The sequence below is a fragment of the Pseudomonas sp. IT-P395 genome (assembly GCF_949767675.1).
Classification (GTDB): domain Bacteria; phylum Pseudomonadota; class Gammaproteobacteria; order Pseudomonadales; family Pseudomonadaceae; genus Aquipseudomonas.
Genome location: NZ_CATKPW010000061.1, coordinates 1 through 56,571, shown reverse-complemented (window position 1 = coordinate 56,571; position 56,571 = coordinate 1). Strand labels below are relative to the sequence as shown.

Annotated in this window: 53 protein-coding genes; 29 read left to right on the top strand and 24 right to left on the bottom strand. The window is 58.6% G+C overall.

What is annotated here, in order from left to right:
• Positions 1-520: 520 nt before the first annotated feature.
• The 6 genes from ACM6IN_RS28230 to ACM6IN_RS28205 form a co-directional block, all read right to left on the bottom strand.
• Entirely contained in the window at positions 521-1,294 is a 774-nt protein-coding gene (locus ACM6IN_RS28230; RefSeq protein ID WP_007918876.1) for an enoyl-CoA hydratase, read from the bottom strand.
• A gap of 15 nt (positions 1,295-1,309) precedes the next feature.
• A complete protein-coding gene (locus ACM6IN_RS28225) occupies positions 1,310-2,437 on the bottom strand; it encodes an acyl-CoA dehydrogenase (protein WP_007918873.1) in 1,128 nt (375 codons plus the stop codon).
• Between the two features lie 137 nt (positions 2,438-2,574).
• Complete coding sequence (locus ACM6IN_RS28220; RefSeq protein ID WP_007918870.1) at positions 2,575-3,768, bottom strand: acetyl-CoA C-acyltransferase; 1,194 nt, start codon at positions 3,766-3,768, stop codon at positions 2,575-2,577.
• Between the two features lie 12 nt (positions 3,769-3,780).
• Positions 3,781-4,542 carry an SDR family NAD(P)-dependent oxidoreductase gene (locus ACM6IN_RS28215; protein ID WP_414917097.1) on the bottom strand — a complete coding sequence of 254 codons (762 nt, stop codon included), beginning with the start codon at positions 4,540-4,542 and terminating at the stop codon, positions 3,781-3,783.
• Between the two features lie 16 nt (positions 4,543-4,558).
• A complete protein-coding gene (locus ACM6IN_RS28210; protein ID WP_414917096.1) occupies positions 4,559-6,223 on the bottom strand; it encodes an AMP-binding protein in 1,665 nt (554 codons plus the stop codon).
• Positions 6,224-6,489: 266 nt separating this feature from the next.
• Entirely contained in the window at positions 6,490-7,506 is a 1,017-nt protein-coding gene (locus ACM6IN_RS28205) for an AraC family transcriptional regulator (RefSeq protein ID WP_414917095.1), read from the bottom strand.
• A gap of 291 nt (positions 7,507-7,797) precedes the next feature.
• Between ACM6IN_RS28205 and efeU the strand changes: the two genes are divergently transcribed.
• The 4 genes from efeU to efeO (ACM6IN_RS28185) are packed head-to-tail and all read left to right on the top strand — an operon-like array spanning position 7,798 to position 12,016.
• Positions 7,798-8,637, top strand: coding sequence for an iron uptake transporter permease EfeU (efeU, locus tag ACM6IN_RS28200; protein ID WP_414917094.1), 840 nt, complete (start codon positions 7,798-7,800; stop codon positions 8,635-8,637).
• A gap of 8 nt (positions 8,638-8,645) precedes the next feature.
• Positions 8,646-9,845 (top strand): iron uptake system protein EfeO, encoded by a 1,200-nt coding sequence (gene efeO / locus ACM6IN_RS28195; RefSeq protein WP_414917093.1) that lies wholly within the window; start codon positions 8,646-8,648, stop codon positions 9,843-9,845.
• 18 nt (positions 9,846-9,863) lie between these two features.
• Positions 9,864-11,162, top strand: a complete 1,299-nt coding sequence (gene efeB, locus ACM6IN_RS28190) for an iron uptake transporter deferrochelatase/peroxidase subunit (RefSeq protein ID WP_007918848.1) — start codon at positions 9,864-9,866, stop codon at positions 11,160-11,162.
• Between the two features lie 29 nt (positions 11,163-11,191).
• Entirely contained in the window at positions 11,192-12,016 is an 825-nt protein-coding gene (gene efeO / locus ACM6IN_RS28185; protein WP_277757771.1) for an iron uptake system protein EfeO, read from the top strand.
• A gap of 132 nt (positions 12,017-12,148) precedes the next feature.
• Here efeO (ACM6IN_RS28185) and pssA read toward each other — a convergent pair whose 3' ends face one another.
• Positions 12,149-13,492: a CDP-diacylglycerol--serine O-phosphatidyltransferase gene (gene pssA, locus ACM6IN_RS28180; protein WP_007949921.1), complete on the bottom strand. Its 1,344-nt coding sequence runs from the start codon at positions 13,490-13,492 to the stop codon at positions 12,149-12,151.
• A gap of 204 nt (positions 13,493-13,696) precedes the next feature.
• Here pssA and ACM6IN_RS28175 point away from each other — a divergent pair, with 204 nt between their 5' ends.
• Positions 13,697-14,260, top strand: a complete 564-nt coding sequence (locus ACM6IN_RS28175; RefSeq protein WP_007914737.1) for a TetR/AcrR family transcriptional regulator — start codon at positions 13,697-13,699, stop codon at positions 14,258-14,260.
• Positions 14,261-14,315: 55 nt separating this feature from the next.
• A complete protein-coding gene (locus ACM6IN_RS28170; protein ID WP_007914738.1) occupies positions 14,316-14,795 on the top strand; it encodes a DUF1348 family protein in 480 nt (159 codons plus the stop codon).
• Between the two features lie 141 nt (positions 14,796-14,936).
• Here ACM6IN_RS28170 and ACM6IN_RS28165 read toward each other — a convergent pair whose 3' ends face one another.
• Together ACM6IN_RS28165 and sfnG are read right to left on the bottom strand one after the other, a co-directional pair.
• The gene (locus ACM6IN_RS28165; RefSeq protein ID WP_414917092.1) at positions 14,937-15,137 is read right to left on the bottom strand and encodes a hypothetical protein; all 201 of its coding nucleotides are present in this window, start codon (positions 15,135-15,137) and stop codon (positions 14,937-14,939) included.
• A gap of 202 nt (positions 15,138-15,339) precedes the next feature.
• Positions 15,340-16,422 (bottom strand): dimethylsulfone monooxygenase SfnG, encoded by a 1,083-nt coding sequence (gene sfnG / locus ACM6IN_RS28160; RefSeq protein ID WP_007914750.1) that lies wholly within the window; start codon positions 16,420-16,422, stop codon positions 15,340-15,342.
• 358 nt (positions 16,423-16,780) lie between these two features.
• Here sfnG and ACM6IN_RS28155 point away from each other — a divergent pair, with 358 nt between their 5' ends.
• Positions 16,781-17,560: a TSUP family transporter gene (locus ACM6IN_RS28155; RefSeq protein WP_007914752.1), complete on the top strand. Its 780-nt coding sequence runs from the start codon at positions 16,781-16,783 to the stop codon at positions 17,558-17,560.
• On the opposite strand, the gene nudC is transcribed toward ACM6IN_RS28155, so the two are convergent.
• From nudC to ACM6IN_RS28135, 4 genes are all read right to left on the bottom strand, one after another.
• Positions 17,528-18,358: an NAD(+) diphosphatase gene (nudC, locus tag ACM6IN_RS28150; protein ID WP_007914754.1), complete on the bottom strand. Its 831-nt coding sequence runs from the start codon at positions 18,356-18,358 to the stop codon at positions 17,528-17,530. The genes ACM6IN_RS28155 and nudC overlap by 33 nt on opposite strands.
• 6 nt (positions 18,359-18,364) lie before the next feature.
• Positions 18,365-19,177: a crotonase/enoyl-CoA hydratase family protein gene (locus ACM6IN_RS28145; RefSeq protein WP_414917091.1), complete on the bottom strand. Its 813-nt coding sequence runs from the start codon at positions 19,175-19,177 to the stop codon at positions 18,365-18,367.
• Between the two features lie 172 nt (positions 19,178-19,349).
• Positions 19,350-20,273: a magnesium transporter CorA family protein gene (locus tag ACM6IN_RS28140; protein ID WP_007914763.1), complete on the bottom strand. Its 924-nt coding sequence runs from the start codon at positions 20,271-20,273 to the stop codon at positions 19,350-19,352.
• Positions 20,274-20,280: 7 nt separating this feature from the next.
• Positions 20,281-21,855: a RimK family protein gene (locus tag ACM6IN_RS28135; RefSeq protein ID WP_007914765.1), complete on the bottom strand. Its 1,575-nt coding sequence runs from the start codon at positions 21,853-21,855 to the stop codon at positions 20,281-20,283.
• 92 nt (positions 21,856-21,947) lie between these two features.
• On the opposite strand from ACM6IN_RS28135, the gene ACM6IN_RS28130 reads away from it, so the two are divergent.
• A complete protein-coding gene (locus ACM6IN_RS28130) occupies positions 21,948-23,048 on the top strand; it encodes a peptidase C39 family protein (protein ID WP_095113258.1) in 1,101 nt (366 codons plus the stop codon).
• Between the two features lie 114 nt (positions 23,049-23,162).
• Here ACM6IN_RS28130 and ACM6IN_RS28125 read toward each other — a convergent pair whose 3' ends face one another.
• Both ACM6IN_RS28125 and ACM6IN_RS28120 read right to left on the bottom strand, forming a co-directional pair.
• Positions 23,163-24,317, bottom strand: coding sequence for a PQQ-dependent sugar dehydrogenase (locus tag ACM6IN_RS28125; RefSeq protein ID WP_414917090.1), 1,155 nt, complete (start codon positions 24,315-24,317; stop codon positions 23,163-23,165).
• Positions 24,318-24,369: 52 nt separating this feature from the next.
• Positions 24,370-24,690, bottom strand: a complete 321-nt coding sequence (locus ACM6IN_RS28120; protein ID WP_414917089.1) for a hypothetical protein — start codon at positions 24,688-24,690, stop codon at positions 24,370-24,372.
• A gap of 189 nt (positions 24,691-24,879) precedes the next feature.
• On the opposite strand from ACM6IN_RS28120, the gene ACM6IN_RS28115 reads away from it, so the two are divergent.
• A complete protein-coding gene (locus tag ACM6IN_RS28115) occupies positions 24,880-25,746 on the top strand; it encodes a Ku protein (protein WP_007914774.1) in 867 nt (288 codons plus the stop codon).
• A 117-nt stretch (positions 25,747-25,863) separates the two neighbouring features.
• On the opposite strand, the gene lpxO is transcribed toward ACM6IN_RS28115, so the two are convergent.
• On the bottom strand, positions 25,864-26,763 hold the full coding sequence (gene lpxO, locus ACM6IN_RS28110; RefSeq protein ID WP_007914777.1) for a lipid A hydroxylase LpxO: 900 nt from the start codon (positions 26,761-26,763) through the stop codon (positions 25,864-25,866).
• A 378-nt stretch (positions 26,764-27,141) separates the two neighbouring features.
• On the opposite strand from lpxO, the gene ACM6IN_RS28105 reads away from it, so the two are divergent.
• On the top strand, positions 27,142-28,728 hold the full coding sequence (locus ACM6IN_RS28105; protein WP_007914779.1) for an ABC-F family ATPase: 1,587 nt from the start codon (positions 27,142-27,144) through the stop codon (positions 28,726-28,728).
• Between the two features lie 258 nt (positions 28,729-28,986).
• The gene (locus ACM6IN_RS28100; RefSeq protein ID WP_414917088.1) at positions 28,987-30,174 is read left to right on the top strand and encodes an MFS transporter; all 1,188 of its coding nucleotides are present in this window, start codon (positions 28,987-28,989) and stop codon (positions 30,172-30,174) included.
• 120 nt (positions 30,175-30,294) lie between these two features.
• Here the strand turns inward: ACM6IN_RS28100 and ACM6IN_RS28095 are convergent, their stop codons facing one another.
• Positions 30,295-31,332 carry an alpha/beta hydrolase family protein gene (locus ACM6IN_RS28095; RefSeq protein ID WP_095113262.1) on the bottom strand — a complete coding sequence of 346 codons (1,038 nt, stop codon included), beginning with the start codon at positions 31,330-31,332 and terminating at the stop codon, positions 30,295-30,297.
• 235 nt (positions 31,333-31,567) lie between these two features.
• Positions 31,568-32,179 (bottom strand): FMN-dependent NADH-azoreductase, encoded by a 612-nt coding sequence (locus ACM6IN_RS28090; RefSeq protein ID WP_007914786.1) that lies wholly within the window; start codon positions 32,177-32,179, stop codon positions 31,568-31,570.
• A gap of 127 nt (positions 32,180-32,306) precedes the next feature.
• On the opposite strand from ACM6IN_RS28090, the gene ACM6IN_RS28085 reads away from it, so the two are divergent.
• Positions 32,307-33,215 (top strand): LysR substrate-binding domain-containing protein, encoded by a 909-nt coding sequence (locus tag ACM6IN_RS28085; RefSeq protein WP_007914788.1) that lies wholly within the window; start codon positions 32,307-32,309, stop codon positions 33,213-33,215.
• Positions 33,212-33,571 carry an MmcQ/YjbR family DNA-binding protein gene (locus ACM6IN_RS28080; protein WP_123375180.1) on the top strand — a complete coding sequence of 120 codons (360 nt, stop codon included), beginning with the start codon at positions 33,212-33,214 and terminating at the stop codon, positions 33,569-33,571. The genes ACM6IN_RS28085 and ACM6IN_RS28080 overlap by 4 nt, the downstream gene beginning before the upstream one ends.
• Positions 33,572-33,691: 120 nt before the next feature.
• Here ACM6IN_RS28080 and ACM6IN_RS28075 read toward each other — a convergent pair whose 3' ends face one another.
• Positions 33,692-34,123: a DUF1294 domain-containing protein gene (locus ACM6IN_RS28075; protein ID WP_414917087.1), complete on the bottom strand. Its 432-nt coding sequence runs from the start codon at positions 34,121-34,123 to the stop codon at positions 33,692-33,694.
• On the bottom strand, positions 34,120-34,950 hold the full coding sequence (locus tag ACM6IN_RS28070) for an undecaprenyl-diphosphate phosphatase (RefSeq protein ID WP_095118793.1): 831 nt from the start codon (positions 34,948-34,950) through the stop codon (positions 34,120-34,122). The genes ACM6IN_RS28075 and ACM6IN_RS28070 overlap by 4 nt, the downstream gene beginning before the upstream one ends.
• Positions 34,951-35,254: 304 nt before the next feature.
• On the opposite strand from ACM6IN_RS28070, the gene ACM6IN_RS28065 reads away from it, so the two are divergent.
• The 9 genes from ACM6IN_RS28065 (at position 35,255) to ACM6IN_RS28025 (ending at position 43,571) form a co-directional block, all read left to right on the top strand.
• Complete coding sequence (locus tag ACM6IN_RS28065) at positions 35,255-36,889, top strand: methyl-accepting chemotaxis protein (RefSeq protein WP_414917086.1); 1,635 nt, start codon at positions 35,255-35,257, stop codon at positions 36,887-36,889.
• Positions 36,890-37,135: 246 nt separating this feature from the next.
• The gene (pnuC, locus tag ACM6IN_RS28060) at positions 37,136-37,699 is read left to right on the top strand and encodes a nicotinamide riboside transporter PnuC (protein ID WP_007914804.1); all 564 of its coding nucleotides are present in this window, start codon (positions 37,136-37,138) and stop codon (positions 37,697-37,699) included.
• A complete protein-coding gene (locus ACM6IN_RS28055; RefSeq protein WP_414917085.1) occupies positions 37,696-38,220 on the top strand; it encodes an AAA family ATPase in 525 nt (174 codons plus the stop codon). Before pnuC ends, ACM6IN_RS28055 begins: the two co-directional genes overlap by 4 nt.
• Positions 38,221-38,577: 357 nt before the next feature.
• On the top strand, positions 38,578-39,030 hold the full coding sequence (locus ACM6IN_RS28050; protein ID WP_007914809.1) for a hypothetical protein: 453 nt from the start codon (positions 38,578-38,580) through the stop codon (positions 39,028-39,030).
• Position 39,031: 1 nt separating this feature from the next.
• Positions 39,032-39,607, top strand: coding sequence for a hypothetical protein (locus tag ACM6IN_RS28045; protein ID WP_007914811.1), 576 nt, complete (start codon positions 39,032-39,034; stop codon positions 39,605-39,607).
• Between the two features lie 74 nt (positions 39,608-39,681).
• Entirely contained in the window at positions 39,682-40,683 is a 1,002-nt protein-coding gene (locus tag ACM6IN_RS28040) for a hypothetical protein (protein WP_007914813.1), read from the top strand.
• A 63-nt stretch (positions 40,684-40,746) separates the two neighbouring features.
• Positions 40,747-41,427: a C39 family peptidase gene (locus ACM6IN_RS28035; RefSeq protein WP_007914815.1), complete on the top strand. Its 681-nt coding sequence runs from the start codon at positions 40,747-40,749 to the stop codon at positions 41,425-41,427.
• A 44-nt stretch (positions 41,428-41,471) separates the two neighbouring features.
• The gene (locus ACM6IN_RS28030; protein WP_007914817.1) at positions 41,472-42,221 is read left to right on the top strand and encodes a hypothetical protein; all 750 of its coding nucleotides are present in this window, start codon (positions 41,472-41,474) and stop codon (positions 42,219-42,221) included.
• A 45-nt stretch (positions 42,222-42,266) separates the two neighbouring features.
• Positions 42,267-43,571 (top strand): hypothetical protein, encoded by a 1,305-nt coding sequence (locus ACM6IN_RS28025; protein ID WP_123375174.1) that lies wholly within the window; start codon positions 42,267-42,269, stop codon positions 43,569-43,571.
• Between the two features lie 99 nt (positions 43,572-43,670).
• Here the strand turns inward: ACM6IN_RS28025 and ACM6IN_RS28020 are convergent, their stop codons facing one another.
• A complete protein-coding gene (locus ACM6IN_RS28020; protein WP_007914820.1) occupies positions 43,671-44,996 on the bottom strand; it encodes a sigma-54 dependent transcriptional regulator in 1,326 nt (441 codons plus the stop codon).
• Positions 44,997-45,350: 354 nt separating this feature from the next.
• Here ACM6IN_RS28020 and ACM6IN_RS28015 point away from each other — a divergent pair, with 354 nt between their 5' ends.
• The 4 genes from ACM6IN_RS28015 (at position 45,351) to nhaB (ending at position 49,934) form a co-directional block, all read left to right on the top strand.
• Positions 45,351-45,617, top strand: a complete 267-nt coding sequence (locus tag ACM6IN_RS28015) for a hypothetical protein (protein ID WP_007914821.1) — start codon at positions 45,351-45,353, stop codon at positions 45,615-45,617.
• A 279-nt stretch (positions 45,618-45,896) separates the two neighbouring features.
• Entirely contained in the window at positions 45,897-47,198 is a 1,302-nt protein-coding gene (locus ACM6IN_RS28010) for a hypothetical protein (protein WP_414917084.1), read from the top strand.
• A gap of 133 nt (positions 47,199-47,331) precedes the next feature.
• Complete coding sequence (locus ACM6IN_RS28005; protein WP_414917083.1) at positions 47,332-48,258, top strand: hypothetical protein; 927 nt, start codon at positions 47,332-47,334, stop codon at positions 48,256-48,258.
• A gap of 173 nt (positions 48,259-48,431) precedes the next feature.
• Positions 48,432-49,934 carry a sodium/proton antiporter NhaB gene (gene nhaB, locus ACM6IN_RS28000; protein ID WP_007914825.1) on the top strand — a complete coding sequence of 501 codons (1,503 nt, stop codon included), beginning with the start codon at positions 48,432-48,434 and terminating at the stop codon, positions 49,932-49,934.
• A gap of 123 nt (positions 49,935-50,057) precedes the next feature.
• On the opposite strand, the gene ACM6IN_RS27995 is transcribed toward nhaB, so the two are convergent.
• From ACM6IN_RS27995 to gnd, 3 genes are read right to left on the bottom strand one after another with little or no spacing between them, the layout of a single operon-like run.
• The gene (locus ACM6IN_RS27995) at positions 50,058-50,879 is read right to left on the bottom strand and encodes an HAD family hydrolase (RefSeq protein WP_414917082.1); all 822 of its coding nucleotides are present in this window, start codon (positions 50,877-50,879) and stop codon (positions 50,058-50,060) included.
• Complete coding sequence (gene zwf / locus ACM6IN_RS27990; protein WP_095113272.1) at positions 50,876-52,399, bottom strand: glucose-6-phosphate dehydrogenase; 1,524 nt, start codon at positions 52,397-52,399, stop codon at positions 50,876-50,878. The genes ACM6IN_RS27995 and zwf overlap by 4 nt, the downstream gene beginning before the upstream one ends.
• Positions 52,396-53,376 (bottom strand): phosphogluconate dehydrogenase (NAD(+)-dependent, decarboxylating), encoded by a 981-nt coding sequence (gnd, locus tag ACM6IN_RS27985; protein ID WP_414917081.1) that lies wholly within the window; start codon positions 53,374-53,376, stop codon positions 52,396-52,398. Before gnd ends, zwf begins: the two co-directional genes overlap by 4 nt.
• 272 nt (positions 53,377-53,648) lie before the next feature.
• Between gnd and ACM6IN_RS27980 the strand changes: the two genes are divergently transcribed.
• The 3 genes from ACM6IN_RS27980 to ACM6IN_RS27970 all read left to right on the top strand — a co-directional run.
• The gene (locus ACM6IN_RS27980; RefSeq protein WP_007914840.1) at positions 53,649-53,831 is read left to right on the top strand and encodes a DUF6026 family protein; all 183 of its coding nucleotides are present in this window, start codon (positions 53,649-53,651) and stop codon (positions 53,829-53,831) included.
• 211 nt (positions 53,832-54,042) lie between these two features.
• Positions 54,043-55,791, top strand: coding sequence for a phosphoethanolamine transferase CptA (locus ACM6IN_RS27975; RefSeq protein ID WP_007914842.1), 1,749 nt, complete (start codon positions 54,043-54,045; stop codon positions 55,789-55,791).
• Positions 55,792-56,262: 471 nt separating this feature from the next.
• A partial coding sequence (locus tag ACM6IN_RS27970; protein WP_414916261.1) for a DUF6124 family protein occupies positions 56,263-56,571 on the top strand: 309 nt, incomplete at its 3' end.

The following is a 56,571-nucleotide window of genomic DNA, read 5'->3' as shown; positions in this document are numbered from 1 at the left end:
GTGTTGGCCCCTTTCCCTCACCCCAGCCCTCTCCCAATGGGAGAGGGAGCCGACCGAGGTGTCTGGCGTCATACGTCGACCTGAAAGACCGAGTCGATTATAGATTCGGTAAGCCAGGTCAATCAGGGATTCGGTAAGACTCTTTCAGGTCCGCGTACCTTCCAAGCATCCCCCCAATCAGTCCCTCTCCCTATGGGAGAGGGAGCCGACCGAGGTGTCTGGCGTTATACGTCGACCTGAAAGACCGAGTCGATTATCGATTCGGTAAGCCAGGTCAATCAGGGATTCGGTAAAACTCTTTCAGGTCGGCGTACCTTCCAAGCATCCCCCAATCAGTCCCTCTCCCTCTGGGAGAGGGAGCCGACCGAGGTGTCTGGCGTCATACGTCGACCTGAAAGACTGAGTCGATTACGGATTCGGTGATGAGCACCCAGGTCGGCGTAAATCTGAAATATCCCCCAATCAGTCCCCTCTCCCTCCGGGAGAGGGCTAGGGTGAGGGGCTTTTCGCTTTAGTCGCGTTACTTGCCCTTGAAGTCGGCCTCACGCTTGGCAATAAACGCCGCCATCCCTTCCTTCTGATCCTGCGTGGCAAACGCTGCATGGAACACCCGACGCTCAAAGCGCACGCCCTCGGTCAGGTTCACTTCAAAGGCACGATTCACGCTCTCTTTGATCATCATCGCAATCGGCAGCGACTTGCTGGCAATCACCGCCGCCACTTTCAGCGCTTCGTCGAGCAACTCATCGCTCGGCACAATCCGCGCGACAATCCCACAACGCTCAGCCTCCACTGCATCGATCAAACGTCCGCTCAGGCACATTTCCATGGCTTTCGCCTTGCCGACGGCGCGAGTCAGGCGCTGAGTGCCGCCCATGCCCGGCAACACGCCGAGGTTGATTTCCGGTTGACCGAACTTTGCGTTGTCACCTGCCAGAATGAAATCGCACATCAGCGCCAGCTCACAGCCACCGCCGAGGGCGAAACCGTTGACCGCCGCGATGATCGGCTTACGGCGGTTAGCCACGCGATCGCTGTCGCTGAACAGGTCGTCCATGTAGATCTGCGGGTAGGTCAGCTCGGCCATTTCCTTGATGTCGGCGCCAGCGGCAAAGGCCTTTTTCGAGCCAGTGAGGACAATGCAACCGATGTTCGCATCGGCTTCCAGCGCATCAAGGGCCTGATTCACTTCGCTGACCAGTTGCGCATTCAGCGCGTTCAGCGCCTGCGGGCGGTTCAGGGTGATCAGGCCAACGCGGCCATGGGTTTCGAGCAGAATGGTTTCGTAAGTCATGATTAAAATTCCTTGTCAAAGATTGCGCGAAATGACCATGCGCTGAATATCGCTGGTGCCTTCGTAGATCTGGCAGACACGCACGTCGCGGTAGATGCGTTCCAGTGGGAAGTCGTTGAGGTAACCGTAACCACCGAGGGTTTGCAACGCCATCGAACAGACCTTCTCGGCCATTTCCGAAGCGAACAGTTTGGCCATCGACGCCTCGACCAGTGCCGGTTGACCGCTGTCGCGCAGAGCAGCGGCGTAATGCACCATCTGCCGGGCGACGGCGATCTGCGTGGCCATGTCGGCCAAGCGGAATGCCACGGCTTGATGCTCAATAATTGGTTTGCCGAAGGTGTCGCGCTCACGGGCGTAATCACGCGCCGCTTCAAACGCGGCGCGGGCCATGCCCACCGATTGCGAGGCGATGCCGACGCGGCCGCCTTCAAGGTTGGCCAGGGCGATTTTGTAGCCCTCGCCCTCCTCGCCCAAACGGTTGGCCACCGGCACTTTGACGTCTTCGAAGAGAATCTGGCAGGTGTCGGACGCGTGTTGACCGAGCTTGTCTTCGACGCGAGCGACTTTGTAGCCCGGCGAATCGGTCGGCACTATAAACGCAGTGATGCCGCGTTTGCCGGCACTCGGATCGGTCACCGCAAACACAATCACGATCCCGGCGTTTTGCCCGGAGGTGATGAACTGTTTGCAGCCGTTCAGCACGTAGTGATCGCCTTCCAGCCGTGCGCGGGTTTTCAGGCTGCTGGCATCGGAACCGGCCTGCGGTTCGGTCAGTGCAAAGGCGCCGAGCATGGCACCGCTGGCCAGCGGTTTGAGGAAGCGTTCGCGCTGGTCGTCGTTGCCGAACTTGAGAATCGGCACGCAGCCGACCGAGTTGTGTACGCTCATGATCGTCGAGCAGGCACCGTCGCCGGCGGCGATTTCTTCCAGGGCCATGGCGTACGCCAGGTAGCCGGTGTCGCAACCGCCCCACTGCTCCGGCACGAGCATGCCGAAGAAGCCCAGCTCAGCCATCTCACCGATGGCTTCCTTGGGAAAACGGTGCTCGCGATCCCACTCGGCGGCGAACGGTTTCAAGCGTTCCTCGGCAAACTGCCGGGCCATGTCGCGGATCTGGGTTTGGTCTTCGTTGGGAATCATGGTGAATCCTTAATCCGGGTTACACGCGGTCCCCTGTAGGAGCTGCCGCAGGCTGCGATCTTTTGCTCTTGGTCTAAAAACAAGATCAAAAGATCGCAGCCTCGTTGCACTCGTCAGCTCCTACAGGATTAGTGCGTTTAGTAGACGCATTCCACGGCCATGGCCGTGGCTTCGCCGCCGCCGATGCAGATCGCCGCGATACCGCGTTTCTGCTTTCTCTGGCGCAGGGCCGACAGCAACGTCACCAGAATCCGCGCACCCGACGCGCCAATCGGATGGCCCAGCGCACAGGCACCGCCATGCACATTCAGCTTGTCATGCGGGATTTCCAGGTGGGTCATCGCCGCCATGCCAACCACGGCAAACGCCTCGTTGACCTCAAACAGATCGACATCACCCAGCGACCAACCGGTTTTCTTGATCAGCTTCTTGATCGCACCAATCGGCGCCACCGGGAACAGGCCCGGGGTATCGGCGAACGCGGCGTGGCCATGGATCACCGCCAACGGTTTCAGTCCGAGTTTCTGCGCCTGCGACTGACGCATCAGCACCAGTGCCGCCGCACCGTCAGAAATCGAGCTGGAGTTCGCCGCCGTCACCGTGCCGCCCTCGCGGAACGCCGGTTTCAGCGAGGCAATCTTGTCCAGTTTGGCTTTTGGCGGTTGTTCGTCGTTGCTGATCAGCACCTGTTCTTTGCCGACGGTCACGGTCAGCGGGACGATTTCGTCCTTGAAGCTGCCGTCCTTGATCGCCTGCTGTGCGCGGGTGGTCGAGGCGATGGCAAAAGCGTCCTGCGCCTCACGGCTGAAACTATTGGTTTCGGCGCAATCCTCGGCGAAGGTGCCCATCAGGCGCCCTTTGTCGTAAGCGTCTTCAAGGCCATCGAGGAACATCGAGTCGAGCACACGGCCATGGCCCATGCGGTAACCGGCGCGGGCACGATCCAGCAGATATGGCGAGTTGGACATGCTTTCCATACCGCCAGCGATGACCACATCGGCACTGCCAGCCACCAGCATGTCATGAGCCAAAATGGTGGTTTCCATACCCGAACCGCACATTTTGTTGACGGTGGTGCAACGGGTCGATTTATCCAGGCCGGCGCCCAAAGCGGCCTGACGCGCAGGCGCCTGACCGAGGCCCGCAGGCAATACGCAACCAAACAGCACTTCATCGACTGCATCGCTGGCGACACCGGCGCGTTCAACCGCAGCCTTGATCGCCGCAGCACCGAGTTGCGGCGCGGTGAGGCTCTTCAGTTCGCCCTGAAATCCACCCATTGGCGTGCGCACAGCGCTGACGATAACAATCGGATCGTTGGAAATAGTCATGACAATTCCTCCTTACTTGGCGGCCATGCGCAAGGCACCGTCGAGACGGATCACCTCGCCGTTGAGCATGCTGTTTTCGATGATATGCCGAACCAGCGCGGCGTACTCGGCAGGCTTGCCCAGACGCGGCGGGAACGGCACGCCGGCGGCCAGCGAATCGCGGACTTCCGGGGTCATGCCGGCCATCATCGGTGTTTCGAAAATGCCCGGGGCGATGGTCATCACGCGGATGCCAAAGCGCGCCAGTTCGCGGGCGGCTGGCAGCGTCAGGCTGGCGATCGCGCCTTTGGAGGCCGAGTACGCCGCTTGGCCGATCTGACCGTCGAACGCCGCGACCGAGGCGGTGTTGATGATCACACCGCGCTCGCCGTCTGCATTCGCCTCGGATTCGGCAATCGCCGCAGCGGACAGGCGCAGCATATTGAAGCTGCCGATCAGGTTGACGTTGATCACTTGGGCAAAACTGCTCAGCGCATGCGGGCCGTTCTTGCCGAGGATCTTCTCGCCACGGACGATGCCGGCGCAGTTGACCAGACCGTTGAGGCTGCCAAAGGCTTTTACCGTCGCCTGCACGGCAGCTTCAGCGGCGGCTTCGTTGCTGATGTCGGCGACAACGCTTTGTGCGCCCAGACGCTGAGCCTGAGCGGCCACGGCTTCGGCGTTCATGTCCACCAGCATCACTTTGGCGCCGGCACTGACCAACAATTCAGCGGTGGCCGCACCGAGGCCCGATGCGCCGCCGGTGACGATAAAAACCTTGTTCTCGATCTGCATGACTGTAATTCCTGATTCAAGCTGAAACGTTATGCGCCGCAGCCTCTTGAGCTTTGGCGATTTCCTGGTTGCGCAAGATAAAGCGCTGCAATTTGCCACTTGGGGTCTTGGGCAATTCGCTGACAAATTCGATTTCACGCGGGTACGAATGCGCGGCCAGACGTTTGCGCACATGTTGGCGCAGCTCTTCGGCCAACTCCGGAGCCGCACGGTATTGCGCACTCAGCACCACGAAAGCTTTGACCAGTTCGGTGCGCTCCGGATCGGGTTTGCCGACCACCGCCGCCTCGACCACGGCCGGGTGTTCAATCAGTGCACTTTCCACGTCGAACGGCCCGACACGGTAGCCGGAGGTGGTGATCACGTCGTCACTGCGGCCGACGAAGCTGATGCTGCCGTCCGGGTTCCATTCCACGGTGTCGCCGCTGAGGTAGTAATCGCCGACGAAGGCTTTGGTCGGCGCGCCTTCGTAGCCACCGAACCAGCACATCGGTGATTGCGGTCGGTCGATGGCAAGAATGCCCGGCTGGCCGACGCCGAGTTCGTTGTACTGATCGTCGAGCACGACGATGCGATGGCCCGGCGAGGCGAAACCAGCGGCGCCGACGTGTACCGGATGGTCGAGGCCGTGGTGATTGCACAGGACCATGCCCAGTTCGGTCTGGCCGTAATGGTCGTGGATGACCACGTCGAGGTTGTCGGCGAACCAGCGGATCACTTCCGGGTTCAGCGGCTCACCGGCGCTGCTGACGATGCGCAATTTGCCTTTGATCGACTTGGCGAACTCGTCGCCGCCGGCAATCAGCAAGCGATAAGCGGTTGGCGATCCGGTGAGGTTGGTGATGCCGTACTTGTTGATCACCCGGCAGGTGCTTTCGAGGGTGAACGGGCCATCGTAGAAGGTGATCGGGTGGCCCATCGACAACGGCCCGGTGACGCCGAAGTAGATGCCGTAGGCCCAGCCCGGATCGGCGACGTTCCAGAACGCATCTTCCGGGCGCAGATCGACGGCATCACGGGTGTAACTCTGGAAGGCAACGATGGCCTTGAGTGGCACCGACAGCGCTTTCGACGGACCGGTGGTGCCGGACGTGAACATCAGCAGAAACGGGTCTTCTCCGGTCAACAGCACCGGTTCGCACACATTGGAATAGTTGGCCAGTTCGGCCCAGAAACTGAAATCGCCACGGACGATGCCCTGGCCTTTCGCGCCGCCAACGGTGACGAGCGTCGGGCAATCGGCGACTTCAGCGAGTTTCGGCCGGTTGACCGCGTCAGTAACAACGACTTTGGCGCCGGAGTTGTTCAGGCGATGTTCGAGGGCTTTAGGGCCGAACGCGGTGAACAGCGGCTGATACACCGCGCCGATGCGCCAGGTGGCCAACACGGTGATGAGCAATTCGACGTTGCGCGGCAGCAGGCCGGCGACCTTGTCGCCCTTCTGCACGCCTTGGGCGAGAAGGAAATTGGCGAAACGCGCGGCTTTGTCCTGCAGATCGTTGAACGTGTACGTCGCACTGGCACCGTCGCGGCCTTCCCAGAACAGCGCAATGCGCCCAGGCAAGGCGTGGCGGTCGCAACATTCGACGCAGGCGTTGAGCGCCTCAAGCGTACCGCTGAGCGCGGCATCCACGGTGTGCTGATAGTTGAACTGTGCGGTGGCAGACAAGTAATCGCGCATTGCCAGAATCCCTCTGTTTTTTATTAGGCTGGGAAGCGTAAACAACAGGGAGATAGTCGCGCTGTGGGGCAGCGGCGGCAATGGTCAAAGCCATCAATGTGGCTGACTGGTTTGGCCAAGACTGCTACCACACTGATCGTTCCCACGCTCTGCGTGGGAATGCAGCCTTGGACGCTCTGCGTCCGCTCCAGAGCTGGAACGCGGAGCGTCCCTTGAGGCATTCCCACGCAGAGCGTGGGGACGATCAAGCGGCGGGATGTGTTGGATCAGACAACCTCGTTCAGGATCAACGTGCGGTAATGGCCCGGATTCGAACCCGACCACTTGCGAAACGCCTTGTAAAACGAACTCGCATCAGCAAAGCCCAAGCGGCTGGCAATCTCGACAAAACTGATCGAAGGCTCCGCCAGCCAAATGATCGCCAACTCTTTGCGCACACTGTCCTTGAGGCCCTGATAGGTCTGCCCTTCTTCAGCCAGTCGCCGGCGCAACGTCGAGGCTGACATGCACAATTGTTGCGCCAGCGCCTCGGTTTCCGGCCATTGTTCAGCCGGCAGTTGCCGCAAATCCTGCTTGATCCTACTGGCAAGGCTTTCCGGGTCGCGGTACTTCACCAGAATATTGGCCGGAGCGTGGGCGAGAAAACGCTTCAACTCCTCGGCCGTGCGTTTGATCGGCAGGTCGAGGCAATCGGCAGAGAAAATCATCCGGGTTCGCGGCCGATCAAAACGCAGGTTTTCCGAGAACATCACCCGATAGTCATCGGTGAAATTCGGTTCGGGGCAGCGCAGTTCAATCGCCAGAATCGGAATCCGCCGCCCGGCCAGCCAGCAGGCCACACCGTGGACGATCATCCAATAAGTGAAATAGGTGAAGGCGCGGCGCGGTTCGGGCTCATCCTCCAGCAGAACGATTTCCGCCAGACTTTGCTGGTGCACCAGTTGCGCCGGCAGGCATTCGAGCATCAGTGAGAGAAAGCTCAACCCCGTACTCAAACCCGCCGCCAGCGTCGGTTGCGCCATGGCGCTGCGGCACAGGAACTCAAGACTGCCGGATTTGAGCTTGCGCGGGTCCATACCGAAAAACTCGTCATCGCCACGGCGCGCCAATAACCGCCAGAGTTTCGCGTACTGCGAGGCCGGCACCCGGCCGTGTTCGGTTTGCAGCAACGCCGGATCAATCCCGACCTTGTTCAAGACTTCTTCCATGGCCACGCCCGGGGCACAACTTTGCAGCAGCGCTTCACGCACCAGTTGAACGGCGATGGTGTCTTTTTCCGACATGGAGCGCGCTGAACCTTGTTGTTTTTGAATGGCAGGCATATTACCGCAGGACACGAATTCAACACGAATCCCCTGTAGGAGTGAGCCTGCTCGCGATGGCGTCGTGTCATTTAGCGCTGAATGTTCTGACACACCGCTATCGCGAGCAGGCTCACTCCTACAGGGATCAATGCGAGGCAAAAATTGAGGTCGTTCAGCAACTGTTCAGGTTTATGTCAATCAATGTCATGTGAGAATGACTTTCATTATGTTACAACTTGTAACCTCTAGAAATGACCTTTTGGATGCCGAATGCTCGTTCCCTTTCTGATCATGCTGCGCGAAGGCATTGAAGCTGCGCTGATCGTTGGCATTATCGCCAGCTACCTGCAACAGACTGGCCGTGGTCAATGGATGCCTGCCGTGTGGATCGGCGTGTTTCTCGCTGCCGCCCTCGCCCTGCTGGTCGGTGGTGGCCTGGAACTGGTCAGCGCTGAATTCCCGCAAAAACAGCAGGAACTGTTCGAAGGCATCGTCGGGCTGGTGGCCGTGGGCATTCTCAGTTCCATGGTGTTCTGGATGCGCAAGGTCGCGCGTTCAATCAAACATTCGCTGCAAGCCTCGCTCGATCACGCGCTGACATCTTCCAGACATCAAGTGATCGCGCTGATCGCCATGGTGTTTTTCGCGGTCGCCCGTGAAGGTCTGGAAACGGTGTTCTTCCTGCTCGCGGTTTTCCAGCAGAGCGAAGGCCCGAGCGCGCCGATCGGTGCCCTGCTCGGGCTGATTCTGGCGATCATCGTCGGGTTCCTGATCTACAGCGGCAGCATGCGCCTCAATCTTTCGGCGTTCTTCAAGTGGACCGGCCTGTTTATTCTGGTGGTCGCTGCCGGGATTCTCGCCAACTCGGTGCAGGCCCTGCATGAAGCCGGGCTGTGGAATCACCTGCAGACCGTGCTCTTCGACTTCAGCGCGACGCTGCCGATGGATGGCCCGTTGGGCTCGGTGCTGGCCGGCATGTTCGGTTATCAGGATGCGCCAACCGTCAGCACCCTCGGTGCCTATCTGCTTTATCTGCTGGTGGCGCTGGTGATGTTCTTCCTTCCCGCGCCCAAGCCCTCCACGCAATCGTCTTCCGTTTCCAGCCAATAAGGGCATCCATGTCAAAGCCTAATACTCCTCAGGCCTCCCCTCCTCGCGCCTTGCGTTGGGCGGTGGCCGGTTCAGTGGTGGTGATGTTCGCCGCCGGTGGTCTGTTTTATTACGCCTCGAAAATGGCTGCGGCCAAGCGTCAGCACAACCACGATGAAGTGGTGGTGAACATTCATCCGGGCAGTTGCGAGCCGAATGCGCTGACGGTGCCGGCTGGCCGCGCCAGTTTCCGCATCGTCAACCGCTCCGACCGGGCGGTGGAATGGGAAATCCTTGACGGCGTACTCGTCGTTGAAGAACGCGAAAACATCGCGCCGGGCCTGAGCCAGGTGATCAACGCCAATCTGCAACCGGGCGATTACGCAATCACCTGCGGGTTGCTGAGTAATCCTCGCGGCACACTGCATGTGACGCCGACGGCTGCCTCCGATGCTGCGGCCAAAGCCAAACCGTCGATGGTCGCCTTCGTCGGGCCGCTGTCGGAATTTCGCGTGTACCTGGCCAGCCAGAGCAGCGCGCTGATCAAAGCCGTCACGGCGCTCAATCAAGCGATTGAAAGCGGTGATCTCAGCCAGGCCCAGGCGCTGTACCTGCCCGCGCGTGCGGCTTATCAACGTCTGGCCCCGGCCGCGCAACGTCTGGCCGAACTGGACAACAGCATCAACGCCCGCGCCGATTACTTCGAGAAACGCGAGCAGGATCCGGCCTTCGTTGGTTTCCACCGCCTCGAATACGCGCTGTTCCAGCAACGCAAACTCGACGAGCTGACACCCGTGGCCCAGCGCCTGCTCAGCGACGTCACCGCGCTCAAACAGCAATTGCTCGCGCAGTCGCTGCCACCGGAGCAACTGGTCAACATCATCGTGCGCAACCTCAACACCTTGGCCGACGTACGCGCCGCCAGTGGCGAAGAAGAACGCTACAGCCACAGCGACCTCAACGGTTTCGCCGCCAACGCACAGACCGCGCGCAAAGTCGTCGATCTGCTGCGGCCGATGCTGACCAAGTCTGCCGCCGACCTGCTGCCGAAAATCGACAAGGCACTGGCGGACTTCGACAGCGAACTCAACAGCTACAAGATCAAGGACGGCTACGCCAGCTACGACTCCGTCAGCGGCGCACAACGCAAGCAGATCGCCGACAAGGCCCAGGCTCTGGCCGACGCACTGGATGGCATCGATCCCGCCCTCGGCCTCTCCGGCCTGTAAGCAGAAGAAGAATTCCCGATGAAAGATTTAGAAACGCTCAACCTGCAACGCCGCCGTGTCTTGATGGGCATGGGCGCCGCCGGTGTCGCCCTCGCCGGGTCCGCCCTGAGCTGCCCGGCCATGGCCGCCGCGCCGGCGCAGGTCACCGAAGCACCGAGCAGCGACAAGACCGAAGACCGCCACGATTTCCACGGCGTGCACCAGACCGGCATCGTCACTCCGCGTCCGGCGTCGGGCATGCTGGTGTCATTCGATGTGTTGGCCAGTGATCGCGAAGATCTGGAGCGGCTGTTCCGCACGCTCAACGAGCGCATTGCCTTTCTGATGAAGGGCGGCCCGGTCGCACAAATCGACCCGAAACTGCCGCCGCCGGATTCTGGCATCCTCGGCCCGAACGTCACGCCGGACAACCTGACCATCACCGTGTCCGTCGGTGAATCGCTGTTCGACGAGCGCTTCGGTCTGGCCGACGCCAAACCCAAACGCCTGATGCGCATGGTCGGGTTTCCCAACGATGCGCTGGACGCCGATTGCTGCCATGGCGATCTGAGTTTGCAGTTCTGCTCGAACACCGCCGACACCAACATTCACGCCCTGCGCGACATCGTCAAAAACCTCCCCGACCTGCTGCTGGTGCGCTGGAAACAGGAAGGCAGCGTGCCGCCGCAAGCCCCGGCGAAACCGGGGTTGCCAGCGCAATCGGCGCGCAATTTCCTCGGTTTCCGTGATGGCTCGGCCAACCCCGACTCCAACGACAGCAAAGCCATGGATCGTCTGGTCTGGGTGCAACCGGGCAGCGATGAACCGGCCTGGGCTGCCCATGGCAGTTACCAAGCGGTGCGGATCATCCGCAACTTTGTCGAGCGCTGGGACCGTACGCCGTTGCAGGAACAGGAAAGCATCATCGGCCGGGTCAAGACCACCGGCGCGCCGATGGGTGCGCAGCATGAGACCGAAGTCCCGGATTACAGCAAAGACCCGGCCGGCAAGCTGACCAAGCTCGACGCGCACATTCGCCTGGCTAATCCGCGTACGGCTGAAACCCAGGCCAACCTGATCCTGCGCCGGCCGTTCAACTATTCGAATGGCGTGAACAAGAACGGCCAGCTCGACATGGGCCTGCTGTTCATCTGTTACCAGGCCGACCTGGAAAAAGGCTTCATCACCGTGCAGACCCGCCTCAACGGCGAGCCGCTGGAGGAATACCTCAAACCGGTCGGCGGCGGGTACTTTTTCACCCTGCCGGGTGTCACGGGCGACAAGGACTTCATCGGCCGCTCGCTGCTCAACGCCACACAACCGAAAACCGCTGCCTGAAACAACATCTCAACACTGGAGCCGCCCCCATGAAAAAGACGCCACTCGCGTTATTGCTGACCCTAGGTTTGCTCAACACCCCGCTGTCGGCGTTCGCCGCCACGGCACCGCTGGATCTGGTCGGGCCGGTTTCGGACTACAAGATTTACGTCACCGAGCAATTGGATGAACTGGGTAGCCACACCCAACAATTCACCGACGCCGTGAAGAAAGGTGACCTGGCCACCGCGCAAAAGCTCTACGCACCGACCCGCGTTTACTACGAGTCGATCGAGCCGATTGCCGAACTGTTCAGTGACCTCGATGCGTCCATCGACTCCCGCGTCGACGACCACGAGAAAGGCGTGAAAGCCGATGATTTCACCGGTTTTCACCGCATCGAATACACGCTGTTCTCGGAGAAAAGCACTCAGGGCCTGAACGAGCTGGCGGACAAGCTCAACAGCGACGTCAAAGACCTGCAAACCCGCGTCGCCGGCCTGACCTTCCCGCCTGAGAAAGTCGTCGGTGGTGCTGCTGCGTTGCTGGAGGAAGTGGCCGCGACCAAGATCTCCGGTGAAGAAGACCGCTACAGCCACACGGACCTATACGACTTCCAGGGCAACATCGACGGCGCGAAGAAAATCGTTGATCTGTTCCGTCCGCAGATCGAAAAGCAGGACAAGGCTTTCGTAGCGAAGGTCGACAAGAACTTTGCCACGGTCGACAAGATTCTGGCCAAGTACAAGACCAAGGACGGTGGTTTCGAGACTTATGACAAGGTGAAGGATAACGACCGTAAGGCGCTGGTCGGGCCGGTGAATACACTGGCGGAAGACCTGTCCACGTTGCGTGGCAAGTTGGGTCTGAATTGATTTTTTGTAGCGTCTAAGCGGGCCCCATCGCTGGCAAGCCAACTCCCACAGTGTTCTCGGTCATTCACAAATATTGTGTACACCATAGAACCTGTGGGAGCTGGCTTGACAGCGATGGCATTTTCAGCAGCCTTACAAAATCCGGTAGAGCAACCGCTCAATCCGCACCCGACTCACGCGCTTGAGAAACTTGGCCACCCCGGCCGGGTATTCCGGCAGCGTCTCCAGACTCTGAAAGCTGTCGATCCGCGTGGTATGGCGGAAAATCTCTTCCAGCTCCTTCGCCCGCGGCTCCAGCCACTCGCCCTTCGGGTCATCAATCAACAACGCATTTTCCAGGTCCAGGCGGAACGCCCGTGGATTCAGGTTGTTACCGGTGAGCAGCGTGTAACGCTGATCGATCCACATGCCCTTGAGGTGATAGGTGTTATCGCCGTCGCGCCACAGGTGCAGGTTCAACTGACCGCTGTCGATGTTGCGCTGATGGCGCTTGGCAAAGCGCCGCAGGCTGATCTCGTACAGATACGGCAACGCTGCGATCACCTTGAACGGCTCGCTCGGCGGGATGTAGAAGTCGTTGGCGGTTTTGTCGCCGACGACGATGTCGATTTTCACGCCACGGGCCAATGCGCGGTTGATCTCGCGAATCACCCCCAGCGGCAGATTGAAGTATGGCGTGCAGATGGTCAGCTGTTTTTGCGCGCTGGCGATCAGTTCGAGAATCGCCCGGTTCAGCGGGTTGTTCTTGCCGACGCCGAGCAACGGGGTAACGGACAGACTGTCTCTGGCGGTGCTGCCGGTGGCCGTGTCGTACGTTGCATATTTGAGGCGGCTACGCAGATCACCGATGTCATTGCGCAAGCTACGCGTGGTCGGCAGGTTCGGCAGATCGAGGCGATGCACCGCTTTCGATTCGATCAGGCCGTGCTTGACCAAGTGATGCATCGAGTCCGCCAGCTCGTGGCTTTGCAGTACGTGGTAGCGGTCGAAACGGTATTTGTCGAACTTGTGCAGGTAAACGTTGTTCAGGCTCGCGCCGCTGTAGACCACGCAGTCGTCGATCACGAAGCCTTTCAAATGCAGCACACCAAACAACTCGCGGGTCTGCACCGGAACACCGTACACCGGCACTTCGCTCTGGTGCGTGCGGGTCATTTCCTGATACCACGCCGAGTTGCCCGGCTGCTTGCCGGCGCCGATCAGCCCGCGCTGAGCGCGCAACCAGTCGACCACCACGGCGATTTCCAGCTCGGGACGCTTGAGCTTGGCGGCGTGGAGTGCATCGAGAATTTCCTGACCGGCTTCGTCTTGCTGCAGATACAGCGCAACGATGTAGATGCGCTGGGTCGCTGCAGCGATTTTCTCGAGCAGGCAACGACGAAATTCAGCGGCGCCGGACAGAATGGTCACGGCCTCGGCGGTCAGCGGGAAGCTGCGCAATTTGGGCAGCAAGGAGCGTTTGAAAAGCAACGGCATAGGGCTCGCAATGGGTCGAATCCGAAGAACCCGAGAGCTTACACCATCGCATCCTTCGGGTCTTGTTAGTGCCCGTAATGAGATCAAAAGATCGCAGCCTTCGGCAGCTCCTACACGGGCCAATGTAGGAGCTGCCGAAGGCTGCGATCTTTTGATTTTAAAAAACCATTGCCAAAGGAGAACAATCGTTCTACTGTTCGCAACATGAACGAAATCACTAGCAACGACACACGCGACATCATCCTGGATGTCACCGAAAAGTTGATCTATAAAAGTGGCATCGCTGCCACCAGCATGGACCTTCTGGTGAAAACCGCCGGCGTCTCCAGAAAAAGCATCTACCGCTACTTTGCCGACAAAGACGCGCTGACCGTCGCCGCTCTGCAACGCCGTGATGTGCGCTGGATGCACTGGTACCGCAGCGCTGTCGATCAGGCCGAAACCCCGGCCGATCGCCTGCTTAACCTGTTCACGGTGCTCAAGAGCTGGTTCGCCTCGGAAGGTTTCCGTGGCTGCGCCTTCATCAACACCAGCGGCGAGACCGGCGATCCACAGGACCCGGTGCGCCTGGTCGCCAAAGAACACAAACAGAAGCTGCTCGACTACGTGTGCGAGCTGTGTACCGAACATGGCGCCGAGGACCCGCAACTGCTGGCCAAACAGTTGCTGATCCTGATTGACGGTGCCATTACCGTAGCGCTTGTGATGGGTGATCACAGTGCCGCCGATAATGCGCAATGCATGGCGCGAAAGTTATTGGACCTGTAACGCCTTAATAAGCCGGACTTGTTGTTCAATTATTAATTAGATTGGGAGACTGAACATGTCTACTGCAGCCCAGGTACGTCCGCCATTGCCGCCCTTCAACCGTGAATCGGCGATCGAGAAAGTTCGTCTGGCCGAGGATGGCTGGAACTCCCGCGACCCGGAACGGGTATCGCTGGCCTATACCCTCGACACCAAGTGGCGTAACCGCGCCGAGTTCGCCAACAACCGCGAAGAAGCCAAGGCCTTCCTCACCCGTAAATGGGCGAAAGAGCTGGATTACCGTTTGATCAAGGAACTCTGGGCTTACTCGGATACTCGCATCGCCGTGCGTTATGCCTACGAATGGCACGACGATTCGGGTAACTGGTTCCGCTCTTACGGCAATGAAAACTGGGAATTCGACGAGCAAGGCCTGATGTTCCAGCGCTACGCGTGCATCAACGACATGCCGATCAAGGAGAGCGAACGCAAGTTCCACTGGCCACTGGGCCGGCGCCCGGATGATCACCCAGGCCTGTCCGACCTCGACCTGTAAATCCGGGACCTGTGAGTCTGTTGAATCTGCCGACCGCAGGACAACTGTAGGAGCAGCCTTCACTGCCCCTACAGTTGTTGCCTCACCATCTTAAACACGAAAACCGTCCGGCCACTTGAGCGGCCACGCCAGAGGATAGAATCAAAACATTCCCCTCTTTGGCGGAACATAATCAGGGTCCGGCTCGAGTTCGTATGTAACAGTTGCGGAATGCTTGGACGGGTTTAGCACCACGTCTGAAATCTTCACTAACGACCCCGGTTTTTTTAGCAACTTCACAGCCTTTGCTTTAGCGTCTTCTTTGGTTTCAGAAGTTCCGTGCAAATCAACGATGAATTCCATTGCTTATGCTCCTGCGTGACCTCCACCAAGTCGGAATAACCGGGCGTAGTGAAGTCTGCCATCGGATTCAAAATGGAAAACCTGTCAAACTTGACAGGTATCGAGCTTGATTTGGAATAGCTTTCAGCAGTTTGATATCCAAATGTGTTGAATGCTCAGTCGGCTTTGCCGGTAGGCTGGTTCCCACAGGTTCGCATAGGGTTCAGGCAACAGCGGCAGTCTTTTCTGCCTCCAGTTCACGTACCAGCGGCAACACCCGCCGGCCGAAATATTCGACTTCTTCCTGAAAGTGCAGAAACCCCGCCAGCACCAGATCCACACCCACCGCTTTCAACGCGACAATCCGCTCGGCAATCTGCAGCGGCGTACCAATCAGATTGGTTTTGAAGCCATCGTTGTACTGCACCAGATCCTCAAACGTCGATTTCGCCCAGTTGCCCTCACCTTCCGGCGACGCCCTGCCCGCCTGCTTCGCCGCGTCGCCAAAAGCATTCACTGCCTCTGGATCGGCCTGATCGATGATCTGCGCCAGTACGGCTCTGGCCTCTTCTTCGGTGTCACGGGCGATGACAAAGGCATTCACACCAACCTTCACCGAATGATTGTTCGCCGCTGCTTTGGCACGAATATCGTCAACCTGCGCCTTGATCCCCTCAACGCTGTTGCCGTTGGTGAAATACCAGTCCGAAACCCGTGCGGCCATGTCGCGCGCGGCACGGGAACTGCCGCCCTGGAAGATCTCCGGACGGCCCAGCGGTTTCGGCTTCAGGCTGTAATTGTCGAAGCGGTAGAAGTCGCCGCGAAAGCTGAAGTTGTCCTGACTCCACACGCCGCGCAATGAGCGAATGAACTCCTCGGAACGGCGATAACGCTCGTCATGCTCCAGCCAATGCTCGCCGATGGCCTGGAACTCGCCTTTGAACCAGCCACTGACGATATTCACCGCGATACGGCCATTGGTGAGTTGGTCGATGGTTGCCAGTTGCTTGGCCGCCAACGCGGGTTGCCATGGGCCGGGCAGAATCGCGGCGATCACCTTGAGTTTGCTGGTGGCAGCGAGTAACGCGTGGCTGAACGCCACGGATTCATGCTGGAACTCCGCACCATACCCGGCGGTGAAACGGATCTGCGTCAGCGCATATTCGAACCCGGCCGTCTCGGCGAGCTGCGCCAGTTTGCGGTTGTAGTCGATGCCCCAATCGGTGCGCTGTTCGATCTTGCTGACCACCAGCCCACCGCTGACGTTCGGCACCCAGTAGGCAAATTTTACGGCTTGCTGACTCATCGGCGTGTCCTCGGGACATTTGCGGAGATGGGAGTCATAGAGCAGCAAGCGTGCCAGCCTTGGAATGTCCGGTTTTGTTGGGTTTCCGGATGGAGTTGATGTTTTGTGGAAGGGGGATTTGTTGGCAGGTTGTTGTGTGGGCAACAGTTGGTTTATTTGTTGGCTCGACTGTCCTCATCGCTGGCAAGCCAGCTCCCACAAGGATCGGGGTGAACAATGATCTTCAGTGCAACGCAAAAACCTGTGGGAGCTGGCTTGCCAGCGATGGCGTCAGATGGGTCGCCGCAAAAGGTGGATACAGGTAACATGACCGCCCTCCCCGCAGCCCAATCTGCGCCCTGCCGAATAAGCCGATTCCATGCCTTTCGAACTCAGCGTTGACCTCACCACCCTCGCCATTCTGGCCCTTGTCGCTTTCATTGCCGGTTTCATCGACGCCATCGCCGGCGGTGGCGGTCTGCTGACCACGCCTGCGCTGTTGACCGCCGGCCTGCCGCCGCACCTGGTGCTGGGCACCAACAAGTTGAGTTCGACCTTCGGCTCGGCCACCGCCAGTTTCACCTTCTACAAACGCAAATTGTTCCACCCGCGACAGTGGACCCACGCCATTGTCGGCACACTGGTTGGCGCATTGACCGGAGCCGTCGTCGCCCATTACCTTCCGGCCGAATGGCTGAACAAGATGCTTCCGGTAATCGTCTTCGCTTGCGGCCTGTATCTGTTGTTCGGCGGCACGCCAAAAGCGCCACTGGACAGCGACGCCCCGATCAAAAAGAAATGGCAGTCGACCCAAGGCTTCAGCCTCGGTTTCTACGACGGTGTGGCCGGCCCCGGTACTGGCGCATTCTGGACAGTAAGCAGCCTGCTGCTCTACCCAATCGATCTGGTCAAGGCCAGCGGCGTGGCGCGCAGCATGAACTTCGTCAGCAACATTGCGGCGCTGTCGGTGTTCGTGTTTTCCGGGCAGGTGGACTGGATCATCGGCCTGAGCATGGGCCTGTCGGTGATGGTCGGCGCGTTCTTTGGCGCGCGCACCGCGATAAGCGGCGGCGCTAAATTCATTCGTCCGGTGTTCATCACCGTGGTGCTGGGTTTGACCGTACGCCTAGCCTGGCAGCACTGGTTCAGCGTGGCCTAAACGCCGCGCCACGTAGACGTCGATCAGGTAACGGGCAATCGACTTGGACGCTGGCAACGGCGGCAAGTCGTGCACGTTGAACCACTGGGCGTCTTCGATCTCGTCTTCCTGACAGACAATTTCGCCACCGGCGTATTCGGCATGGAAGCCGAGCATCATCGAATGCGGGAACGGCCAGCACTGACTGCCCATGTACTGAATGTTCTTCACCTCGATCTGCACTTCTTCGCGCACTTCCCGAATCAGGCAATCCTCGGCGGACTCGCCCGGCTCGGCGAACCCGGCCAGCGTGCTGTAAACCCCGGTGACGAAACGCGGTGAGCGCGCCAACAGGATTTCGTCGCCACGGGTGATCAGCACGATCATGCTCGGCGAAATCCGCGGATAACTGCGCAGGTCGCACGGCTGGCAATACATCGCCCGCTCGCGCGGCACCTGCGTCATGGCCTGCCCGCAGTTGCCGCAGAAACGGTGCTCACGGGCCCAGGTGCCGATCTGCGCGGCATACCCAAGCACCTTGTAGATGGTGTGATCGCCGTCGAGCATGAACGCCCGCAGGCCTTTCCAGTTGCAACCCGACACTTCGCTGGCACTGCGCAGTTCCAGCAAATACACCGGCTCGCCATCGAGATGGCCAATGCCATGCTCGGTGAGAACTGACAAGTCCTGACGCTTGAGCCATTCCCGAGGGAACAACGCGCCGTTGTCGTCGAACAAAAAGCCTTCCGGGCTGCGCGCCACGGCCCAGCCGCCCGGTTGATCGGTGTCCAGTACTGCAGTGGTCCAGCGAGATGTCATGGTTTCTCAGTCCAGGAATTCGGGTTTCTGTTTGCTCATATGGGCAGCCATGGCCACGCGCAAGTCGGTGGATTGCAGCATGGCGGCATTCCAGGTGGCAACGTATTCGAGGCCGTCGTCGATGCGATGGTCGCGCATGTAGCTGATCATTTCCTTGGTGCCGGTGACCGCGATCGGCGATTTCGAAGCGATCTCGCGGGCGATGTCCAGCACACCTTCGAGCAGCGCGTCCTTGTCGCTGTAGACGCGATTGACCAGACCGATGCTGCGCGCCTCTTCGGCGCCAAAAGTGCGACCGGTGTAAGCCAGTTCACGCAGCATGCCGTCACCGATGATCCGTGGCAACCGTTGCAAAGTGCCAACATCGGCGGCCATGCCGATATCGATTTCTTTGATCGAGAATTGTGCGTCTTCGGCGGCAAAGCGCATGTCGCACGCGGCGATCAGATCGATGGCGCCGCCCAGGCAATAACCTTGAATGGCCGCAAGCACCGGTTTACGGCAGTTGTCGACGGCGTTGAACGAGGCTTGCAGGGTCAGAATTTTTTTACGCAGCAGGCGCGCGTTGCGGCCGACGTCCTTGCCCAGTTCATTGGCGACGCCGGCGAGCATCATCAGGTCGATGCCGGAGGAGAAATGTTTACCGTTGCCGCTAAGCACCACCACGCGCACTTCGTCGGCGTCGTCGACCCACTGGAAGATCTCAACGATCTCGCTCCAGAACGCCGCGTTCATCGAATTGATCTTTTCCGGGCGATTGATCTGCACATGGGCGATGTTGTCGGCCAGTTCGACGTTGAAGGCGGAGTATTGAGTCATGGCAGTGATCCTTTACCGGGCAGAAAATGAGGCCCGAACTATAACAAGGCATCACGGCGGCGGTTCGGCCAAATGCGGGACTGCAGTGCTTACTCCCCTGTAGGAGCTGCCGAAGGTTCGGGCCGCGATCGGACCTTCGGCAGCTCCTACCCGGGTTATTGCACAACCCCACTCATCGAGCCAAACGCCGCAACCCAAACATCATCCCCCCCGCCCCCAACAACATCACCGCCAGAAACAGCGGATAAGAAATCCACCACGGCGTCCCCGCCGTCATCATGCTGAACTCCGACATGCCACCAATGCTCGCAATCAGGTTCAACGGCAGAAACACCACGTTGATCAACGTCAGCTTGCGCAGCAGGTTGTTCATGCTGTTGTTCATCAGATTGCCGCGCGCATCGATCAAACCGGAAAACACCGTCGAGTAGATTTCCGCCTGCTTGTAGCACTGGTTGTTCTCAATGATCAGATCGTCAATCAGGCCGAGCGCTTCACTGCCGAAATGCTGTTTCTCGGCATGATTGCGCAGGCGCGTGAGGACCGCGCCGTTGCTGTGCAGCGCGTTGATGTAATAGATCAGGCTTTCGCTGAGATTGAACATCTGCACCAGATGCTGGTTCTGCATCGAGTGGTTGAATTTCTGCTGCAGTTCGCGGGCGACCAGTTTGATCACCTTCAGGTGCCCGAGGTAGTGATGGATATTGCTGAACAGCAAATCAAGCAACACATCCAGCGGCGTGTTCAACGGCTGGCGAGTGCCGAGGCCGTGCAGCGGCGTGTCGTCGGTGGCGATCACCAGCAGTTGTCCGGGGGCAAACAGCAATCCGCAGGACGACACTTCAAATGCCAGACTGCCGCCACCGGAGTAGTTTTCCGGGCGTTTCCAGATCAGAAACAAATGGTCGGGATGAAACTCGATGCGCGACACCTCATCCGGGTCCAGCGCTGACGCCAATGCGTGTTCATCGACCTTGAAATGACTGTGCAGCAAGTCGCGCTCGGCGGCATCGGGGTTGCTGAACAGCATCACCTCGGCGTCCAGTCGCTCGACCCGCTGCAGGGCGCCGTGGCTCAGTGCGAAGCTGTTGATCATCGGCGCCTCACCAGGCCTGGCCGCGACGCTTGAGTTCCAGGCGGCGCACGAACTCTTCCAGCACCAGTGAGTACAGATCGTCGTGCAAATAGGCGTCTTCGATGCCGGCGTCGAGGTTGGGGTTGTCGTTGACTTCGATCACCACCACTTTGTCGCCGGCCTGCTTCAGATCGACACCGTAGAGGCCGTCGCCAATCAGATTGGCGGTCTTCACTGCCAGCTCCACCACCGCACGCGGCGCCTCGTGGATCGCCATCGTGCGGCATTCGCCGTTGACGTCCTGACCTTTGGCCTTGTGGTTGTAGATTTGCCAGTGGCCCTTGGACATGAAGTATTGGCAGGCGAAGATCGGTTTGCGATTGAGCACGCCGATGCGCCAGTCGTACTCGGTGTAGAAAAACTCCTGAGCCAGCAGCAACACCGAGTGCTCAAACAATTCGGCGGTCGCCTCAAGCAGCGCTTGCTGACTTTCGACCTTGATCACACCGCGGGAAAAACAGCCGTCGGGAATCTTCAGCACCAGCGGAAAACCAAGGCGCTCACCCACTCGCTCGAAGTCTTCGGGTCGCTCCTTGTAGAGGATTTCGGTGGCGGGCATGCCCAGTTGATGGCTGTTGAGCAGATCGGTCAGGTAAACCTTGTTAGTGCAGCGCAATATCGACGTTGGGTCATCCATGACCACCAGCCCTTCACTTTCGGCCTTCTTGGCGAAGCGATAAGTGTGGTTGTCGACGCTGGTGGTTTCACGGATCAGCAAACCGTCGTACTCGGCGAGACGTGCGTAATCCTTGCGTTCAATCAGTTCGACGTCGATGCCCATGGTTTTGCCGACCCGGACGAAGTTCGCCAGTGCCTTGGCGTTGGACGGCGGCAACGCCTCCTGCGGATCATGCAGAATCGCCAGGTCGTAGCGCGCTACTTGCGGCGAGCGCGGCACACGCCAGACTTTACGACTGAAACCGTCCAGCGCATTGGCAAACTGATCTTCCTGATCGTCGCGCAACTTGTGCAAGGCACCGGACTTGATGCCTTCAATGTGCCAACCGTTAGTTCGGCGAAACTCAACTAACAGAATCGGACAGGGAAACACTTCAAACAACTGCCGGGCCAGATCCTGTAATGGCTCGATATGGGTCCGGCCAAAATACAGGGTCAGAGTAAAGCCTTCGGTATCACTGTAGAGATGATGACTGAGGGCTTTCTCAAGGGTTTTATCGAGATCGTCCAATGCCAGACCGTACAGTGATTTTTTTGTCAGTTCGCTGATGGTTCGCACCGACGGAATCACCTTGTGCCCCCGCGCCTCGGCGAGCAACGAGCAGTAGTAACCGTGGCCCAGGTATTTGTAGCTGCGGCACAGATTGATCACCTGCACGCGCTTGCCCGGCTCGCTGTCACAGCTGTGCTCGAGGTATTCCTGCGCCGTCAGGATGTCTTCGCTGGGGAAATATGAGGCCCAGTCTTCCTTGCGCTCGACAATAATCAAAACCTGACTGGATGTTTTAATCGCTGATTTTAAATAAGTTGCCGCCGGCAAACTTTGCTCGGATACTTCGCGCCAATGACCCTGTACCGCTGACATAGAGATTGATCCGTTGGAGAACAAGACCTTTTCTATTAAGCACGAAGTTTTTTGAAAGTCTCGTTTCGTTACGCAACTTTTACGGTGGTCATATGAAGGCTGTTTTTCGTTTGGCGGTAGTTGAAGACTTGCCGGCGTTGCTGGCACTGGAAATGCAATGTTTCACCACGGACCGGCTCACCAGTCGCAGCTTTCAGTGGATGATCACCCGTGCTCACGGGCAGTTGCTGGTGGCGGAGTACGACGGTCAATTGTTGGGTTATGCGTTGGTGTTGTTTCATCGCGGCACTTCGCTCGCGCGGCTGTATTCCATCGCCATCGCCGTCGAGGCGCGCGGCACGGGCCTGGGCAAGGCATTGCTGCAGCGCATTGAAGCGATGGCCCTGGAACATGACTGCGCGTACCTGCGCCTGGAAGTGCGCCTCGACAACCCTGCGGCCATCGCGCTGTACGAGCGCAATGGCTACCGGCGTTTTGCCCTGATTCACGATTACTACGAAGACCACGCCGATGCGCTGCGTCTGGAGAAACGCATTCTCCAGCACCGTGATTCGCGCAGCATCAAGGTGCCTTACTACCCGCAAACCACCGATTTCACCTGTGGCCCGGCGTGTCTGTTGATGGCCATGGGCGCATTGCAATCGGAGCGTTTGCTGGAGCGTCGGGAAGAGTTGCAGGTCTGGCGGGAAGCAACGACGGTGTTCATGACCTCCGGCCATGGCGGTTGCAGCCCGCAGGGATTGGCACTGGCGGCGTGGCGTCGGGGATTTCGCGTGCGTATGGCGCTGAGCATGAGTGGGCCGCTGTTCCTCGACGGTGTGCGTGACGCGCATAAAAAAGACGTCATGCGCCTGGTCCACGAAGAGTTTACGGCGCAATTGCAAGAGACCGATGTCGAGTGCGTGATCGGTGCATTGCTGGATCTGCCGCGACTGCTGGATGCCGGTGGACAGCCGTTGGTGTTGATCAGCAGCTATCGACTGACCCGCTCCAAATCGCCGCACTGGGTGATCGTGACCGATTGCGACGAAGACTTCGTTTACCTGCATGACCCGGATGTTGACCACAGCCAGCATCGACAGCCCATGGATTGCCAGCATGTGCCGGTGAGTCATGGGGAGTTCGAGAAAATGTGCCGGTTTGGCCGGGGTAAATTGCGCGCTGCAGTAGTGCTGTATTCCCGCGAAACGTAAAACTCCACATGCAGGAGCTGCCGCAGGCTGCGATCTTTTGATCTTGATCTTGAAAACAAGATCAAAAGATCGCAGCCTCGTTGCACTCGACAGCTCCTACAGGGGGAATCTTCTTTAAAGTTCGGGCTTCAGGCCGATTTTGTACAAAGAGCCCTTCTCTTCATCCGTCAGCACGTACAAGTAACCATCCGGCCCTTGCCGCACATCACGAATCCGCTGATTCAGTTCACCTAGCAAACGCTCCTCGTGCACAACCTTGTCGCCATCGAACTGCAAGCGGATCAGCTCCTGAGTCACCAGCGCGCCGATAAACGCATTGTGTTGCCACGGCTTGAAACGATCGGCATCGTAAAACGCCATACCGGTAACGCCCGGCGACTTCTCCCACACGTGGTGCGGTGCGACAGTGCCTTCGGCCGTTTTGCCCTGAGCTTCCGGGATCGGCTGCATCGAGTAATTGATGCCGTGGGTCGCCAGCGGCCAGCCGTAGTTCTTGCCGCGCTCGATGATGTTCACCTCATCGCCACCGCGCGGGCCGTGCTCGTTCTCCCACACCGTGCCGGTCCAGGGATTGAGCGCCGCCCCCTGCGGATTGCGTACGCCGTAGGCCCAGATCTCGGGGCGTACGCCGGACTGACCAACAAACGGGTTGTCATCCGGCACCTTGCCGTCCGGGTAGATGCGCACGACCTTGCCTTGCAGCTTGTCGAGATCCTGCGCGGTCGGCCGGTCGTTGTTCTCACCCAAGGTAATGAACAAATAACCGTCGCGATCAAACACCAGCCGTGAGCCGAAGTGATTGCCGACCGAAAGCTTCGGTTCCTGGCGGAAGATCACTTTGAAATCCTTCAGCGTCTTCAAGTCATCCGAGAGCCGTCCTCGCCCCACAGCGGTGCCGGCCTTGTCGCCGGCACCGCCACCTTCGGCATAGGACAGATAGACCAGACGATCCTGTTTGAAGTCCGGTGACAGCGCGACATCGAGTAACCCGCCCTGCCCCTTGGCCCAGACCTGCGGCACACCGGAGATCGGCGCCGACATTTTGCCGTCGGCGGCCACCACGCGCAGATTACCCGGACGTTCGGTGACCAGCATGCCTTGGCGATCCGGTAAAAACGCCAGTGCCCAAGGATGCTCAAGGCCTGCGGTGATGGTCGTGACTTCGAGGGTGCCCTGCTCGCTTTGCAGCTCTTTGGGGGCGGCGGCAAAGGCCGCCGCGCTGATCAGCGCGCCGGCACACAGTGTGGCTAGAACGGTTTTACGCAACATGCACGATTCCTTTTGTTCGTTTGCAGGGCCGGCAGAACCTCAGTCCTGCCGCTCAACGGTTGCTTTCTCCGCTGCGCGAAGGTGGGTTGGGAATGAACGTGGGCGGCGTGCTCGGCACCGAGCGGATCGGCTGGCCATTACCAATGCCTCGGTTCTCGACCGTAGGCTGGCGCGGCGTCGGTACAGTGTTCGGTCCCCGAATGGGTGGAGCGCTGGGCTGAGTGCCCTGCATGCTGTTCGGATTGGCCCGGCGGATCGGACTGTTGTAGGGGTTATTGCTATTGCCGGTGGGGCTTTGCGCCAACAGGACGTCGGCATGAACCAGACCACCACTGAGGGTCAGGACGACGATGCCAAGCAGAATTCGGTTCATGACGCTGCCTCTCGATGGGCCGGGGATAGAGCCTTCGAGTCCACGCTACGCTCAGGGTTCGGATTTGTTAACCCGCAAGCCTTAAACAACATGTAACACGGCTTGACCGAGTCCCTGTAAACCCGCGCATTTCGGGGAAACTTTCAGTCACAGCCGCAGGTCATCCGATCATCACTCGGAGAACTCACCATGGCTCGGGCAATCTGGAAAGGCGCAATCAGTTTCGGACTGGTGCACATCCCTGTCGCATTGGTCTCGGCGACCTCGTCGCAGGGCGTCGATTTCGATTGGCTCGACAGCCGCAGCATGGATCCTGTCGGTTATAAACGGGTCAACAAGGTCACCGGCAAGGAAGTCACCAAGGAGCACATCGTCAAAGGTGTGGCCTATGAAAAGGGCCGGTATGTGGTGCTGAGCGAGGAAGAGATTCGCTCGGCGCATCCCGTATCGACGCAGACCATCGACATCTTTTCCTTTGTCGATGCCGAACAGATTCCGCTGCAGAACATCGACACGCCCTACTACCTGGCACCCGACAAACGCGGCGGCAAGGTTTACGCATTGCTGCGTGAAACCCTGAGCAAAACCAACAAGGTCGCCCTCGCCCGCGTGGTGCTGCATACGCGCCAGTACCTCGCGGCGTTGATGCCGCTGGATTCTGCCTTGGTGCTGGTGAAGTTACGCTGGCCGCAAGAGGTGCGCAGCCTCGATGAGCTGGAGCTGGGCAGCGAAGTGACCAAGCCGCAACTGGCCAAGGGTGAACTGGACATGGCCAAACGGTTGGTGCAGGACATGAGCGCGGACTGGAAGCCCGAGGATTACAAGGATGAGTTCGAAGACAAGATCATGGCTCTGGTCGAGAAAAAGGCCCATGAAGGCAAGATCGAGGATGTCGAAACGGTGGGCGGCGAGGAAGAGCGCAAGACAGCTGATGTTATCGATTTGACCGAGCTGCTTAAACGCAGTCTGGGTGGGAAAGCGGTGGCGAAGCCAAAAGCGAAAGCAGAGAAAACGGCGAAATCTGCGCCAGCGAAGAAGACCAAGAAGGCTTCCTGATAGTGATTGGTTGCCCTTGAGACCGTCATCGATAGCAGGCTCACTCCTACAGGGGAACGCATTTCAAATGTAGGAGTGAGCCTGTTCGCGATGGCGTCAGCAGCGTCTGCCTGGAACTCAGATCAGAATGAAGATCGCCAGCAAACCACCGAAGATCGCCCACTTTTCCATGTAGTAACGCTTGCGATTGCGCTTTTTCAGCTCTTTGCCACGCAGACGAATCTTGTAGATCCGCGTAAACAAGCGGTTGATCCCGCCGGTGCGGTCGCCTGCATCGTTCGGCGCGCCGGCAGCCGACATCACCGTACGGCTGAACCAAGCGTTGAACGCGGCGGCCCAGCGGTACTTCATCGGGCGCTCAATATCGCAGAACAGGATGATGCGGTTCTTGTCGGTGGTGTTTTCGGCGTAATGAATAAACGTCTCGTCGAACATCACCGCTTCGCCGTCACGCCAGTGGTAGCTCTCACCGTCGACGTTGATGTAGCAACCGGCGTCGTTCGGCGTGTCCAGGCCCAGGTGATAACGATAGGAGCCGGCATACGGGTCACGGTGACGCACCAGTTTCGAGCCCGGTGGCAGCTCGGCGAACATCGCGGCTTTGATCGAACCAATGCTTTGCACCAGTTCGGTGGTGCGCGGACACAGCTTCATCGCCGACGGATGGCTTTCGCCGTACCACTTCAGGTAGAAACGCTTCCAGCCGCTTTTGAAGAACGAGTTGAACCCGACATCGTCGTACTGGTTAGATCGCTTGATCTCGCCGGCACGCAGCAAATTCTGCCCTTCTTCGCGGATTTCCTCCCAGTGTGCCTGCAACGGGCTCAAGTCAGGAAACTCGCTCGGGTCCAGGTACGGCTGGTTCGGCTTCTTCGAAAACAGATAAAGAAAGCAGTTGATCGGCGCCAGAAACGTCGAGTGGTCGCTTAGTTGTCGACCGAGCTTGTGGCGCACACGCCCACGCAAATGAACGTATGCAATGGAAATGACATAAATAGCAGCAATGATGAGTTTCACGGAAATCGTCACACGTCAGAAGTGAACAAACTGCGCGCCTGGCGGCCTGAGGCTCAGCGTCTTATGCAGTGGTCTGATTACAAATGGCACGTCCTTGGCCCGCGCCGTTACCGGACGCTCGGTGAAAGGTGGCATTTTAGCCACAGTTTGTAACCGATAGTGAATCTTCAACTGTGAAAAACTGTCCCGCGATGACGTCAATCGGCGATCGTGGCGTGATCGCCCTATCGTTTAGAGAGCCAGACCAGTACAATCGCCGCCAAACTTTACGCGCCCCCCTTGGTTGATGACGGGACTCTCCCGCTTCAGCGCACTTCGACTCGGGCCAAGCGCTGCAGCCGCACCCTCGCTACTCAGAATGCTTCGCAGGAATAACTCTTGATCTCTACAGCTAACATCACGATGCAGTTCGGCGCCAAGCCGCTCTTCGAAAACGTTTCGGTCAAATTCGGCGCGGGCAACCGCTATGGCCTGATCGGCGCCAACGGTTGCGGCAAGTCGACCTTCATGAAAATCCTCGGCGGCGACCTCGACCCGTCCGGCGGTCAGGTCATGCTCGAGCCGAACGTGCGTCTGGGTAAATTGCGCCAGGACCAGTTCGCTTACGAAGAATTCACCGTGATCGACACCGTGATCATGGGTCACGAAGAGCTGTGGAAGGTCAAAGCCGAGCGCGATCGTATCTACTCGCTGCCGGAAATGAGCGAAGAAGACGGCATGGCCGTGGCCGAGCTGGAAACCGAATTCGCCGAAATGGACGGCTACACCGCCGAATCCCGTGCCGGTGAACTGTTGCTGGGCCTGGGTATCGGCATCGAGCAGCACTTCGGCCCGATGAGCGAAGTCTCGCCAGGCTGGAAACTGCGCGTATTGCTGGCGCAGGCACTGTTTTCCGATCCGGAAGTGCTGTTGCTCGACGAACCGACCAACCACCTGGACATCAACACCATTCGCTGGCTGGAAAACGTTCTGACCCAGCGTAACAGCCTGATGATCATCATCTCTCACGACCGTCACTTCCTGAACAGCGTGTGCACGCACATGGCTGACCTGGATTACGGCGAGCTACGCCTGTTCCCGGGCAACTACGACGAGTACATGACCGTGGCGACCCAGTCCCGCGAGCAACTGCTGTCGGACAACGCCAAGAAGAAAGCGCAGATTTCCGAGCTGCAATCGTTCGTCAGCCGCTTCTCGGCCAACGCCTCGAAAGCCAAACAGGCTACTTCCCGCGCCAAGGCGATCGACAAGATCCAACTGGCCGAGGTCAAGCCTTCGAGCCGCGTGAGCCCGTTCATCCGCTTCGATCAGAACAAGAAGCTGCACCGCCAGGCGGTCATCGTCGAAAAAATGGCCAAAGGCTTCGACGGCAAACCACTGTTTAAAGACTTCAGCTTCCAGGTTGAAGCCGGCGAGCGCGTGGCGATCATCGGCCCGAACGGTATCGGCAAAACCACCCTGCTGCGCACCCTGGTCAACGAACTGACCCCGGACGCCGGCAGCATCAAGTGGACCGACGCCGCCGAACTGGGCTACTACGCCCAGGATCACGCGCACGACTTCGAAGACGACGTCACCCTGTTCGACTGGATGGGTCAGTGGACTCAGGGCGAGCAGATGATTCGCGGTACTTTGGGCCGCATGCTGTTCTCCAACGACGAAATCCTCAAGTCGGTCAAAGTGATTTCCGGTGGTGAGCAAGGTCGCATGCTGTTCGGCAAGCTGATTCTGCAAAAGCCGAACGTGCTGATCATGGACGAACCCACCAACCACTTGGACATGGAATCGATCGAGGCGCTGAACCTGGCGCTGGAAAACTATCCGGGCACGCTGATCTTCGTCAGCCACGACCGTGAGTTCGTATCGTCCCTGGCCACGCGCATCATCGAGCTGAGCCCGGATGGCGTAACCGACTTCAGCGGCACCTACGATGACTACCTGCGTAGTCAGGGTGTGGTGTTCTAAACAGCTGCTGCAATCTAAAAAGCCCTGTCCATGTGACAGGGCTTTTTGCATTCAGGGCGCTGATCGTTCCCACGCTCTGCGTGGGAATGCATCTCGAGACGCTCCGCGTCACACGAGCGGGACGCGGAGCGTCCGTGGCGGCGTTACCACGCAGAGCGTGGGAACGATCAGTCTGGAAAGATAGTTAGCCTGCTTTCTTTTATCTGACACCCAAGCCATGATGCGAGCTCTCCCACCGCCGCCCGCGAACGAGTCCTCATGTCTGCGCAGCAACTGCCACCGCAAAGCTCCATGGCGATCACCCTGCAGATCGTCTCCATCGTTTTCTATACCTTTATTGCGTTCCTCTGCATCGGTCTGCCGATTGCGGTGTTGCCGGGTTATGTGCATGAACAATTGGGTTTCAGCGCGGTGATTGCCGGTCTAGTGATTGGCTCGCAATACCTGGCCACCCTGCTCAGCCGGCCGATGGCCGGGCGCATGTCGGATACGCTCGGCACCAAACGGGCGATCATTTATGGCTTGTGGGGGATTGTCCTCAGCGGCTTGCTGACGTTGCTTTCCACACTGCTGCAGGACTTTGCGCTAGCGAGCCTGATCATTCTGATCATCGGCCGTTTGCTCCTCGGTATCGCGCAGGGCTTGATCGGCGTCGGCACCATCAGTTGGTGCATGGGCCAGGTGGGTGTCGAACACACCGCTAAATCCATTGGCTGGAACGGTATCGCGTCCTATGGCGCGATTGCCATTGGCGCGCCGCTGGGTGTGGTGATGGTCGCCGATTACGGCTTTACCAGCCTCGGCATCGCGCTGGCGGTACTGGCGGCAGGCGCGCTGCTACTGATCCGCAACAAACCCTCGGTGCCGGTGATACGCGGCGAACGGCTGCCGTTCTGGGCGGTATTCGGACGGATTGCCCCGTATGGCGCCAGCCTGACCCTGGCCTCGATCGGCTACGGCACGCTGACCACCTTCATCACTTTGTATTACCTGAACCGTGGCTGGACCGGCGCAGCGTACTGCCTGACGGTGTTCGGCGTGTGCTTCATCCTGTCGCGCCTGATGTTTATCTCGGCGATCAGTCGCTTCGGCGGGTTCAGGTCCGCCATTGCTTGTATGACTATAGAAACCGTCGGGTTGGTGCTGTTGTGGCTGGCACCGTCCACCGCTTTTGCCTTGATCGGCGCGGGATTGGCCGGGCTTGGCTTGTCGCTGGTGTACCCGGCGTTGGGTGTAGAGGCGATCAAGCAAGTGCCCAGCTCCAGCCGTGGTTCCGGGCTGGGCGCTTACGCGGTGTTCTTCGATCTGGCGCTGGCGATTGCCGGGCCGTTGATGGGCGCGGTGGCGTTGAATCTGGGGTATTCGTGGATATTCTTCAGTGCGGCGCTGTTGTCAGTGATTGGGCTGGGGCTGACTTTGCTGCTCCAGCGCCGGGCAACGACCTGAAGTCCGACGCAGCCCCCTGTAGGAGTGAGCCTGCTCGCGATAGCGGTGTGTCAGTCGACATAATCTTTTCTGATGAACCGCTATCGCGAACAGGCTCACTCCTACAGGGGATTTGCGGGGTTATTGATCTGCGGTTTGCATGCCGGCCCGGGTTGGTCTGCCCAGCGTGTGCGAGAAGAACCGTCCAGCCTCGGAGATCAGGTTGCGATGGATATCCTCGCGATCCACGCCATCAGCATCGGTACACAACGCCGGCATCGCGCGAATCTGCTCTTCATTGCACGGCGCCATAAAGACGAAGTGCCCTGCCCCGGCGAGTAATTTGAAATCCGGCGCCGTCGGCAGTTTGCGCGCCAGCGCCGCCGCGTTCTTGTCGAAAGCCACCAGTTTGTCGCCATCACCGCTGTAGAGCAGCACCGGCACATGCACATCGGCCAAGGTGTGACGGCCGAACTTCAAGCTCAGCGGCGCCATCAGCAGCAAGGCATGAACGCGCGGATCCGCGACCGGTTGCAGGTCATCTCGATCAACGATCAATTCACCCTGCGTGTTGCAGGCATCACGATCATCTGGACGCTCCTGGCAATAACGACGCAGGCGATCAAGATCCGGTTGCGCCCCCGACAGGATCAACGCCGTTTCGCCGCCCGCCGAATAGCCAATCACCCCGACCTGATCGGCATTGACGTACGGCGCGAGCATGCGGTCGCCAAGCGTGGCGGTAATCGCTTCGGAAATCTGGATTGGCCGACCATAGAGATTGCTCAGGGTGCCCAATCGGCTGTGGTCTTTGGAGTTGTCGCCGGGGTGAATCACCGCGACCACGACAAAGCCTTTGCGTGCCAGTGAGGTCGCGAGGTCATGCAGCGCCAGCGGCGTGCCGGTGTTGCCATGGGAGAGCATCAGCATCGGGAAGCGGCCGATGGCGACTTTGGTGTCTTCGCCAGCCTCGACCGAATAACCCTCGAGCAGGCTCATGTGTTCACGGTCGCTGGAAGGATAAAAGGCGATCGCGCGCATCGGTTGCAGATCCAGCGGATCCAGAAAGGTCATTTCGTGGTAGCCGACGCTCCACACCGGGTGTCGCCCAGGCGCAGCCTGCACTGAATTCAGGCCGCCGAGCAGGCAAATCAGTAACGCTGCACAAAGACGCATCATGGGATGCCCCACCCTGTTGTTACTCAATCTAAAGTTCCGTTGCGTTGCGGGCCTAAACTCCGGGGATTAGGTGTTCCGGTACGACAATGCACTCAGACGCTGATTGTGTGACTGCATAACCCGGGCCAGATTATGTAACAGCCAGAAACAAAAAACTCCGTATTCGCCCCTTGCGGAACCAGAATACAGAGTTTTTTGGGGGTTACCTGAACATCAGCTGTTCTTTACGCAAGCCTTACGCGGCGGCGAACAGTTGCTCGCTGATCTTCGCCTGAGCAGCGGTCATGGCGTTGTTGCGCACTTCTTCGCCATACGCCAGGCCTTCGGCACGGACGATTTCGATATCGGTGATGCCAAGGAAGCCCAGTACCAGCTTCAGATATTCTTCGTGAGCGATGCCGCTGGCTTGGCCGGCGTGGATGCCGCCGGCAGTGGAGACGATCACGACTTTCTTGCCGCCGCACAGGCCTTCAGGGCCGGCTTCGGTGTAACGGAAGGTCTGACCGGCGACTGCTACGCGATCGATCCACGCCTTGAGTTGGGTCGGTACGGTGAAGTTGTACATCGGAGCCGCGATAACAACGGCGTCGGCGGCGATGAACTCGGCCAGGGTCGAAGCGCTCAGTTCGGCTTCGTGCTGTTGTGCGGCGTTACGCAGCTCAGCAGTAGTGCCAGCGGCGACCAGGGTGGTCGACGAGAAGTGGCTGATAGCGTCGGCGGCCAGATCGCGGTAAGTCACGACTGCGCTTGGCTCGGCGGCCTGCCAGGCTTTGACGACTTCGCTGCTCAACTGACGGGAAGCCGAGTTGTCGCCCAGAATGCTCGAATCGATATGCAGCAGTTTCATGTGGAATCTCCTGGAAGGAATCGCCGGTGGCGACGGAATGGAGACAATCCTACGCAAGAAACCAATGGATGATTAGCCGCCTGAAATGCGATAGTTTGTCCCATTGATAGAACAGTTGGATTTCCCTATGCAAGACCTCAACGATCTCTACTATTTCGCCAAAGTCGTCGAGGCTGGCGGTTTTGCTGCGGCCGGGCGATTGCTCGGGATTCCCAAGTCACGGCTGTCGCGGCGTATTGCCGAACTGGAAGAACGCCTCGGTGCGCGTTTGCTGCAACGTACCACCCGGCAACTCAATCTCACCGCCGTTGGCGAACGTTATCTGCGTCACTGCCAGGCGATGTTGCTGGAAGCGGAAATGGCCGATGAGGCGGTGGCGAGCATGTCCAGTGAGCCGCGCGGTCGCCTGCGCGTTTCCTGCCCCACCGGTCTGGCCCGGGAAATGTTGCCGTGGGTCATCAGCGAATTCCTCGGCAAATTTCCTCAGGTGCAACTGGAAGTCGTCCTGCTCAATCGTCGGGTCGACCTGGTCGGCGAAGGTTTTGATGTCGCATTGCGCGTGCGTGAACACGGTGATGAGGATCCGCTGCTGGTGACCCGGCGTTTGCGTCAGGCACAAATGGTCGTGGTCGCCAGCCCGGCGTTTTTACAAGGCCAGACGATCAATCATCCGCAAGATCTGAAAAATCTGCCGGTGTTGGGGGCGCTGGAGGCCGATCGCATGGTGCATGTGCGTTTGCTCGATCAGCAGGGCCACAGTTTTGAACTGAACATGGAAGCCCGCCTGGGCATCGATGACTTTGTCGTACGCAAGACCTGCGTTCTGGCCGGTCAGGGGTTTACGCTGTTGCCGATGATGTATTGCGAGGCGGAGCTGGAAAACGGCACGCTGGTGCAGATGCTGCCAGAGTGGTCACTGCCCGGCGGTTGGCTGCAAGCGGTGTATCCGCATCGACGCGGCGTAATGCCGGCGGTGCGCGCATGGATCGATCATCTGGTCGAGTCGTTCAATGCCTGTGGGGAGCGGTTGTTATGAGCAAGGGAAAAATGAGCGAAGCCGACGTCGCGGCGTTCTGCCTGGCATTGCCGGGCGCTCGGGAAGATTACAAATGGGGTGGCGTGCGGGTGTTTTCGATTGCCGGCAACAAGATGTTTGCCTTGCAGGGGCTGCGTGGAGATTCGTTGGCATTCAAGGTCGACAAGGATCTGTTTCTCGGTCATTGCGACCGCCCGGGGATTCATCCGGCGCCGTATCTGGCGCGGGCGCAGTGGATCATCATGCATCCGCCCTACCCGTTGGCTGCCGAGGAACTGAAGGGGTTGTTGCAGCGTTCGCATCAACTGGTGGTAAGCAAGTTGCCGAAGAAAACCCAAATCGGTTTGTTGCTGTAACCCCAATCCCCCTGTGTAGGAGCTGCCGAAGGCTGCGATCTTTTGACTTTGATCTTTTAAAAAGCAAGATCAAAAGATCGCAGCCTTCGGCAGCTCCTACAGGGGGATTTGTGTGGGCTGTCAGAACAGCGCCAGCAAGTTCGAGCCGAGAAACAGCTGGTCGATCCAGAACACCTGATGCAGCAGCACAATCACCCAGAACAAAATCTGAAACGACACCTTGCGCGTCTTGTGCCGGAACACCTGCTGGGCGATCAACGCGCCCGGCCAGCCGCCCGCCAGCTCTACCGCATGCAGGATGTTCTCCGGTGTGCGCCAGGCATCAGCGCGCGCCTTGCGCTTGTCCGCCCAATACATGAAGAACGCCAGCACGCTGACGATCCCGTAAGCGGCCAGCGGGACCAGCGAAATCCCGCGCAGCCACATCGACAACGAGCCGTACAGCGGCAACGCGCAGACGATCAGCAGAACGACCAGTTTCAGCTTCAGGTTCTGGATGTTGTTGCCGCCCGAAGGTCGTCCTTCGGGGCGGCGTGCGCGGGAGTCACTCATGGCTTGGCCGCCGCCCAATCGATCCAGCCAAACTGCCACGTCGCCAGAATCACCAGACCAAACACGATCCGATACCAGGCGAATGCCGCATAGCTGTGGCTAGCGATGAACTTGAGCAAACCGCGCACGGCGATCATGGCGAAGATGAATGCGGTGACAAAACCGATGGCGAACACCGGAAAATCCGCCGGGACAAACAGGTCGCGATACTTGTAGCCCGAGTAAACCGCCGCACCGACCATGGTTGGCATCGCGAGGAAGAACGAGAACTCGGTGGCAGTCTTGCGCGACAGGCCGAACAGCAAGCCGCCAATGATCGTCGAGCCGGAACGCGAGGTACCAGGGATCATGGCCAGACACTGCGCAAAGCCGACTTTGAGGGCGTCTTTCCAGGTGATCTCATCGACCGTTTCCGCATGCACTTCATGTTGACGTTTTTCCGCCCACAACATGATGATGCCGCCCACGACCAGCGCGGCCGCGACGGTAATCGGGTTAAACAGATATTCGTGAATGAGGTCGGCAAAGATCACGCCCAGCACCACGGCAGGCAGAAATGCGATCAGCAGGTTGGCGGTGAAACGCCGTGCGCTGGGCTGGGTCGGCAAGCCGATGACCACATCGAAAATCTTGCGTCGAAACTCCCAGACCACCGCGAGGATCGCGCCGAGCTGGATGATGATATTGAACGCCATGGCCCGTTCGCCGCCGAACTCGAGCAAGTCGGCCACAATGATCTGGTGTCCGGTACTGGAAATGGGCAAAAACTCCGTCAGCCCCTCTACAACTCCTAGTATCAGTGCCTGCAAGGCCGTCCAAAGATCCATCAATCCCCCAAAGAGCGATGCGCGCTGGCATGCCCCGATAGTATTTTTTTACGTTCACTGCGATCAGCGTAGCTGGTTGTGGCTGTACCGATTCCGCGCGCACAGGATCCACACGAAACGGTCAAAATTCCGTGAAATATCAATTTGGATTCAGGTTTTCACGCGCGGGGCCGAAATCCTAACAGACAAGCCTTAATAGCGCTGCCGCGTTATACGACTTGGGTCGCGTATGCCCGCTCACAAAATCGTGGTTGGATGCTGGCGGTCGTTTATTACAAGAAAAAGAATCCGGAGTGACAGCGTTATGAACAGCTTGCGCAGTGTGTCGATCAGCCGACGCTTGTGGCTCATCTTGATTGTGGCGGTGGTCATGTTGCTGACCTTGGGCGTATTGATGCTCAAGCAGATCCACGACGATCTCTATCACGCCAAGGCCCAGAAAACCCAGCACGTGGTGCAGACCGCCAGCGGCCTGCTGACCTATTACCACGACCTCGAAACTGCCGGCACCCTGAGCAAGGACGCCGCGCAGAAACAGGCGCTGACGGCAATTCGTGGTTTGCGCTATGACCAGAGCGATTACTTCTGGATCAACGACCTCACACCCGTGATGGTCATGCACCCGACCAACCCGAAACTCGAAGGCCAGAACCTTTCGGCGATCCGCGATCCGGACGGCTTCGCGGTGTTCAACGAAATGGTCGCCATCGCTCGAGCCAAAGGCGCCGGCATGGTCGACTACCGTTGGCCAAAACCGGGCGCCAGTGAGCCGGTGGCCAAGACTTCCTACGTCAAACTGTTCGAACCGTGGGGCTGGGTGCTTGGCTCCGGGGTTTACGTCGATGACGTACAGGCGGAGTTCCAGGGTCAGGTGATCAAAGCCACGGTCATCGGCCTGGCGATTGCGCTGATCATGGCGTTGCTGGTGATCCTGATCGCACGCAGCATCGTCCGTCCGCTACAGGAAACCGTGAACGCCATGGCCAATATTGCCAGCGGTGAAAGCGACCTGACCCGCAGCCTCGATACCCATGGCAAGGATGAAGTCACCGAGCTTGCGCATCACTTCAATGCCTTTACCGCCAAACTGCGTCGCGTGATCGGTGATTTGCAGGTGTCGGCCAGCGCCTTGGGCCAGTCGTCCAGCGAACTGGGCAACGACGCTTCGCAGGCGCAACAGCGTAGCCAGCAGCAGTCGCAGCAGATGGAACTGGTGGCGACGGCGATCAACGAAGTGACCTACGGTGTGCAGGATGTGGCGAAGAACGCCGAGCACGCCGCCGCCGAAATGCGCGATGCCGAAGCACAGGCGCAACAGGGCCAGATCAACATCGATGGCAGCTTGCAGCAGATCGACAAGCTGTCCGGCACCATCGATCAAGCGGTTGAAGTAATTCGCACCCTCGCCGCCGAAAGCACACAGATCGGCAGTGTACTGGAGGTGATTCGCTCAATTGCCGAGCAAACCAACCTGCTCGCGCTCAACGCTGCAATCGAAGCGGCCCGGGCCGGTGAGCAGGGTCGCGGGTTTGCCGTGGTCGCCGATGAAGTGCGCTTGTTGGCGCAGCGCACGCAGAAGTCGACAGCGGAAATTCAGTCGATGATCGAACGCTTGCAGAACCATTCCGAAGCCGCCGTTAAGGTAATCGGCGACAGCAGCAGGGCATCGCAACTGACCATCGAGCAAGCCGGGCTGGCCGGCGCCAGTCTGAATGCCATTGGCCAGGCATTGCGCAATCTCAATGGTCTGAATGCGTCGATTGCCAGCGCCACGCTGCAACAGGCGCATGTGGTCGAGGACATCAATCAGAACGTCACGCAAGCGGCCGGCCTCTCGCACAGCACTGCAATCGCGGCCGAGCAGTCGAGTGCGGCCAGCCTGCGCCTCGGCCAATTGAGCGAACAACTCAACGCCCTGCTGCGCCAGTTCCGCGTCTGACCCGTGTAACTCTTGTGAGCCCCCCTCACCCCGGCCCTCTCCCCGAGGAGAGGGCCGGGGTGTCTCAAGCTATACGTCGACCTGAAAAATCGAGTCGATTATGGATTCAACGCAGAAAGATCAGGTCGGCGTATCTCGAACATCCAACTCGGTCAGTCCCCTCTCCTCTGGGAGAGGGTTAGGGTGAGGGGTTTGGCCCAATGCAGTACAATCCGCCCCCTCCTCAATTTCCCCCAAGGAACCGCCATGTCCGGGCTTGAACTGTTTGCCGCCGCCCTTGGCGTGATCGCCGTGTGGCTGACGGTCAAACAGAATCCGTGGTGCTGGCCGATCGGGCTGGTCATGGTCTTGCTCTACAGCTGGATCTTCTTTGAAGTGAAGCTGTACTCGGACATGTTGCTGCAAGTGATCTACGCCGCGCTGCAAGTCTATGGCTGGTGGCAATGGACACGCGCCGGGACGATGCATGACGGTCGTGAGGTCACGCGCCTTGATCAACGTTCGATCCTGGTCGGCTTAGGCGTTGGCGCGATCGGCAGCCTGTTGCTCGGCGCGGCCATGGCCCATTGGACCGACGCCGCGCAACCGTGGCTGGATGCAGCACTCACCGGTTTCAGCCTGGTGGCACAACTGTGGATGGCGCAGAAACGCCTGCAATGCTGGGCGCTGTGGTTCGTGCTCGATGTGATTTTTGTCGGCCTGTTCATCTATAAGGGGCTGTACCTGACCGCTGCGCTGTACGGGCTGTTCACCTTGCTGGCGATTCAAGGCTTTCGCGAATGGCGCGCCGACCCGGCGTTGCGCACATGAAGGTCGTGGTCCTGACCGGGCCCGAATCCACCGGCAAGAGCTGGCTGGCGGCGGGCCTGCAACAACGCTTTGGCGGCGTGCGGGTGGATGAGTACGTGCGCCGCTTTATCGAGCTCAATCCCCGCGATACCTGTCTGGCTGACATCCCGGAAATCGCTCAGGGCCAAATGCAATGGGAGGACCAGGCGCGAGCGCAGCAGCCTTCGTTGCTGATTCTCGACACTCACTTGTTGAGCAATATGCTATGGAGCCAGACGCTGTTCGGTGACTGCCCGGCCTGGCTGGAATCCGAGCTGTTGGCACGGCATTACGATCTGCACCTTCTTTTGTCCCCGGAACAGGTCGACTGGACTGATGACGGTCAGCGCTGCCAACCGGATCTGCACGAGCGAATGGCGTTTTACCAGTCCACGCGAAACTGGCTGGAACACCATCACCAGCGTTTTCAGATCATTCAGGGCAATTGGGCCGAACGCCAGACTCAGGCATTTGCCGCCGTCGAGCAATTGCTGAGGCAGTGACCCGGTCAACGGGTCAACTTCCCCACGACTCCCCCCTGTTTTGGGGGCAAAGTGTCCGTTCCTGAAACACTCCGTGAGTTGCAAAGTGCCCGTTTCAGCACTGTTCACTGCTTTGTCATCCGAGTTGTTACGCGGCTGATACACACCGCGGCAAACCCTTGTTCCAGAGCTTTGTCCAGCCAATGGACAGGTCGGCGCACCAGTGCGTGTATCAAGCCTGAAACAGCCTGTGTATCAGACGTGCGCATTTATTTTCCAACCCTTTGAAATTACAACGCTTTTAAAAAGCGGCATAGCTTTCGCTCTCTCCTTCACAACGCTGACTAGGGCCAGCCCACTGAAGAAGGAATTGCAGCCGTGGGGAATATCCAAAAAGGTTTGACCTGCCTTCTGCTGATCGGATCAGCAGCCAGTACGTTGATCAGCTTCAACGTGCAGGCAGAAGGTAACGGCGTGATTGTTCTCGATCGCGATGTTCAGCCTATCCCGATCGGTCGCAACGGTGGCAAAGACCCCTACCCGACCACCGTCAATGCCAACCCGTCCGCACGCATCAATTCCACCATGAACAGCACCGAATTGAGCGATGGCGACTTCGCCGGCGTCGCCAGCGGCAGCGCGTTCCGCACCACCAACAATGTCCAGGCCGGCGCCAACATGCCAGGCCTCAATACCCTCACCAATCCCAACGGCATGCCCGGCATGAGTGCTGGCCACGGTGGCGGTTCCGGTGGCGCGATTTCCGGCACGATCAACCGCGCCATGAGTTCCGGCCTTGCGCCATTGACCCGCATGGCCGGAGGCCAATGAAATGAATCGTTCACTCCTTCTGCTCGCCTTGCTCGGTTGCACCACTGTCATGGCTGCCGATCCCGCTTCAGTGAACAACGCCAACATTCAGGATTCCGGGGTTCAGTACCGCGGCAACTTCAACGTCAACCAGGCGGCTGGCGATCAAATGCAACAGGCCAACGTCAAGGCTGTGGCGATCGGCACCGGATCCCATGCCAGCACCAGCGTCATGCAGAAAATCGATACGCCTGCCTCTCGCTCGATGGACGCCAGCGCAACCATCGGCGGCACCTCTTTCAGCAATGGCAACGGCATCCTTGGAGTGAACCAGGGTGCCGGGGCCAACAACCAGATGGCCAACGTCACGCGCGTCAGCATCAGTGCTGCCCCGCAGAGCGTTGACGACAGTGCCCTTTCACAACAGAACGTGGCGCTTTTACCGAGCTCAGGAGCAACTGGTACCTCATCCGGCAGTCGCCAGGTCACGACAAGTGATCAGGCCTTCACCGGCAGCCGCGGGGTAATCCAGGTGAACCAGAGTGCCGGGGTGGGGAACCGAATGGCTAACACCCTGAGCATCCGGGTCGCTGACTGACCCAAACAACAAAAAGCAGTGCAATTAGAAAGTACCAACACTTAACCAACTAATAAGCACGATGGAGAAACACCATGAAACCTACAATGGCTCTCAAACCACTGGTTTTCGCACTTGCAGCAGTGATGGCAATCGCAGCACAGGCAGGCGGTCGTGATGACAACAACGGTCATGGTAACGGGCATGGCAATGGACACGGCAACGGTCACGGCCAGCCACAAGGTCCAAATCTTGAACAACTGCTGCAGATCACCGCAGGCGCCGGCGCCGCTGTACTCGACGCGCAAAACAGCGACGGCAACGTGGTGAAAAACCAGGGCACTCTGAACAACGCCAATGCCAGCGACTCGCTCAATGGCTCTAACGGCAACATGGGCGCCAACGTTGCAGCCGGCGACGGCAACCAGCAGGACAACGCCGCCGCGCTGGCTACTGCCGATGAAAGCTTCATCTTCGGCAACGCTGTTGCTGCCTCGAGTGCAACTCAAGTCAACAACAACAACTATGTGAAAAACTCGTCCACCTTCAATAACGCTACGCTCAACAATGCAGGCAACAATGGTTCCGGCAACATCGGCATCAACGTGTCTGCAGGCAACTTCAACCAACAGAAAAACAACCTCGCAATCGCCGTATCCGGTGGCCGTGTAGCCACTGCCGCTGCTGCCGCCAACCAGTCTTCCACTGGCCTGGTTGTCGACAACAAAGGCGTGCAGACCTACAAAACCGATACCCTCACTGGCACCTACGCGGCCGCTGGCGTGTTTAAAGCCAAAGGCACTGCAACCATCGAAGATGATGACCACGGCGGTTATGGCAATCGTGGCGGCGGCCACGGTGGCAACGATGACCAGAAAGCCAAGTTCGAAGCCGTCGGTACTTTTGGCCTGGCTGGCGTAACCACCCAACAGGTGATGACCAAAGATGGCTGGAAAGCCCCTGTGGTCAACAATGCCAACATGACCAACTCGATGAACAACTTCTCCGGCAACGGCGGAGCCAACGTCTCGGCGGGTGTGGGCAACCAACAAAGCAACTCGCTGTCCATCGCTGCTGGCTGCAGAGCCTGCCTGTAATCGCGATCGAAACGAAAGCCCCGGCAACGGGGCTTTTCCTCAGTCCGCAAAGGCGTATCGATCATGCGTAAGACTGCCCTCCTCACTCTGCTTTTCGTCTGTGGCCTGACTCAGGCCGGTCAGATGCCCGTGGCTGCCCTGCCGGGTGGCACGCTCGTCTACAAAAACGTGCAGAGCATCCGCGAGCGCAAGTTTGCCGACATCGTCGAACAAAAAACCGATTTCAGCTGCGGCGCTGCTGCACTGGCCACGGTATTACGCCAGGCCTATTGGCTCGACGTCGATGAGGAGCACATCATCAAAGGCATGCTGGTCAACGCTGACCAGGACCTTGTTCGTACGCAAGGGTTCTCCATGCTGGACATGAAGCGCTACATAGAAAGCATCGGCATGCGCGCCAGGGGTTACAAGATTCCACCGGAAAAGCTCGAAGCGGTAACGATCCCGGTGGTGGTACTGATGGAAATTCGCGGCTACAAGCATTTCGTCGTGTTGCAGCGTTCGGACAAGGATTGGGTTTACATCGGAGACCCGGTTCTCGGCCATAAGCGTTACAAACATGACGACTTTGTCAAAGGTTGGAACGGCATTGTCTTTGCCATCGTCGGTCCCGGATATGACAAGGTCAACGCCTTGCGCAGCCCTCCGGTGCCCTTGACAGCCAAGAACAAGCTCGACGGTTTCAACCCTGTCAAAGATGCTGAATTGATGGATTTCGGGTTCATTCAGAGCGACTTCTTTTAATCGCCGATTATAGAAAATGGGACTGGATGTCCCGGGAGCAGCAGATGAAAACCTCATACTGGCTGGCCGCCGCCTGCCTGGCAGCGAGCGCATCGGGCTACGCCAATGCAGGATTCAAACCCATAGAAATCAAGGACCAGGAGCTCGCCGAGCTGCGTGGTCGGTATGTGATGCCGGGGCGGATTATCAGCTTCGGCATTGTCATGAGCAGTACCTGGCGCAACGCCAGTGGCGATCTGATCGGGGCGTCTGCATCCATGCAGGTGCAACAAACCACCATCAAACCGGAATTTTACGTGTCGACCATCAAGGAGATGGGCAACGGCAATACGCCGGAACTGGGCACGGGATCGATTATCGGTGGTGCCGGCCTTAACTCATCGTCGGGCGTGACGCAGAGCGTACGCGCGGCGGGTGACGGCAACACGGCGAACAACAACGTCGCCATTAACGTCAAGGAAGCCAATCAGGCGCCAGCACTCGCCCCCGTACAGGGCCAGGCCCTGATGGCCGGCCAGACTATTTCCGGCAGTAATGCCGCCGGCAATGTCGCAGTGTCGGCAACCGGTACGGGTGGCGTGCAAATGGCGATACAAGCCAGCGGCAATCAAGGCACGGCGCTGCAACAGGTCGCTTCGAGCGGTCTCTTGCAAAACACCCGTCTGCTCGGGAGTGCCAATGTGGTCAACAACCTGACTCAACTTAACGTCGTACTCAATAATAACGGCAGAAGTGCCGGCGCACTGGATTGCAACCTGACTCAACTCGGGGCCCTACGCAGTATTGGATATTGAACTACGCTGAGTCTCGATCATTGGGCTTAAAGGGACGGCTTATTCATGTATCGATCAGTATCACTGCGTGCCGCAGTGTGTTTGAGCACTCTTCTCCCTGCGGCGATGCTTCAAGCAGCACCGGACGCAGATGTAGAGGCCCTGAAACAGGAACTTCTGGAGCTGAAACAACGATACGAAGTACAACAAAAAGCCCTTGCGGTACTTGAACAACGAGTCCGCCAGGTTGAAGAGCAACCCGCCGCCCCACCGCCAAAACGGCTGGCCAAATCGCCATCGGACATGAAAGGCAATCGCGTCGCCACCGGCACCGGTGCGGCAGCAGCATCAGGAGGCGCCGCCGGGGGCAGTGGCGCTTCTTACGGGCAGTCGCTGGCGGACGATTCGCAACCGGCGCAGAGCGTTTCCAACCTGTACGACGAGGCCAGCGGCTTCTTCGGCGGCGGCAAGTTCAGCGTCGAAACCGGCATCACCTACTCGCGCTATGACACCCGTCAGCTGATTCTCAATGGCTTCCTCGCACTCGATTCGATCTTTCTCGGCAACATCAACCTCGACCGGATCAAGGCTGACACATGGACCCTCGACCTGACGGGCCGCTACAACTTCGATAACCGCTGGCAGTTCGACTTGAACGTGCCCGTGGTGTATCGCGAATCGACTTATCAGTCGGGCGGCGGCAATGAGGGCGCGGCGGGTGTCACCACAGAAGAAACCGTCACCAAGGATCCAACCATTGGCGACGTCAACTTCGGCATCGCTTACAAATTCCTCGACGAGTCGGTCAATACACCGGACGCGGTCGTCACCTTGCGGGTCAAGGCGCCAACCGGCAAGGATCCGTTCGGGATCAAACTGCGCCAGACCAATGCCAACTCCAATCTGTTTGTACCTGACACCCTGCCCACCGGCAACGGCGTCTGGTCGATCACGCCGGGCATCTCGCTGGTCAAGACGTTCGACCCGGCGGTGCTGTTCGGCAGCTTGTCCTACACCCACAACCTGGAGGAGTCGTTTGACGACATCAGTTCGACGGTCAACCAGAAAAACCCGGGCAAGGTAAAGATCGGCGACAGCTTCCAGATCGGCGCCGGTATTGCGTTTGCGCTGAACGAGAAGATGAGTATGTCGTTCTCGGTGTCTGATCTGGTGCAACGCAAGAGCAAGCTGAAACAGGATGGCGGGGATTGGGAATCGGTGGTGTCCAGCGACGCCAACGCCGGCTACTTCAACGTCGGCATGACCATTGCGGCCACCGACAACCTGACCATCGTACCCAACTTGTCCATCGGCATGACGGATGATGCCCCGGACTTTTCCTTCAGCCTGAAATTCCCGTACTACTTCTAAGCAAAAGTAAAAGATCGCAGCCTTCGCCAGCTCCTACAGGGATTACACAAATCCGAAGTAGGAGCTGCCGAAGGCTGCGATCTTTTGATCTTCAGGTATCTAACGAATCTGGTGTTTATGCAGCAGGCGATAGAACGTCGGCCGTGATACGCCGAGGACTTTTGCGGCAACACTGAGGTTATCGCTGTGCCGGTTCAATACGTCGCATAACGCCTGGCGCTCGGCGCGGGTCTTGTAATCTTCCAGCGTGCCCATGGGCGTAGCGATCGAATGCTGGCTGATCAACCCCAGATCACGGGCCTCGATCTGACGGCCTTCGGCCAATACCAGCCCACGCCGCACACGGTTGGCCAATTCACGGACATTGCCCGGCCAGTCATGCTTGCCCATGGCAATCAGCGCGTCTTCGCTGAAACTGCGTGGGCGTCGGCCGGTTTCATGGCTGTAGAAGTGCGAAAAATGGTTGGCCAGCATCGACAGATCACCGTGACGTTCACGCAGCGGCGCGGTGACCACTTGCAACACGTTGAGCCGGTAATACAGATCTTCACGAAATCGCTTTTTCTCGATGGCCGCCTCTAGGTCGACGTGGGTCGCTGCCAGAACGCGCACATCCACTGGGATCGGCTGACTGCCTCCGACACGTTCGATGTGCCGTTCCTGCAGGAAGCGCAACAGATTGGCTTGCAGTTCCAGCGGCAGATCACCGATCTCATCGAGAAACAGCGTGCCACCATTGGCCGCCTCAATGCGCCCGATCTTGCGCTGATGGGCGCCGGTAAACGCACCTTTCTCGTGGCCGAACAGCTCGGACTGAATCAGGTGCTCGGGAATTGCCCCGCAATTGATTGCCACAAACGGTTTGTTGTGACGCTGGGATTGCCGATGCAGCGTGCGTGCAACCAGTTCTTTACCCGTGCCGCTTTCACCGCGGATCAATACCGGCGATTCGGTCGGCGCCAGTTTGCTGAGCAATTTGCGCAGTTCGCGGATCGGTTTGCTGTCGCCAAGCAATTCGTGCTCGGGCTGATCCACATGAATCGTGCCCTGCCCGCGCAAACGCGCCATGCCGAATGCCCGGCCGAGGGTAACCTGTACCCGCGACACGTCGAACGGCAAGGTGTGAAAATCGAAAAACCATTCACAAACGAAGTCACCGACGTTTTGTAAACGCAGGACTTCCTGATTGAGCACGGCGATCCATTCGGTGCCGCTGCGACTGATCAGTTCCTTGACGGCTTCAGGTCGTTCGAGGTGAAACGGCTGCAATCGCAACAAGCCGACATCACAACTTCGATCGGCGGCATTTTCCAGAGTGCAGCTATCAACATCCCAACCTACGGCGCGTAATCCGGGCAATAAGCGGTGGCAATCGTCGCAGGGATCGACCACCAATAAACGTCGTAACGCTGGCGCTTCGCTCATGACTGTTCCTTGGCGCCAAATTATTAGAAATGATTGTAAAAACAGTCATTTGGCAGACCCGACTGTAACATTAGCAAGATTTTGACAGGGCCTTGTATCGATTGCTTATAGGTGTACAAGCAAACACGTTATAAGAACAGAAGTTGTTAGTCAGCTATCTACTAATTTCTGCCTTAACCTTTCAGTGAGCTTTCAAAAACCTGTCTGTAAAGCAACGCCATGAAAGAAAGTTGAAATTTCTTTGTTTCATGTGTGACCCGCCTGCGGGTTCGGTGCATCAGTACAAGTACCAGCCGAACGGTAAGCCCAACCGACGGCACATCACTTGATTGGGCACGACAGAGAGAAAAACCCATGACCGCCCCGCTCCGTATCAACGAAGCTCTTCTGATTGCCAACCACGCGTTCAAACCTTTCCAGTGCGTGGCCTGGGCGCCACAAGACGGCAATGGCGAACTGAGCCTGACCGTGATTGACCGGACCAATAACAGTATCGGTCGCAAACAGATCCCAAGCAGCGCCTACTCTGATCCGGCGCAACTCGAGCAACTGCTGCAGCAGGCGCGCGCTGAACTCAGCAAAGAAGGTCACTTGCTGCAATCCTGGTCGATGCCACACTAACAACCGGGTAATGCGGATGACGTTCAGGTCATCCGCCCTCTTCCCTTAGTTGCAGTCTTTTTAACGCTCGGTACTTTTGTACAACTATTTGCAACGTGTTCAGGCTTAACTGCTTGGGCGGCTTGCTATTGGTTCAAAAAGACACTGTTCTGGCACAGTGCGACCCTCCACCTGTTAGTTCTTACAGTTGTACTTCTCCCGGTTCAGGGATTGAATGTTTCGCTCATGCAGTTACCCATCCGGTTTCCGGTCCAGGTCAACTCGCAAGGAGATGCGTGCATGTCCACCCTGAACACTTTTGCGCTGCCGGCGGTATCGACGTCTTTATTGAGCCGAGCCGGTCAACTCGACAGAACATTTGCCGCCACCGGCGTCGCTCAAGTGTATTTCGCTGGCAGCGTCTCCAGCCTGACCGAGGACATTGCCCTCGATGCGCAGGGGCGCGTTCTGGTCGCAGCAAAGGTCGGCGTCGCTACCGGCAGCCGATTCGGCCTGGCGCGGATGCTGGCCGATGGCTCGGCCGATCTGACCTTCGGTGATAACGGCAGCGTGATCGACACCTTTGCCCCGGGTTTTGAAGCCACGGCCGGCAAAGTTCAGACGCTACCCGACGGGCGCATCCTGCTGGCCGGGCTGCATTATGAAAACGCTTATCGTACCCTGCCCGCCCTCGCTATGTTCGATGCCCAGGGCAAACCGGATGTGCGCTTCGGTGACAACGGTCGCCAGGTGGTGCGCCTGCCGGGCGATTTGTCCATGGGCAGCCGTGACAGCTGGTTGCCGCCAGGTGTGCCGGGGGCCGAAGCCAGCGATTTCGTCGTTCAGGACGATGGCCATATCCTGCTCATCGCCAATCACCACTTCGAACTCGCCGACCATGCCGGCATGCTGATTCGCCTCAAACCCGACGGCCGCCTGGATGAAACCTTTAATGGCCGTGGCTTCGTTATGGTTCGCCACTTGCTGCTCAATACCTGGCTCAGCAGCCTGCTACTGCAAAGGGACGGGCGGATTGTGGTGGCAGGTTCCATCGATTTTCCGCAGGAAGGTCTGTTGGCGCGCTACCTGCCCGACGGCCGCCTCGACGAGCGTTTCGCCGTGGACGGCTTCATGGCCTTCAAGGCGCACGGTAAAAGTGCTCAGGTCAGTCAGGTGATCGAAACCTCAGAGGCACTGCACTGTTTCGGCAGCAGTCGCGACCCGATTCGCTGCCTGGCATTCAGCCCGCACACAAACGGTCGCCCTAACCTGCACAACCATGGCGGCCAGCCACAATTATTGGAGATCGGCCCCAGCGGCTGCCAATGGAGCGCCGCCCAACGCATGGCGGACGGCCGCATCATCGCGGTCGGCGCAACCATTGGTGGAATCGTAGCGGACTTTATCGTCGCCCGTTACTCGAGTGATGGCGGCCTGGATCACAGTTTTGGCGACGGCAAAGGCTGGCTGCGCACGCGCTTGGGGCGCAGCCTGGACACAGCCAATTCGCTGGCTGTGCAAGCGGATGACGCGATCCTTGTCGGCGGTTATTCGCTGGATGGCAACTATCGGGCGATGGTGGCGCGGTATCTAAATTCATAGGCGAGCCGTATTAACCGTTCGTCGGGAATGGCCTTGTACCTGTAATTTCTGACAGTAGACGTCAACCTTGATCGGGCATCAGATAGCAGGGCGCGCAGAACATTGCGTGCTCTACCCGAAAAGGAATTTTGATATGAACGATCTAGTGACACCGTCCAAACATCGCACATCGGTTGAACTGTCCTCAGTAAGCGCCGAGCTTGAAGCGCCGAGGATTCTCTCAATCACCAATGGTGACGATATCTCCATCCCACCTGGCGGCACTACCACGAACGGCAATCTGTCTTTTGTCGGTTCGGCGGAGCCGAATCAGTTAGCAGTGATGCTGGACAATGGGATTCCCGCACACCACCCCGTGACTGTTGACGAACGTGGTCATTTCAGCGCCCTGCTGCTTGATCAGGCACGGGGTATTCACGCATACAGCGTGACAACCTCCGATGGTCAAGTGTCAGCGACGTGGACTGTTGAAGTGGATGTCAGCGAAAAGGTCTCAATCGACTCGGTTTACGATGCTGCCGGTACGCCCGTCGGAAACGGTGAGACTACATTTCAAAATGAACTGAATTTTATTGGCAAGGGCGCGCCTGGCAAAGTAGTGGAGTTGGTGAATAACGGCACAGTGCTAAGCCTCCTGAATGTCGGAACAGACGGGCATTGGAGCGCCAACATCAAGGATCTCAAGACAGGCACCCAAAACTTCATCGCTCGGGAAACCAATGGGCAGCATTCCTCGTCATGGCGGGTCCTGATAAAGCAACCTGCACCGATCAGCATCCAATTTGTCTTGGGCAATGAAAGTTTCCAATTGATCGGCAATCAAGAAACCACAACCGATCGATCAGTGACATTGGTGGGTACGGCAAACCCCGGTGAAACAGGCTGGATTGTCGACTATCATCGTGACTTGGTGCCCTTCGCTGCAGATGAACACGGTGTTTACTCCGCAAAAATCGAAGACCTGAAAGAAAACTTGGTTCACACCTTCAGACTCCGATCCGACCTAGGGCGGCTCTCGGCGCCGTGGGCAATCAGGGTGATTTCGTCGAAATTGCGATAAACGCTTTCCGGCGACAGACAAGGGCCCGTCGAGTCGTGACTCGGTGGGCCTTTGTCATTCCAGGGTGAAACATGCCAGGCTTGCAAAAAAGACATCGGTCAAATCCGGTAACACCTTGAACTTGCCCGCCACATCCGGCAACTTGCGCGCTTCTAAAAGACAAGGAGCAACCGATGTCCGGTTCTATGGCCCAGGCGTTCGCGCAAAACTTTCTCGGACACTCGCCACGCTGGTACAAGGCGACCATCGTCGGTTTTCTTATCCTTAATGCGCTGGTGCTGTTCACGGTTGGCCCGGTAGCGGCCGGCTGGTTGCTGGTGATTGAATTCATCTTCACCCTGGCGATGGCGCTCAAGTGCTATCCGCTGATGCCCGGTGGCTTGCTGTTGATCGAAGCGTTGCTGCTGAAGATGACCACGCCGCAGGCGCTTTACGATGAGCTGGTGCACAACTTCCCGGTGATCCTGCTGCTGATGTTTATGGTGGCCGGAATCTATTTCATGAAGGATCTATTGCTGTTTCTGTTCTCACGGCTGCTGTTGGGCGTGCGGTCAAAAGCGGCACTGGCCTTGATGTTCTGCTTTCTTTCGGCGTTTCTCTCGGCGTTTCTCGATGCTCTGACGGTGACTGCGGTAATCATCAGTGCAGCGGTCGGTTTCTATTCCGTCTATCACCGCGTCGCCTCCGGCAATGATCCGCGCCAGGACAGTGAGTTCGCTGACGACCAGAACCTGCCAAAACTGCATCACGACGATCTGGAACAATTCCGCGCCTTCTTGCGCAGCCTGCTGATGCACGGTGCGGTCGGTACGGCATTGGGCGGCGTCTGCACGCTGGTGGGCGAACCGCAGAACCTGCTGATCGGCCACGAAATGGGTTGGCACTTCGGTGAGTTCTTCCAGAAGGTCGCCCCGGTTTCGCTGCCAGTGCTGGCGGCCGGTCTGGTCACCTGCGTGCTGCTGGAGAAACTGCGCTGGTTCGGTTACGGCACACTGCTGCCGGACAACGTTCGCACGGTGCTGGCCAACTACGCCGCCGAAGACAATGCCGAACGCACAGCTCGCCAACGCGCCGCGCTGCTGGTGCAAGGTGCAGCCGCACTGATCCTGATCGGTTGCCTGGCGTTTCACATCGCGGAGGTCGGTTTGATCGGCTTGATGGTGATTGTGTTGATCACCGCGTTTACCGGCATCACCGACGAGCATCGTCTGGGCAGCGCATTCAAGGACGCCATGCCATTCACGGCGTTGCTGGTGGTGTTTTTTGCGGTGGTTGCGGTGATTCACGATCAACAGCTGTTTGCGCCGTTGATCCAGTGGGTGCTGGCCCTGCCGGTCGAGCAACAACCGGGCATGTTGTTTATCGCCAACGGCCTGTTGTCGGCGATCAGTGACAACGTGTTTGTCGCCACGATCTACATCACCGAAGTGAAACAGGCCTTCCTCGCCGGGCACATGAGCCGCGAGCATTTCGAGACATTAGCGATCGCGATCAATACCGGTACCAATCTGCCGAGCGTGGCGACGCCGAATGGTCAGGCTGCATTCCTGTTTCTGCTGACCTCGGCGATTGCGCCGCTGGTGCGTTTGTCGTACGGGCGGATGGTGTGGATGGCGTTGCCGTACACGTTCGTCATGGGCTTGTTGGGCTGGTACGCGGTGAGCTATTGGCTCTGATCAACACCGCGTAAAAACTGTAGGAGTGAGCCTGCTCGCGATAGCGGTGTGTCAGCCAGGAAATGGTGACTGATGCATTGCTATCGCGAGCAGGCTCACTCCTACATTTGGTTTTGCGTGCTTTCAGTGAGGGAGGATGTACTTTTCGATCGCCTGGGCCACGCCGTTTTCGGTGTTCGGCGCGGTGACTACATCGGCCTGACGTTTTACCGCCTCCTCCGCCTGCCCCATGGCAATCGACAATCCCGCGCAATGAAACATCGCCGGGTCGTTGCCGCCATCACCGATGGCCGCTGTCTGTTCCAGTGGAATCCCGAGATGCGCGGCCAGGGTCGCCAGTGCGGTGCCTTTGTTGGCCTCCAGCGCCGTGACATCGAGATACACCGGTTGCGAGCGTGACACTTGTGCCATGCCATTGACTTTGGGCAACAGGCGCGCCTCCAGTTCAATCAACAGTTCAGTGTTGTTACTGGTCGCGACAATCTTGTCGATACGCTCCAGATAGGGCTCGAAACTCTCCACCACCACCGGCGGATAACCGAGGCCATGCTGTTCGCGCGGCACCATCGGCCCGTGCGGATCCTTGAGCAGCCAGTCACCACCGCTGAACACCCAGATTTCGACATCAGGCTGATCGGCGAACGTTGCCAGGGCAATCAGCGCCGTCGTCGCCGGCAGGTAATGCGCAACCAGCAAACTGCCATCCGGATTGACGATGGTTCCACCGTTGAACGCCGCTGTCGGCAGATCAACGCCCAGGGCTTCGATCTGCTGCAACATGGCCTTCGGTGGTCTGCCCGTGGCGAGGCTGAACAACACGCCGGCCTCGCGCAGCGAGCGCACCGCGTCAATGGTGCGCTGACTCAAACTGTGATCGGGCAGCAACAGTGTGCCGTCCATGTCGCTGAGCAGAAAACGGACAGGTTGTTTCGGCAATTCACTCATCCCAGGCCATGCCAGACGCGACCATCGCGAGTCAGCAGATCTTCGGCAGCCTGCGGGCCGTCTTCACCGGCGGCGTAGGTCTGCACACTTGCATCCTGCTGCCAGGCATCAAGGAACGGTTGCACCGCACGCCAGCCATTCTCGATGTTGTCAGCACGCTGGAACAGCGTCTGATCGCCGGTCAGGCAGTCGTAGATCAGCGTTTCGTAACCGGTCGACGGCTGCATCTCGAAAAAGTCCTTGTAGGCAAAACCCAGTTCGATGTTGGCCATGTTCAACGCCGGCCCCGGCCGTTTGGCCAGCAGGTCGAACCACATGCCTTCGTTCGGCTGGATCTGAATACGCAGGTAGGTCGGCTGTAATTCGTCGACTTCGGTGTCACGGAATTGCGCATACGGCGCCGGTTTGAAGCAGATGACGATCTCGGTGTCGCGCACGCTCATGCGTTTGCCGGTGCGCAGGTAGAACGGCACGCCGACCCAGCGCCAGTTGTCGATCATCACCTTGAGTGCGACGTAGGTTTCTGTGTTGCTGTCAGGCGAAACGTTGGCCTCCTGGCGATAGCCGTTCAGCGACTTGCCATCGACTTCGCCGGCGCTGTACTGGCCACGAACCGAGTTGGCCCGTGCCTCTTCAGTTGTCCAGGGACGAATCGCGCCAACCACTTTGGCCTTCTCACCGCGAACCGCGTCGGCGCCGAAAGCCGCCGGCGGTTCCATCGCCACCATGGCGAGCAACTGGAACAGGTGATTGGGCACCATGTCACGCAGGGCGCCGGTGTGTTCGTAAAAACTGCCACGGGTTTCGACGCCGACGGTTTCGGCGGCGGTAATCTGCACGTGGTCGATGTAGTGATTGTTCCAGAAGGCTTCGAAGAGGCTGTTGGAGAACCGGCTGACCAGAATGTTCTGCACGGTTTCCTTGCCCAGATAATGGTCGATCCGATAGATCTGCTTCTCGGACATCACCTTGAGCAAACAGGCGTTCAACGCTTCGGCAGTTTGCAGATCGGAGCCGAAGGGCTTCTCGATCACCACTCTTCTGAACGCTTCGGGGGTTTCTTCGAGCAGTTTCGCGGCGCCCAGTCGGCGCACTACTTCACTGAAGAAACGCGGCGCGGTGGCCAGGTAGAACACCGCATTGCCGGTGCCACTGTCGGCGATTTTCGCCGCCAGCGCGGAATAAGTGCTGTCGTCCAGGAAGTCGCCCTGGACGTAGCTGATACCTTTGGCGAGCTTGGCCCACAAGGCCGGATCCAGCATCTGATCGCCCTTGCCGACTTTTGCCGCCACTTCGGTACGGATGAAGTCTTCGAGCTTCTGCGCAAAGGCCTCATCGGTAATGGCGTTGTGGTCAACGCCAACGATCCGCAGATTTTCGTCAAGCAAGCCGTCGCGACTGAGGTTGTACAGCGCCGGCATCAGCAAGCGCTTGACCAGGTCGCCGTGGGCACCGAACAGAAACAGCGTGGTCGGTGGTGCGGGTTCTGCCTTGGATTTTCTGCGGATCGTATGGGTCATTTCTTCGGTATCTCCACGTGGCCGCCGAAGCCGAAGCGCTGGGCCGAAAGAATCTTGTCGCCAAAGGTGCCCTGGCCGCGCGAGCGGTAGCGCGAGAACAGCGAGTTCGACAGCACCGGTACCGGCACCGCTTGTTCCATGGCCGCTTCGATGGTCCATTGACCTTCGCCGCTGTCGGCAACAGAGCCGGAGAAGCCGTCGAGTTTCGGATCGCTGGCCAGTGCATCAGCAGTCAGGTCGAGCAACCACGAGGACACCACGCTGCCACGACGCCAGACCTCGGCGATGTCAGCCACGTTCAGATCAAAACGCTGATCTTCCGGCAGGCGCTCGCTGGACTTGGTCTTGAGGATGTCGAAGCCCTCGGCGAACGCGGCCATCATGCCGTACTCGATACCGTTGTGAATCATCTTCACAAAGTGCCCGGCACCGGCGGGACCGGCGTGAATGTAGCCATGTTCGGCGCGGTGGTCGTCGGACTTGCGATCCTTGGTGCGCGGGATGTCACCCATGCCCGGCGCCAGTGCGGCGAACAACGGGTCGAGGCGCTGCACGGTTTCAGCGTCGCCGCCGATCATCATGCAATAGCCGCGCTCCAGACCCCAGACGCCGCCGGAAGTACCGACGTCGATGTAGTGCAGGCCCTTCTCGGCCAGGGTCTTGGCCCGGCGAATGTCATCCTTATAGTTGGTGTTGCCGCCGTCGATGATGGTGTCGCCGGCTTCGAGCAAAGTGCTCAGGGTGTTGATGGTGTCTTCGGTTGGCGCGCCGGCCGGCAGCATGACCCAGACCGCACGCGGTTTGGCCAGGCCGGCAACCAGTGCCGGCAAGTCGGCGACGCCGGTGGAGCCCTCGGCGACCAGGTTATCGATGAAAGCGGTATTGCGGTCGTAAACAACGGTGGTGTGACCGTTGAGCATCAGACGTCGCGCAATATTGCCGCCCATGCGGCCCAGTCCAATAATCCCGAGTTGCATGTGCTGATGCTCCTTACTACAAATAAATGTGTGTCATTGGTTATAGCCCAACGCGACTGATGGAGGTTAGTCCAGAGCGTTGCGATGAAGTTTCCGGGCATTGTGCCCGAATCAGACTGATAACGCCCCGAAACGTGGCGAAGACACACCGACCATGAAAAATAAAAAAGTTCCATTCACGGGCAAAAGAAATCAAAATCGGCGCCGATAGTAGATCAGTACCCCAAATGGGGACGACCTACAGTTGATGCACGCCATTTGCGAGGTGAGCAATGGGCACAGTACACACAGCAATGCCGCCACAAACCCTGTACGTGACAATCCGTCGCGATGAATTGCGTCAGTTGAAAGACGAACGCGACCAGTTGAAGCAGGAGCTGGCGCAGCTGCGCCTGTTGACCCAAGGTGTGCAACCGCAACCTTTGCCGGTCGTTCAGCGTCATCCCCACGCTTGATCCCCCGCCTGATTCGGGAACGGCCGCCGCTGTTCCCGACATGATGCATCGCTGCCCGCTTCTCTATAGATCAAAGGCAGCAACTCACAAACTTTTCACATTCTCTTCGTAATACTCCGCCCCATTCTGGCCGTACCTGCGCGTACGGCTTCCGTTCGTCGGCTTCATGGATGTTCCGGCGGTGGTTGTAACGAGTGAGCTGGAGCGCCGAATGGCATTGTTCAAACGCAGCAAAACGACTGCGACAGGTTTCGACTGGGCCGGTTTTCTCTGGCTGTTTGTATTCTTCTGGTACTTCTCGGGTATCACCCAACTGCTGATTCAGCTGACTGGCACCTCGGGCTTTACCGGGTTCCGTCAGGCGTTCGTCATGAGCGCGATCTGGCTGGCGCCGATGTTGCTGTTCCCCAAACGCACCAAACTGCTCGCCGCGATCATTGGCGTGGTGCTGTGGGCCTGCTCGATGGCCAGCTTGGGCTACTTCTTCATCTATGAGCAGGAATTCTCCCAGAGCGTCATCTTCATCATGTTCGAGTCGAACATCTCTGAAGCTGGCGAGTACATGACCCAGTACTTTGCCTGGTGGATGGTGCCGGCGTTCCTCGCCCATACCGCGTTCGCCTATTTCCTGTGGACACGCCTGCGCCCGGTGTACATGCCCCGAGGTCGTGCGCTGGTGGCGGCAACCGCGATCGTGATCGCTGTAGTCGGTTACCCGCTGGTCAAACAGACCCTGCGCATGGGCACCTTCGCCCAAGGCTTCGAAAAATTCGAAACCCGCATCGAGCCTGCAGTGCCTTGGCAAATGGTTGTCGCTTATCACCGTTATCAGGAAACCCTCGCCGACATGCAGGGCATGCTGCACAACGTGAGCAAGATCCCGCCACTGAAAAACCTTCAGGACGCCTCGGCCGATCAGCCGAAGACTCTGGTGCTGGTCATCGGTGAATCGACCAACCGTCAGCGCATGAGCCTCTACGGCTATCAGCGCAACACCACGCCGGAACTGGACAAGCTCAAGGATCAACTGGCGGTGTTCGACAACGTCGTCACCCCGCGCCCGTACACCATCGAAGCGTTGCAGCAGGTGCTGACCTTCGCTGACGAAGAGCATCCGGATCTGTACCTGTCGACGCCGTCGCTGGTCAGCATGATGAAACAGGCCGGTTACAAGACCTTCTGGATCACCAATCAGCAGACCATGACCAAGCGCAACACCATGCTCACGACCTTCTCCGAGCAGGCCGACGAGCAGGTGTACCTGAACAACAACCGCAACCAGAACGCCGCGCAATACGATGGCGACGTGATCGAGCCGTTCAACAAGGCGCTGGCTGACGCGGCACCGCGCAAGCTGATCGTCGTGCATTTGCTCGGCACACACATGAGCTACCAGTACCGCTATCCGCCAACGTTCGACAAGTTTCAGGATCGCAACGGCGTGCCACCGGGTGTGCGTGACGACCAGGTACCGACCTACAACAGCTACGACAACGCCGTGCTGTACAACGACTTTGTCGTTTCGAGTCTGATCAAGGATTACGCCAAATCCGATCCGAACGGTTTCCTGTTGTACCTCTCCGACCACGGTGAAGACGTGTTCGACTCGGTGGGCCACAAGACCTTGGGCCGCAACGAAAACAAACCGACCGCGCCGATGTACACCATCCCGTTCATGGCCTGGGCTTCGCCGAAGTGGAAAGCCAGCCACGACTGGAACTTTGCCGGTGATCTGGATCGCCCGTACAGCAGCTCGCACCTCATCCATACCTGGGCCGACCTGGCCGGTTTGAGCTTCGATGAACTCGACCGCAGCAAGAGTCTGGTCAGCGACAGCTTCAAGGCGCGGCCATTGCTGATCGGCGACCCGTACCAGACCGAGCAGCGCGCGCTGATCGACTTCAGCCTGATGAAGCCGAAGAAACCCGATAACGCCGTCGCCGACGCGGCGGAGCAGTAACACCGAAGGGGCCTGAAACGGCCCCTTTTTCATGTCCACTGCTAGCGAAGGACTGATCGCCATAAACCAAAGGTGCCGATGTGCAGCAACTGGCCCACACGGCGGTGATGTGGTTGAGCGATGGCTGGATGTAGTTGCCATTTAAACTCCGGTGTTTAAAAGACACCTCCAGACACGCCTTCGAGGCTACACATCCTTGCGCCATTGCCTACAGCTACGCCAGAATCCGCCGGCTTGTGCGCTTTGGGGGCGGGTTCTATTGTGGGTCGGTCGCTGACGAATCAGCGATCGGGTTTAGCAGCTCGGCAATTTTCAAGGCACGCGAGTTTCGCCAGTACGTTATGGCGGCTATGCGTGGGGCACTTCGGTGCGCCGGGATCCTTGAGCCTGGTCTGCTAACCCGCGTACAGCCGCCACCCTATCCGTTTAGCAGCGATGGATGACGGCTCCATATCTCAAGGAGCTTTACCGATGATCAAACCAACACCAAACCCACCCGAAACCGACCTCGCCTCCCCCTACGAATCCCTCGACTCCAAAAAACTCAACGACGCCGCCGAACGCGCGCTCGATCACTACCTCTGCCCACCCGGCTCTACCCCTCCGCCACGCAAAACCCGCCGGATGTACGCCGTCACTGCGGACTTCAAAAACGAGGAACTGCTGGCCGACGCCAGCGAAACTCTCGCCTCAGCCAGAACCATCGCTCATGACTTCGCCCACCTCATACCCGCGTCACAGCGCAGGACGCTGCTGGGTATCGCGCAACTGATCATGCTG

Bases quoted from the DNA above. Each gene is read 5' to 3' on its own strand.
- ACM6IN_RS28230 (WP_007918876.1), bottom strand. From the start codon at position 1,294: ATGACTTACGAAACCATTCTGCTCGAAACCCATGGCCGCGTTGGCCTG.
- ACM6IN_RS28225 (WP_007918873.1), bottom strand. From the start codon at position 2,437: ATGATTCCCAACGAAGACCAAACCCAGATCCGCGACATGGCCCGGCAG.
- ACM6IN_RS28220 (WP_007918870.1), bottom strand. From the start codon at position 3,768: ATGACTATTTCCAACGATCCGATTGTTATCGTCAGCGCTGTGCGCACG.
- ACM6IN_RS28215 (WP_414917097.1), bottom strand. From the start codon at position 4,542: ATGCAGATCGAGAACAAGGTTTTTATCGTCACCGGCGGCGCATCGGGC.
- ACM6IN_RS28210 (WP_414917096.1), bottom strand. From the start codon at position 6,223: ATGCGCGATTACTTGTCTGCCACCGCACAGTTCAACTATCAGCACACC.
- ACM6IN_RS28205 (WP_414917095.1), bottom strand. From the start codon at position 7,506: ATGTCGGAAAAAGACACCATCGCCGTTCAACTGGTGCGTGAAGCGCTG.
- efeU (WP_414917094.1), top strand. From the start codon at position 7,798: ATGCTCGTTCCCTTTCTGATCATGCTGCGCGAAGGCATTGAAGCTGCG.
- efeO (WP_414917093.1), top strand. From the start codon at position 8,646: ATGTCAAAGCCTAATACTCCTCAGGCCTCCCCTCCTCGCGCCTTGCGT.
- efeB (WP_007918848.1), top strand. From the start codon at position 9,864: ATGAAAGATTTAGAAACGCTCAACCTGCAACGCCGCCGTGTCTTGATG.
- efeO (WP_277757771.1), top strand. From the start codon at position 11,192: ATGAAAAAGACGCCACTCGCGTTATTGCTGACCCTAGGTTTGCTCAAC.
- pssA (WP_007949921.1), bottom strand. From the start codon at position 13,492: ATGCCGTTGCTTTTCAAACGCTCCTTGCTGCCCAAATTGCGCAGCTTC.
- ACM6IN_RS28175 (WP_007914737.1), top strand. From the start codon at position 13,697: ATGAACGAAATCACTAGCAACGACACACGCGACATCATCCTGGATGTC.
- ACM6IN_RS28170 (WP_007914738.1), top strand. From the start codon at position 14,316: ATGTCTACTGCAGCCCAGGTACGTCCGCCATTGCCGCCCTTCAACCGT.
- ACM6IN_RS28165 (WP_414917092.1), bottom strand. From the start codon at position 15,137: ATGGAATTCATCGTTGATTTGCACGGAACTTCTGAAACCAAAGAAGAC.
- sfnG (WP_007914750.1), bottom strand. From the start codon at position 16,422: ATGAGTCAGCAAGCCGTAAAATTTGCCTACTGGGTGCCGAACGTCAGC.
- ACM6IN_RS28155 (WP_007914752.1), top strand. From the start codon at position 16,781: ATGCCTTTCGAACTCAGCGTTGACCTCACCACCCTCGCCATTCTGGCC.
- nudC (WP_007914754.1), bottom strand. From the start codon at position 18,358: ATGACATCTCGCTGGACCACTGCAGTACTGGACACCGATCAACCGGGC.
- ACM6IN_RS28145 (WP_414917091.1), bottom strand. From the start codon at position 19,177: ATGACTCAATACTCCGCCTTCAACGTCGAACTGGCCGACAACATCGCC.
- ACM6IN_RS28140 (WP_007914763.1), bottom strand. From the start codon at position 20,273: ATGATCAACAGCTTCGCACTGAGCCACGGCGCCCTGCAGCGGGTCGAG.
- ACM6IN_RS28135 (WP_007914765.1), bottom strand. From the start codon at position 21,855: ATGTCAGCGGTACAGGGTCATTGGCGCGAAGTATCCGAGCAAAGTTTG.
- ACM6IN_RS28130 (WP_095113258.1), top strand. From the start codon at position 21,948: ATGAAGGCTGTTTTTCGTTTGGCGGTAGTTGAAGACTTGCCGGCGTTG.
- ACM6IN_RS28125 (WP_414917090.1), bottom strand. From the start codon at position 24,317: ATGTTGCGTAAAACCGTTCTAGCCACACTGTGTGCCGGCGCGCTGATC.
- ACM6IN_RS28120 (WP_414917089.1), bottom strand. From the start codon at position 24,690: ATGAACCGAATTCTGCTTGGCATCGTCGTCCTGACCCTCAGTGGTGGT.
- ACM6IN_RS28115 (WP_007914774.1), top strand. From the start codon at position 24,880: ATGGCTCGGGCAATCTGGAAAGGCGCAATCAGTTTCGGACTGGTGCAC.
- ACM6IN_RS28100 (WP_414917088.1), top strand. From the start codon at position 28,987: ATGTCTGCGCAGCAACTGCCACCGCAAAGCTCCATGGCGATCACCCTG.
- ACM6IN_RS28095 (WP_095113262.1), bottom strand. From the start codon at position 31,332: ATGATGCGTCTTTGTGCAGCGTTACTGATTTGCCTGCTCGGCGGCCTG.
- ACM6IN_RS28090 (WP_007914786.1), bottom strand. From the start codon at position 32,179: ATGAAACTGCTGCATATCGATTCGAGCATTCTGGGCGACAACTCGGCT.
- ACM6IN_RS28085 (WP_007914788.1), top strand. From the start codon at position 32,307: ATGCAAGACCTCAACGATCTCTACTATTTCGCCAAAGTCGTCGAGGCT.
- ACM6IN_RS28080 (WP_123375180.1), top strand. From the start codon at position 33,212: ATGAGCAAGGGAAAAATGAGCGAAGCCGACGTCGCGGCGTTCTGCCTG.
- ACM6IN_RS28075 (WP_414917087.1), bottom strand. From the start codon at position 34,123: ATGAGTGACTCCCGCGCACGCCGCCCCGAAGGACGACCTTCGGGCGGC.
- ACM6IN_RS28070 (WP_095118793.1), bottom strand. From the start codon at position 34,950: ATGGATCTTTGGACGGCCTTGCAGGCACTGATACTAGGAGTTGTAGAG.
- ACM6IN_RS28065 (WP_414917086.1), top strand. From the start codon at position 35,255: ATGAACAGCTTGCGCAGTGTGTCGATCAGCCGACGCTTGTGGCTCATC.
- pnuC (WP_007914804.1), top strand. From the start codon at position 37,136: ATGTCCGGGCTTGAACTGTTTGCCGCCGCCCTTGGCGTGATCGCCGTG.
- ACM6IN_RS28055 (WP_414917085.1), top strand. From the start codon at position 37,696: ATGAAGGTCGTGGTCCTGACCGGGCCCGAATCCACCGGCAAGAGCTGG.
- ACM6IN_RS28045 (WP_007914811.1), top strand. From the start codon at position 39,032: ATGAATCGTTCACTCCTTCTGCTCGCCTTGCTCGGTTGCACCACTGTC.
- ACM6IN_RS28040 (WP_007914813.1), top strand. From the start codon at position 39,682: ATGAAACCTACAATGGCTCTCAAACCACTGGTTTTCGCACTTGCAGCA.
- ACM6IN_RS28035 (WP_007914815.1), top strand. From the start codon at position 40,747: ATGCGTAAGACTGCCCTCCTCACTCTGCTTTTCGTCTGTGGCCTGACT.
- ACM6IN_RS28030 (WP_007914817.1), top strand. From the start codon at position 41,472: ATGAAAACCTCATACTGGCTGGCCGCCGCCTGCCTGGCAGCGAGCGCA.
- ACM6IN_RS28025 (WP_123375174.1), top strand. From the start codon at position 42,267: ATGTATCGATCAGTATCACTGCGTGCCGCAGTGTGTTTGAGCACTCTT.
- ACM6IN_RS28020 (WP_007914820.1), bottom strand. From the start codon at position 44,996: ATGAGCGAAGCGCCAGCGTTACGACGTTTATTGGTGGTCGATCCCTGC.
- ACM6IN_RS28015 (WP_007914821.1), top strand. From the start codon at position 45,351: ATGACCGCCCCGCTCCGTATCAACGAAGCTCTTCTGATTGCCAACCAC.
- ACM6IN_RS28010 (WP_414917084.1), top strand. From the start codon at position 45,897: ATGTCCACCCTGAACACTTTTGCGCTGCCGGCGGTATCGACGTCTTTA.
- ACM6IN_RS28005 (WP_414917083.1), top strand. From the start codon at position 47,332: ATGAACGATCTAGTGACACCGTCCAAACATCGCACATCGGTTGAACTG.
- nhaB (WP_007914825.1), top strand. From the start codon at position 48,432: ATGTCCGGTTCTATGGCCCAGGCGTTCGCGCAAAACTTTCTCGGACAC.
- ACM6IN_RS27995 (WP_414917082.1), bottom strand. From the start codon at position 50,879: ATGAGTGAATTGCCGAAACAACCTGTCCGTTTTCTGCTCAGCGACATG.
- zwf (WP_095113272.1), bottom strand. From the start codon at position 52,399: ATGACCCATACGATCCGCAGAAAATCCAAGGCAGAACCCGCACCACCG.
- gnd (WP_414917081.1), bottom strand. From the start codon at position 53,376: ATGCAACTCGGGATTATTGGACTGGGCCGCATGGGCGGCAATATTGCG.
- ACM6IN_RS27980 (WP_007914840.1), top strand. From the start codon at position 53,649: ATGGGCACAGTACACACAGCAATGCCGCCACAAACCCTGTACGTGACA.
- ACM6IN_RS27975 (WP_007914842.1), top strand. From the start codon at position 54,043: ATGGCATTGTTCAAACGCAGCAAAACGACTGCGACAGGTTTCGACTGG.